General features: G+C 67.5%; 50 protein-coding genes, 1 pseudogene and 1 riboswitch (1 of these 52 running past the window's edge). Of the genes and pseudogenes, 22 read left to right on the top strand and 29 right to left on the bottom strand.

The genetic code is table 11. The annotated features are described in order from the left end of the window. Window positions 1-330: 330 nt before the first annotated feature. Both QRM96_RS16615 and QRM96_RS16610 read left to right on the top strand, forming a co-directional pair. A complete protein-coding gene (locus QRM96_RS16615; RefSeq protein WP_285320292.1) occupies window positions 331-1,737 on the top strand; it encodes an MFS transporter in 1,407 nt (468 codons plus the stop codon). A gap of 238 nt (window positions 1,738-1,975) precedes the next feature. Continuing rightward, on the top strand, window positions 1,976-4,483 hold the full coding sequence (locus QRM96_RS16610) for a GcvT family protein (protein WP_285320291.1): 2,508 nt from the start codon (window positions 1,976-1,978) through the stop codon (window positions 4,481-4,483). A 175-nt stretch (window positions 4,484-4,658) separates the two neighbouring features. On the opposite strand, the gene fdhA is transcribed toward QRM96_RS16610, so the two are convergent. The 3 genes from fdhA to QRM96_RS16595 all read right to left on the bottom strand — a co-directional run bounded on the left by fdhA (window position 4,659) and on the right by QRM96_RS16595 (window position 8,724). Beyond that, window positions 4,659-5,873: a formaldehyde dehydrogenase, glutathione-independent gene (fdhA, locus tag QRM96_RS16605; RefSeq protein ID WP_285320290.1), complete on the bottom strand. Its 1,215-nt coding sequence runs from the start codon at window positions 5,871-5,873 to the stop codon at window positions 4,659-4,661. A 137-nt stretch (window positions 5,874-6,010) separates the two neighbouring features. Beyond that, a complete protein-coding gene (locus tag QRM96_RS16600; RefSeq protein WP_018760838.1) occupies window positions 6,011-7,423 on the bottom strand; it encodes a ferredoxin reductase in 1,413 nt (470 codons plus the stop codon). Beyond that, window positions 7,420-8,724, bottom strand: a complete 1,305-nt coding sequence (locus QRM96_RS16595; RefSeq protein WP_018760837.1) for an aromatic ring-hydroxylating oxygenase subunit alpha — start codon at window positions 8,722-8,724, stop codon at window positions 7,420-7,422. The genes QRM96_RS16600 and QRM96_RS16595 overlap by 4 nt, the downstream gene beginning before the upstream one ends. 532 nt (window positions 8,725-9,256) lie before the next feature. On the opposite strand from QRM96_RS16595, the pseudogene QRM96_RS21065 reads away from it, so the two are divergent. Continuing rightward, a pseudogene (locus tag QRM96_RS21065) lies at window positions 9,257-9,899 on the top strand (HNH endonuclease signature motif containing protein); the annotation flags it as partial. 20 nt (window positions 9,900-9,919) lie between these two features. Here QRM96_RS21065 and QRM96_RS16585 read toward each other — a convergent pair. The 3 genes from QRM96_RS16585 to QRM96_RS16575 form a co-directional block, all read right to left on the bottom strand. Continuing rightward, complete coding sequence (locus QRM96_RS16585; RefSeq protein WP_285320289.1) at window positions 9,920-12,274, bottom strand: FdhF/YdeP family oxidoreductase; 2,355 nt, start codon at window positions 12,272-12,274, stop codon at window positions 9,920-9,922. A gap of 98 nt (window positions 12,275-12,372) precedes the next feature. Further along, window positions 12,373-12,993 (bottom strand): MBL fold metallo-hydrolase, encoded by a 621-nt coding sequence (locus QRM96_RS16580; RefSeq protein ID WP_285320288.1) that lies wholly within the window; start codon window positions 12,991-12,993, stop codon window positions 12,373-12,375. Further along, window positions 12,990-14,096, bottom strand: coding sequence for an S-(hydroxymethyl)mycothiol dehydrogenase (locus tag QRM96_RS16575; protein ID WP_018760833.1), 1,107 nt, complete (start codon window positions 14,094-14,096; stop codon window positions 12,990-12,992). Before QRM96_RS16575 ends, QRM96_RS16580 begins: the two co-directional genes overlap by 4 nt. A gap of 311 nt (window positions 14,097-14,407) precedes the next feature. Here QRM96_RS16575 and QRM96_RS16570 point away from each other — a divergent pair, with 311 nt between their 5' ends. From QRM96_RS16570 to purM, 3 genes are read left to right on the top strand one after another with little or no spacing between them, the layout of a single operon-like run. Continuing rightward, window positions 14,408-14,722, top strand: coding sequence for a hypothetical protein (locus tag QRM96_RS16570; protein WP_018760832.1), 315 nt, complete (start codon window positions 14,408-14,410; stop codon window positions 14,720-14,722). A gap of 57 nt (window positions 14,723-14,779) precedes the next feature. Beyond that, entirely contained in the window at window positions 14,780-16,450 is a 1,671-nt protein-coding gene (gene purF / locus QRM96_RS16565; protein ID WP_018760831.1) for an amidophosphoribosyltransferase, read from the top strand. Continuing rightward, window positions 16,447-17,592: a phosphoribosylformylglycinamidine cyclo-ligase gene (gene purM / locus QRM96_RS16560; protein WP_109045583.1), complete on the top strand. Its 1,146-nt coding sequence runs from the start codon at window positions 16,447-16,449 to the stop codon at window positions 17,590-17,592. The genes purF and purM overlap by 4 nt, the downstream gene beginning before the upstream one ends. A 50-nt stretch (window positions 17,593-17,642) precedes the next feature. On the opposite strand, the gene QRM96_RS16555 is transcribed toward purM, so the two are convergent. Both QRM96_RS16555 and QRM96_RS16550 read right to left on the bottom strand, forming a co-directional pair. After that, a complete protein-coding gene (locus tag QRM96_RS16555) occupies window positions 17,643-18,413 on the bottom strand; it encodes a VOC family protein (protein ID WP_285320287.1) in 771 nt (256 codons plus the stop codon). Between the two features lie 206 nt (window positions 18,414-18,619). Then, window positions 18,620-18,853, bottom strand: a complete 234-nt coding sequence (locus QRM96_RS16550) for a DUF3073 domain-containing protein (RefSeq protein ID WP_018760828.1) — start codon at window positions 18,851-18,853, stop codon at window positions 18,620-18,622. A 272-nt stretch (window positions 18,854-19,125) separates the two neighbouring features. Between QRM96_RS16550 and QRM96_RS16545 the strand changes: the two genes are divergently transcribed. Beyond that, complete coding sequence (locus QRM96_RS16545; RefSeq protein WP_018760827.1) at window positions 19,126-19,803, top strand: septum formation family protein; 678 nt, start codon at window positions 19,126-19,128, stop codon at window positions 19,801-19,803. 45 nt (window positions 19,804-19,848) lie between these two features. Here QRM96_RS16545 and clpB read toward each other — a convergent pair whose 3' ends face one another. From clpB to QRM96_RS16520, 5 genes are all read right to left on the bottom strand, one after another. Next, on the bottom strand, window positions 19,849-22,491 hold the full coding sequence (clpB, locus tag QRM96_RS16540) for an ATP-dependent chaperone ClpB (RefSeq protein ID WP_285320286.1): 2,643 nt from the start codon (window positions 22,489-22,491) through the stop codon (window positions 19,849-19,851). A 130-nt stretch (window positions 22,492-22,621) separates the two neighbouring features. Further along, window positions 22,622-23,764, bottom strand: a complete 1,143-nt coding sequence (locus QRM96_RS16535) for a sulfate/molybdate ABC transporter ATP-binding protein (RefSeq protein WP_285320285.1) — start codon at window positions 23,762-23,764, stop codon at window positions 22,622-22,624. Further along, window positions 23,761-24,603 (bottom strand): ABC transporter permease, encoded by an 843-nt coding sequence (locus tag QRM96_RS16530; RefSeq protein WP_133831863.1) that lies wholly within the window; start codon window positions 24,601-24,603, stop codon window positions 23,761-23,763. The genes QRM96_RS16535 and QRM96_RS16530 overlap by 4 nt, the downstream gene beginning before the upstream one ends. 52 nt (window positions 24,604-24,655) lie before the next feature. Beyond that, complete coding sequence (modA, locus tag QRM96_RS16525) at window positions 24,656-25,492, bottom strand: molybdate ABC transporter substrate-binding protein (protein ID WP_285320284.1); 837 nt, start codon at window positions 25,490-25,492, stop codon at window positions 24,656-24,658. Next, window positions 25,489-25,899: a TOBE domain-containing protein gene (locus tag QRM96_RS16520; protein ID WP_109045578.1), complete on the bottom strand. Its 411-nt coding sequence runs from the start codon at window positions 25,897-25,899 to the stop codon at window positions 25,489-25,491. Before QRM96_RS16520 ends, modA begins: the two co-directional genes overlap by 4 nt. A 140-nt stretch (window positions 25,900-26,039) precedes the next feature. Here QRM96_RS16520 and QRM96_RS16515 point away from each other — a divergent pair, with 140 nt between their 5' ends. Together QRM96_RS16515 and QRM96_RS16510 are read left to right on the top strand one after the other, a co-directional pair. Beyond that, window positions 26,040-26,909, top strand: coding sequence for a DUF4031 domain-containing protein (locus QRM96_RS16515; protein WP_109045577.1), 870 nt, complete (start codon window positions 26,040-26,042; stop codon window positions 26,907-26,909). Then, entirely contained in the window at window positions 26,906-27,727 is an 822-nt protein-coding gene (locus QRM96_RS16510; RefSeq protein WP_285320283.1) for a 2-phosphosulfolactate phosphatase, read from the top strand. The genes QRM96_RS16515 and QRM96_RS16510 overlap by 4 nt, the downstream gene beginning before the upstream one ends. A gap of 3 nt (window positions 27,728-27,730) precedes the next feature. Here QRM96_RS16510 and QRM96_RS16505 read toward each other — a convergent pair whose 3' ends face one another. Both QRM96_RS16505 and QRM96_RS16500 read right to left on the bottom strand, forming a co-directional pair. After that, window positions 27,731-28,132, bottom strand: coding sequence for a YccF domain-containing protein (locus QRM96_RS16505; RefSeq protein WP_018760819.1), 402 nt, complete (start codon window positions 28,130-28,132; stop codon window positions 27,731-27,733). 71 nt (window positions 28,133-28,203) lie between these two features. Beyond that, window positions 28,204-28,815 carry a phosphoribosylanthranilate isomerase gene (locus tag QRM96_RS16500; RefSeq protein ID WP_285320282.1) on the bottom strand — a complete coding sequence of 204 codons (612 nt, stop codon included), beginning with the start codon at window positions 28,813-28,815 and terminating at the stop codon, window positions 28,204-28,206. Window positions 28,816-28,930: 115 nt separating this feature from the next. Here QRM96_RS16500 and QRM96_RS16495 point away from each other — a divergent pair, with 115 nt between their 5' ends. The 5 genes from QRM96_RS16495 to QRM96_RS16475 all read left to right on the top strand — a co-directional run bounded on the left by QRM96_RS16495 (window position 28,931) and on the right by QRM96_RS16475 (window position 32,043). Continuing rightward, the gene (locus QRM96_RS16495) at window positions 28,931-29,515 is read left to right on the top strand and encodes a HutD/Ves family protein (protein ID WP_018760817.1); all 585 of its coding nucleotides are present in this window, start codon (window positions 28,931-28,933) and stop codon (window positions 29,513-29,515) included. 74 nt (window positions 29,516-29,589) lie between these two features. Beyond that, window positions 29,590-29,655: riboswitch (guanidine-III (ykkC-III) riboswitch) on the top strand. A 10-nt stretch (window positions 29,656-29,665) separates the two neighbouring features. Beyond that, on the top strand, window positions 29,666-29,989 hold the full coding sequence (locus QRM96_RS16490; RefSeq protein WP_285320281.1) for a DMT family transporter: 324 nt from the start codon (window positions 29,666-29,668) through the stop codon (window positions 29,987-29,989). Window positions 29,990-29,991: 2 nt separating this feature from the next. Then, window positions 29,992-30,351: a DMT family transporter gene (locus QRM96_RS16485; RefSeq protein ID WP_018760815.1), complete on the top strand. Its 360-nt coding sequence runs from the start codon at window positions 29,992-29,994 to the stop codon at window positions 30,349-30,351. A 9-nt stretch (window positions 30,352-30,360) separates the two neighbouring features. Then, window positions 30,361-30,987 (top strand): nucleoside/nucleotide kinase family protein, encoded by a 627-nt coding sequence (locus tag QRM96_RS16480; protein ID WP_285320280.1) that lies wholly within the window; start codon window positions 30,361-30,363, stop codon window positions 30,985-30,987. Between the two features lie 42 nt (window positions 30,988-31,029). Beyond that, entirely contained in the window at window positions 31,030-32,043 is a 1,014-nt protein-coding gene (locus QRM96_RS16475) for an aldo/keto reductase (RefSeq protein ID WP_018760813.1), read from the top strand. 69 nt (window positions 32,044-32,112) lie between these two features. Here the strand turns inward: QRM96_RS16475 and QRM96_RS16470 are convergent, their stop codons facing one another. From QRM96_RS16470 to betT, 3 genes are read right to left on the bottom strand one after another with little or no spacing between them, the layout of a single operon-like run. Continuing rightward, on the bottom strand, window positions 32,113-33,696 hold the full coding sequence (locus tag QRM96_RS16470) for a GMC family oxidoreductase (protein WP_285320279.1): 1,584 nt from the start codon (window positions 33,694-33,696) through the stop codon (window positions 32,113-32,115). A 5-nt stretch (window positions 33,697-33,701) separates the two neighbouring features. Then, window positions 33,702-35,198: an aldehyde dehydrogenase family protein gene (locus tag QRM96_RS16465; protein WP_285320278.1), complete on the bottom strand. Its 1,497-nt coding sequence runs from the start codon at window positions 35,196-35,198 to the stop codon at window positions 33,702-33,704. Then, window positions 35,195-37,369: a choline BCCT transporter BetT gene (gene betT, locus QRM96_RS16460; RefSeq protein ID WP_502934898.1), complete on the bottom strand. Its 2,175-nt coding sequence runs from the start codon at window positions 37,367-37,369 to the stop codon at window positions 35,195-35,197. Before betT ends, QRM96_RS16465 begins: the two co-directional genes overlap by 4 nt. A 288-nt stretch (window positions 37,370-37,657) precedes the next feature. On the opposite strand from betT, the gene QRM96_RS16455 reads away from it, so the two are divergent. Together QRM96_RS16455 and QRM96_RS16450 are read left to right on the top strand one after the other, a co-directional pair. Continuing rightward, window positions 37,658-37,960, top strand: coding sequence for a putative quinol monooxygenase (locus QRM96_RS16455; RefSeq protein WP_285320277.1), 303 nt, complete (start codon window positions 37,658-37,660; stop codon window positions 37,958-37,960). A gap of 20 nt (window positions 37,961-37,980) precedes the next feature. After that, window positions 37,981-38,631 (top strand): MBL fold metallo-hydrolase, encoded by a 651-nt coding sequence (locus QRM96_RS16450; protein ID WP_018760808.1) that lies wholly within the window; start codon window positions 37,981-37,983, stop codon window positions 38,629-38,631. An 89-nt stretch (window positions 38,632-38,720) separates the two neighbouring features. Here the strand turns inward: QRM96_RS16450 and QRM96_RS16445 are convergent, their stop codons facing one another. Next, on the bottom strand, window positions 38,721-40,616 hold the full coding sequence (locus QRM96_RS16445; protein WP_109045565.1) for a DEAD/DEAH box helicase: 1,896 nt from the start codon (window positions 40,614-40,616) through the stop codon (window positions 38,721-38,723). A gap of 316 nt (window positions 40,617-40,932) precedes the next feature. Between QRM96_RS16445 and QRM96_RS16440 the strand changes: the two genes are divergently transcribed. Beyond that, window positions 40,933-41,688, top strand: coding sequence for a class I SAM-dependent methyltransferase (locus QRM96_RS16440; protein ID WP_285320276.1), 756 nt, complete (start codon window positions 40,933-40,935; stop codon window positions 41,686-41,688). Here the strand turns inward: QRM96_RS16440 and QRM96_RS16435 are convergent. Continuing rightward, entirely contained in the window at window positions 41,685-43,091 is a 1,407-nt protein-coding gene (locus QRM96_RS16435) for an MFS transporter (RefSeq protein WP_285320275.1), read from the bottom strand. The two genes, QRM96_RS16440 and QRM96_RS16435, sit on opposite strands and share 4 nt — an antisense overlap. Further along, a complete protein-coding gene (locus QRM96_RS16430; protein ID WP_285320274.1) occupies window positions 43,091-44,446 on the bottom strand; it encodes an MFS transporter in 1,356 nt (451 codons plus the stop codon). Before QRM96_RS16430 ends, QRM96_RS16435 begins: the two co-directional genes overlap by 1 nt. Before the next feature lie 141 nt (window positions 44,447-44,587). On the opposite strand from QRM96_RS16430, the gene trmB reads away from it, so the two are divergent. After that, complete coding sequence (trmB, locus tag QRM96_RS16425) at window positions 44,588-45,511, top strand: tRNA (guanosine(46)-N7)-methyltransferase TrmB (RefSeq protein WP_109045562.1); 924 nt, start codon at window positions 44,588-44,590, stop codon at window positions 45,509-45,511. A 45-nt stretch (window positions 45,512-45,556) separates the two neighbouring features. Here the strand turns inward: trmB and QRM96_RS16420 are convergent, their stop codons facing one another. After that, window positions 45,557-46,003 (bottom strand): hypothetical protein, encoded by a 447-nt coding sequence (locus tag QRM96_RS16420; protein ID WP_109045561.1) that lies wholly within the window; start codon window positions 46,001-46,003, stop codon window positions 45,557-45,559. 4 nt (window positions 46,004-46,007) lie between these two features. Continuing rightward, window positions 46,008-47,588, bottom strand: a complete 1,581-nt coding sequence (locus QRM96_RS16415) for a fimbrial protein (protein WP_109045560.1) — start codon at window positions 47,586-47,588, stop codon at window positions 46,008-46,010. Window positions 47,589-47,841: 253 nt separating this feature from the next. On the opposite strand from QRM96_RS16415, the gene QRM96_RS16410 reads away from it, so the two are divergent. Continuing rightward, window positions 47,842-48,660 carry a DUF1206 domain-containing protein gene (locus QRM96_RS16410; protein ID WP_018760800.1) on the top strand — a complete coding sequence of 273 codons (819 nt, stop codon included), beginning with the start codon at window positions 47,842-47,844 and terminating at the stop codon, window positions 48,658-48,660. A 29-nt stretch (window positions 48,661-48,689) separates the two neighbouring features. Then, window positions 48,690-49,193 carry an SRPBCC family protein gene (locus tag QRM96_RS16405; protein ID WP_018760799.1) on the top strand — a complete coding sequence of 168 codons (504 nt, stop codon included), beginning with the start codon at window positions 48,690-48,692 and terminating at the stop codon, window positions 49,191-49,193. On the opposite strand, the gene QRM96_RS16400 is transcribed toward QRM96_RS16405, so the two are convergent. Together QRM96_RS16400 and QRM96_RS16395 are read right to left on the bottom strand one after the other, a co-directional pair. Further along, window positions 49,180-49,836: an anti-sigma factor family protein gene (locus QRM96_RS16400; protein WP_018760798.1), complete on the bottom strand. Its 657-nt coding sequence runs from the start codon at window positions 49,834-49,836 to the stop codon at window positions 49,180-49,182. The genes QRM96_RS16405 and QRM96_RS16400 overlap by 14 nt on opposite strands. Continuing rightward, on the bottom strand, window positions 49,833-50,333 hold the full coding sequence (locus QRM96_RS16395; protein WP_018760797.1) for a sigma-70 family RNA polymerase sigma factor: 501 nt from the start codon (window positions 50,331-50,333) through the stop codon (window positions 49,833-49,835). Before QRM96_RS16395 ends, QRM96_RS16400 begins: the two co-directional genes overlap by 4 nt. A gap of 190 nt (window positions 50,334-50,523) precedes the next feature. On the opposite strand from QRM96_RS16395, the gene QRM96_RS16390 reads away from it, so the two are divergent. Beyond that, on the top strand, window positions 50,524-51,072 hold the full coding sequence (locus tag QRM96_RS16390) for a COG4315 family predicted lipoprotein (RefSeq protein WP_285320273.1): 549 nt from the start codon (window positions 50,524-50,526) through the stop codon (window positions 51,070-51,072). A gap of 23 nt (window positions 51,073-51,095) precedes the next feature. Here QRM96_RS16390 and QRM96_RS16385 read toward each other — a convergent pair whose 3' ends face one another. From QRM96_RS16385 to QRM96_RS16370, 4 genes are all read right to left on the bottom strand, one after another. After that, window positions 51,096-51,857, bottom strand: a complete 762-nt coding sequence (locus QRM96_RS16385; RefSeq protein ID WP_285320272.1) for a hypothetical protein — start codon at window positions 51,855-51,857, stop codon at window positions 51,096-51,098. After that, the gene (locus tag QRM96_RS16380) at window positions 51,850-52,428 is read right to left on the bottom strand and encodes an RNA polymerase sigma factor (protein WP_285320271.1); all 579 of its coding nucleotides are present in this window, start codon (window positions 52,426-52,428) and stop codon (window positions 51,850-51,852) included. The genes QRM96_RS16385 and QRM96_RS16380 overlap by 8 nt, the downstream gene beginning before the upstream one ends. A gap of 167 nt (window positions 52,429-52,595) precedes the next feature. Then, on the bottom strand, window positions 52,596-53,297 hold the full coding sequence (locus QRM96_RS16375) for a protein tyrosine phosphatase (protein ID WP_285320270.1): 702 nt from the start codon (window positions 53,295-53,297) through the stop codon (window positions 52,596-52,598). A 160-nt stretch (window positions 53,298-53,457) separates the two neighbouring features. Then, window positions 53,458-54,303, bottom strand: coding sequence for a DMP19 family protein (locus QRM96_RS16370; RefSeq protein WP_285320269.1), 846 nt, complete (start codon window positions 54,301-54,303; stop codon window positions 53,458-53,460). Between the two features lie 220 nt (window positions 54,304-54,523). Between QRM96_RS16370 and QRM96_RS16365 the strand changes: the two genes are divergently transcribed. Further along, window positions 54,524-55,674, top strand: the 5' portion of a protein-coding gene (locus tag QRM96_RS16365) for a DEAD/DEAH box helicase (protein WP_285320305.1). 2,317 nt of this gene lie beyond the right edge of the window; 1,151 of the gene's 3,468 nt are visible here — the first part of the coding sequence; the start codon lies at window positions 54,524-54,526; its stop codon lies off the right edge, out of view.

The following is a 55,674-nucleotide window of genomic DNA, read 5'->3' as shown; positions in this document are numbered from 1 at the left end:
GCACCGTTTTCGGAAAACGGGACCCCGCAACAGCCGTGCCCGGAGCGCGCAACAGGAACGCTTACGGGCTACGTCTTTCTCAGGACACACTCTTGACATTGGGTGTGAGCTAGCGCACGATTTTGTTGCATACAGCGAACGTTGTTGATCATCACGGAACGTAACTCTCCTGGATATGCTCCTCCCGCCCTTCCGAGGCCACCCGCGATGGCATGGAAGCAGCCGGACAGAATTTATGAAGGCCGATCCGAGGGGGAGCCCGGCCCGCAACTCGGCCGCACACGCTGCCGCATCCACGCGGCAGCGCCAGATCACTAAAGGAAACTGTTTATGACTATCAAAGGTGCCAGCACCATCGATCAAAGCAGTGCCGAAGGGACCAGCTCGAAGTTCAAACGCCGCTTCATGGTGCGGCTCGTCGCTGTCTTCATCGGCGGGATGTTCCTCGACGGCTACATCCTCGGAATCATCGGACCCGTCACCGGCCCCATGCGGTCAGACCTCCAGCTCGACGCACTGTCCCTGGGCATGATCGCCGCAGGCCCGCTGGCCGGTATCTTCGTCGGCTCCCCGCTGGCCGGCTGGGCTACTGACAAGTTCGGACGCAAGCCCATGTTCCTCGTGGACATGGGCCTGTTCCTGGTTGCCTCAGCGGCCCAGTTCTTCGTAACCTCCGGAGACGGTGCCGTGATCCAGCTGGCCATCATCCGGTTCATGATGGGTGTCGCGATCGGCGGCGAGTACTCGATTGGCGGCCCCTTGTTGTCGGAGTTCTCTCCTCCAAAGCTCCGCGGGCGGTTGCTCGGGCTGACCCTGATCGCCTGGTACGTCGGTTTCATGATGGCATTCATCATCGGCACGCTCCTGCACGAGGCCGGCACCCCCTGGCGCCTCGTCATCGGGACGAGCACCATCCTCGCGTTCGTCCTGTTCCTCGCCCGCATCGGCCTCCCCGAATCGCCAAGCTGGCTCATCACCAAGGGACGGCGTGACGAAGCACTGGCGATCGCCCACAAGTATGTCGAATCGCCGCAGATGCACGACAGCATCACCGAAGAGATCGACCTGCGGATGATCCAGGAGGCGCAGGCCGCAAAGGGCAGGACCAAAATCAAGAACGCCTCCTTCGGAATGCTGTTCTCGAAGGAACACTGGCGCGCCACCGTCTTCACTTCCGGTTTTTGGTTCTGCGCGGTCACTCCGTACTTCGCGATCGCGACCTTCGCCGACGACGTGCTCACGCAGTTCGGCTTCGGCGGCGGCTGGGCCGGTGGAGTGGGCTTGTCCGCCCTTGCGGCCGCGGGTGTCGTCACCAGCGTGCTTCTGATTGACAGGCTCGGCCGCCGGATCCTCACCGTGCCCGGGCAGTGGCTCTGCGCAGGCATCCTGCTGGTCATCGGGGTCTGGGCTGACGCGCCGGCGATCCTGGTGCTGGCCCTGTTCCTCGCCTTCTCCTTCTTCAATGCCGGCTACACCACCTTGACCCAGGTCTATCCGGCCGAGGTATTCCCCGGCGACCTGCGCGGCATAGGCATGGGCTTCGCCGCGGCCTTCAGCCGCATCGGAGCCGCACTCGGCACCTTCGCCCTGCCGTGGGCGATCAGCAACATCGGCATGGGCCCAAGCATGGTCGTGGCAGCCGCCGTCGCATTACTCGGCGCAATACTCTCGCAATGGCTCGCGCCTGAGACGAAGGGGCGCACCCTCGCCGAGATCTCATCCAACTTCTCGCACTGACACCGGGCAACCGGCCGCAACCCACAGGAGGCCTTCGCCGCACCAGCGGCGGAGGCCTCCGTCATGCCCGCCCTTCCCGGAGCCAGCCTGGACCCGCTGAAACAGTGGCGGCAGCCGCAGCAACAATGCCGGAAACCCTTGACATTCCTTGTGAGCTACGCCACCGTGTTGCATATAGTGCTGCGCGTTGCTTATAGCGAAGCGCGGAGCCACGCACCAACCAGGAGAACCACGAACCATGAGCGCATCACCCCGCGTCGTCATCATCGGAGCCGGCATTGTCGGCACCAACCTCGCCGACGAGCTGGCAAGCCGCGGCTGGAATGACATCACCGTCGTCGAACAGGGCCCGCTGGAGCTGGCAGGCGGCTCCACGTCGCACGCTCCGGGCCTCGTATTCCAGAACAACCCGTCCAGGACCATGACGGAATTCGCGACCTACACCGTCAACAAGCTGCTCGCCCTGGGCAAGGATGGCCAGTCCTGCTTCAACCAGGTGGGCGGCCTTGAACTGGCAACGACTCCGGAGCGCCTGGCTGACCTCAAACGCAAGATGGGCGTGATGACCTCCTGGGGCGTCGAAAGCCGGATCGTGGATGCCGACGAGTGCGAAAAGATCTACCCCCTGCTGACCACGGGGAAGCTCAGCGGCGGCCGGGAAGTCCTGGGCGGCCTGCTCATCCCCACCGACGGCCTCGCCCTGGCGGCCCGCGCCGTCCAGCTGCTGATCGAGCGCACGCGCGAACACGGCGTCACCTACCGCGGGTCCACCACCGTCACCGGCATCGCCCGTGAGGGCGGCAAGGTCACCGGCGTCGAGACCTCCGCCGGACTCATTCCTGCCGATATCGTGGTGTCCTGCGCAGGGTTCTGGGGCCGTGAGCTCGGCAAGATGGTGGGCCTGGAGGTGCCGCTGCTGCCGCTGGCCCACCAGTACGCGGTCACCACGCCTCTCGCCGAACTTGAGGGCGTCAACGAGCTTCCCAACGGCGCCGGCAAGCCCATCCTTCGCTACCAGGACAAGGACCTGTACTACCGCGAATGGGGCGACCGCATCGGCATCGGCAGCTACGCCCACCGGCCGATGCCGGTGGACATGTCCGCACTGCCGAAGGTCCCGGCCGGGGAGATGTCCGACCACCGCATGCCCTCCCGGCTGGACTTCACCCTGGAAGACTTCGTTCCCGCGTGGGAGGACAGCCAGGACCTGCTGCCGGCACTGCGCAGCACCGAAATCCAGGATGGCTTCAACGGCATCTTCTCCTTTACCCCCGACGGCGGCCCGCTCATGGGCGAAGCACCGGACCTCGAAGGCTTCTTCGTGGCCGAAGCCGTGTGGGTCACGCACTCCGCCGGCGTTGCGAAGGCCATGGCAGAGCTGATCATCGACGGCCAGCCGCAGACAGACCTGCACGGCTGCGAACTGACCCGTTTCGAGAAGGTGCAGACCTCGGACGCCTACGTCAGCGAAACCTCGCAACAGAACTTCGTGGAGATCTACGATGTCATGCACCCGCTGCAGCCGCGTGAATCCCCGCGCGACCTGCGGGTCAGCCCCTTCAACGTCCGCCAAAAGGAGCTGGGCGCGTTCTTCCTGGAATCCGCCGGCTGGGAACGCCCGCACTGGTTCGAAGCCAACCGCGCGCTCCTCGAAGAACTCCCGGCCGAATGGCAGACCCCGGAGCGGGACTCCTGGTCCGCAATGTTCCACTCCCCCATCTCCGCCGCCGAAGCGTGGAAGACGCGCACCGCCGTCGGACTTTACGACATGACGCCGCTGAAGCGCCTCTCCGTCGCCGGCCCGGGCGCGAAGGCACTCCTGCACCGGCTCAGCACGGGCAACATCGCCAAGAAGCCGGGTGCCGTGACCTATTGCCTGTTGCTGGCGGACGACGGCGGCATCCGCAGTGACGTGACCGTGGCCAGGCTGGCGGAGGAAGAGTTCCAGTTGGGCGTCAACAGCAACGTTGACTTCGACTACCTCCGGGTGGAAGCCCGCCGGCAGTCCGCCGCCGACCCCGGCCAGTGGGTCCACGTCACCGACATCACCGGCAGCACCTGCTGCATCGGCCTGTGGGGTCCCCTGGCCCGCGAAGTGATTGGCAAGGTCAGCACCGACGACCTCACCAATGACGGCCTGAAGTATTTCCGGACTAAGGAAATCTCGGTGGGCGGCATCCCCGTCACGGCCATGCGGCTCTCCTACGTCGGCGAACTCGGCTGGGAGCTCTACACCACCGCCGAGTACGGTTTGAAGCTCTGGGACCTGCTGTTCGAGGCGGGCCAGGAGCACGGCATCATCGCTGCCGGCCGCGGCGCCTTCAACAGCATGCGCCTTGAGAAGGGCTACCGGCTGTGGGGCACGGACATGACGTCCGAGCACCACCCGTACCAAGCGGGCCTCGGTTTCTCCGTGGCCAAGGACAAGACCGGATTCGTGGGCGCCAAGGCCCTGGCGTCGCTCCGCGAGCAGCCTGCGGCGAAGATGCTGCGCTGCCTGACGGTCGACGACGGCACGTCAGTGGTGCTGGGCAAGGAACCGGTGTACGTGGCCGGGGAAGCCGCTGGTTACGTCACGAGCGCGGCGTATGGCTTCACCATCGGCAAGCCCCTTGCCTACGCCTGGCTGCCCTCGTCGGTGTCCGAGGGGGACGCCGTGGAGATCGAGTACTTCGGCCGGCGCGTAGCCGCCACCGTCAGCGCCGAGCCGCTCTTTGACCCGGGCATGGAGCGCCTCCGCGGCTGATCTGCCCATCCACCACAAAGGTGGTTGGGCCTGCTTGAGACCTGCAGGCCCAACCACCTCTTTTGTTGCCCGCGGAGCGCGCGCTGTTCCACCCCGGCATGCCAACGGCGGCACCCCTGCTGAGCGGGGCGCCGCCGTTGGAACCTTGCCGTTCTTCACAAACGGGAACCGCGCATCAGTTGTTGAGGTAGCCGTTCGGGTCCAGGACGTACTTCGTTGCCGCGCCGGCGTCGAACTCCGCGTACCCGCGCGGGGCGTCGTCGAGCGAAATGGCCTTGGCGTTGACCGCCTTGGCGATCTGGATCCGGTCATGGAGGATGGCCATCATCAGCTGCCGGTTGTACTTCATCACCGGGCATTGGCCCGTGGTGAAGGACAGGGACTTCGCCCAACCGGTTCCCAGGGACAGGGACAGGCTGCCCTTCCGTGCGGCTTCATCCGCGGCTCCCGGGTCCCCCGTGACGTAGAGGCCGGGGATACCCACAGAGCCGCCGGCGGTGGTGAGGTCCATCAGCGAGTTCAGCACGGTGGCAGGTGCTTCCTGGGCGCCGGGGCCGTGGCCGCGTGCCTCGAAGCCGACGGCGTCGATGCCGGAGTCGACCTCCCGGACGCCGAGGATCTGCTCGATCTGGTCTGCCGGGTCGCCGTTGGCCACATTGACGGTTTCGCAGCCAAAGGACCGGGCCTGGGCCAGGCGGTCTTCGTTGAGGTCGCCCACGATGACCACCGCAGCTCCCAGCAGTTGGGCGCTGGCGGCCGCGGCAAGCCCGACGGGGCCGGCACCGGCAACGTAGACGGTGGACCCGACGCCGACGCCTGCCGTGACTGCGCCGTGGAAGCCGGTGGGGAGGATGTCGGAAAGCATGGTCAGGTCCATGATCTTTTCCAGGGCCTGGTCCCGGTCCGGGAACCGCAACAGGTTCCAATCGGCGTAGGGAACCAGGACGTATTCCGCCTGCCCACCCACCCAACCGCCCATATCGACATAACCGTAGGCAGAGCCGGCACGGTCCGGGTTCACGTTCAGGCAGATCCCGGTCTTGCGCTCCTTGCAGTTCCGGCAGCGCCCGCAAGAGATATTGAACGGGACGGAGACGATGTCCCCCACCTTGATGAATTCGACGTCGGGTCCGGTCTCAATGACTTCGCCGGTGATTTCGTGGCCCAGGACGAGGCCGGCAGGGGCCGTCGTCCGGCCGCGGACCATGTGCTGGTCCGAGCCGCAGATGTTGGTGCTCACGGTGCGCACGATGACCCCGTGCGGCACCTTCCGGCCGACGTTGGCGGGATTGACACCGGGGCCGGCCTTCAGTTCAAACGACGGATACGGGGTATCGATGACCTCGACAACCCCGGGCTCCTTGTACGCAACGGCTTTGTTACCTGACATGGGCGTGGCTCCTATGGTTAGGGTTCAATTGCCACGGAAGGCCTGACGCCGGCAGCATCAGACCTTCCGTGTGGTTATGACTTTCACCTGCGGTGAAACGTGGGACGGCGCGCGGTGCCGGCGGCTCAGGGAAGCGGCTAAGCGTCGATCACCATGTCGGTGCGCGCGGTGGAGCAGCAGGGAAGGAACTTGCCGGCATCGATTTCCCGTTTGCGGATTCCACCCTGGTGGTTCATGTCGATCTCCCCGGACAGCTTGACCACTTTGCAGGAGCCGCACATGCCCTCCTTGCAGTTGGCGCCGATCCGGACACCGGCCCGCTGGGCCACACCCAGGATGGGTTCCTGCGGGTCGATCCGCACATTGATTCCGGTGCGCATGAAAGACAGGGTGAGGCTGCCAGTTCCCACGGTGTCGAAGCTTGACGCATCCGGGGTGGCGGCTTCGGTTGCGGCTTCGGCGGCTTCCGCGGAGGCGGCTTCCGCGGAGGCCGGGGCTGCAGCTTCCAGCGCCAGCCCCGTGGCCTGCAGGGTTCCATCCTCGTCGTAGCCGGGCTCATAGATCCCGAACGCCGCCGGCTGGCCCTCGAAGTAGTCCTCGGCGGACTCCGCGATCTCGTCGGCGATTTCCTCGGCGATGTCCGCCGCCAGGGCGAGCTCGGCCTGGTATTCGAGGAGGGTCTGCCGGTCGCCGGAGAAGAACTCCATGTAGATGGAGGTATCGTCGACGCCCACGTTCTTGAGCAGTTCAGTGGCGGTGTTCAAGTACCCCTCGGGTCCGCAGGCGTACACCTGCCGGCCGTTGGCGTCCGGCGCCACCTCGTCGATCATGGCCGCCGTCAGCCGTCCGGTGAAGCCCTCCCAGTCCTCGGGCCTGCCGCGGTCGCCCAGGGCGTAGAAGACCTTGACGCGCGAGTCCACCGACGCGATGTAGGCCAATTCCCGGTGGAAGGCGAAGCCGCCGGCTTCCGCGCCGTGGTAAAGCACCACCACATCGGCGGTTCCGGGCAACGAGTGGATGGTGCGCAGCATCGACATGATGGGGGTGATGCCTGCGCCGGCGGCCAGGAAGAGGTACCGTGCCCGCCGATCGGCGTCAGGCAGGTGGAATGCCCCGACAGGTCCCAGCATGTCCAGGACAGTTCCGGGCCTGACGTTCCCGTGCACCCACGGGGAAACCAGTCCGCCCGGGTCGCGCTTGACGGTGACGCTGAAAGTCCACGGTTCCGTGGGTGAACTGGACAGCGAGTAGCTGCGGTCCACCGGTTCCTGGTCCTCGCCGTTCACGGGGAAAGCGATATTCACGTACTGGCCCGCGCGGAACGCCAGGGGCGCACCGTCGCAGCGGCGGAAGACGAAGGTCATCATGCCGCCGGCTTCGGGAACGGTTTCGACGCATTCGGCCATGAACTCCTGCGGATGCCACGGGCCCAGCGCCTTGGCTGCACTGGCCGGGCCTTCCATGCTGCCCATCACCCTGTTCCACGGCATTTCAAGGCCGCGGATGCGCTGTGGTTCCCGGACCGGCGCCTGAGTGAGGACGTCAATCATGCCAAGTGCTCCTGCACGCGCTGGACGTACCAATTGATGAAGGCCTCCACCTGGTATTCGCTCTTCATGTAAGGGCCGGGCTCGTACGCGGGGCTGGCAGCACCCTGCTGGCACAGCTCAACGAACGCCTTGTCCTGCAGGTTGGTCTGCTTCCAGGTGTAGGTGAGCTTTTCGAGGTCGTAGTCAACGCCTTCCTCGGCGTCGTCAGCCACCAGCCAGGTGGTGCGGACCAAGGACTGGTGCTCGTTGATGGGGAAAACCCCGAACGTGATGACGTGGTCACCCAGGAAGTGGAACCAGCTGTTGGGCTGCAAGTGCATCGAGCAGCGGCCCAGGCGGAAGTCCCGAAGGTCGCCGAGCAGCTTCTTGGAGAGCCTGCGGCCGTCTGCGGAGAACGATTCGCCTTCGCCGTCCAGGGATTCGCGCGAGATGCGGATACCGGCAATGCGGGTGTCGAGTTCCTCCACCACCTCGTAGGGCAGGCCGTAGCGGCGGCACCGCTCCTCGAGGGAGGACTGGGCTTCCTTGTTGCGGTCCCATACTTCCTCGAGGTGGGTCGGGATCAGACCCTCGGTCAGGCCCCACGTGGGGAACAGCGAGCAGGCGAGTTCCGGGTGCCCGTCGCAGTGGTAGCACTCACGGTTGTTCTCCATGACGAGCTTCCAGTTGCCTTCTTCGATGATGTTCTGCTGGTAGGCAATCTTGGTCTTGGACAGGTCGTGGGGCGCGAGGTAGGGCTCGAAAATCTTGGCGGTTTCGTCGAAGTCTGCGGGTGGCTCGTCAGCAATGCAGACGAAAATGAGCCCGGCAACCTCGCGGCTGTGGGCGCGCTTGAGGGCAAAGCAGTTCTTGTCGAACTTGGCTTCGCCGGGGGCGGATGCGTGGATCAGGTTGCCCTCGGGGGAGTACGTCCAGGAGTGGTAGCCGCAGACCAGGTTTCCGGTGGAACCGGCGGCTTCGGTCAGGACGCGGGCACCGCGGTGGCGGCAGACGTTGTGCAGGACATTGACGCCGCCCTCGTCGGTGCGCAGCACGATCAGGGAGTAGGGTCCGTAGTCGACCGTGATGTAGTCGCCCGGCTCCGGCAACTCGGCAACGCTGCCGGCAAAGATCCAGTGCTGGCCGAAGATGGCTTCCATGTCGAGCTTGAAGATTGTCGGGTCAGTGTAGAACGGGGCATCAAGGGAGTAGCCGGTGCGCCGCAAAGCAAACAACTCGGTAATTTCGGCCAGCTGCTCGGCAGGCAATGTTGAGGCGAGCTTTCCGCGTGCGCTGAGGGGCGCATTCACTGAGGTAGTCATGTGTTTCCTCCCGATAGGGCTGGGCATGGGGCGATTTGGGGGTGGATACGGAGCAGGTGGGGCACAAGGGGTGTTCAAGACGTTCTGTCAACGAATGTGGGGAGGTTCATCAGCAACAGAAGCGACAACTCCGGAATGAAACTGAAGCGCCTAACGCAACAACGATCACCATATGCAACAGTGTGACTCCAGCCACGCTCACTGTCAATCAATTTCGGATATGACGAAAAAGCATGGTCGATGCCACGGAGGACTGCCATCCCCGAACGTAAAGAATCCCGGACCGGAACCCATGTTTAGCTGCCCCCCACTGCCGGGGAGAGGCCCGGCAGTCGTCTGGATGTCGTACCCCCTTGTCATGATGGGTTATGGGGAAATCGGCGGTGGTGAGGGCGTTTGGGGAGATCCGGGCTGCCCTGGCTGTGCTGAATGCCGAGGTGGACGGGTCGGTTTGGAGCCGTTTTCTGCGGCCGATCCGTTGGCTGGTGTGGCGGCTGGTTGCCTGGACATTCTGGCCGGTGCCCGGGAGGTCGAGGCCGCACTGGCGGGGTGGAACCGGCTCACGGCGACCGCCCGTAGCCTGCAGGGCCCCGGCGAGGGCAGGACCTGACCCAGCTCCGGGCCGACACCTTCGCCGACGCGATCCTCACCAACGGCACCGGCGCCGGCGACACCCGTGCAAGCGGCAGCGGCGGTTTGGCCGAGGGTGCAAGTGGCAGCTCCACCGAACGTGTGGGTGCAGGCGGCAGCTCCAGCGAACGTGTGGGCGCTGTCCGGGACCGTGTGCCGTCGCCGGTCCGGGCGCAGGTGCTGGTGACGGTTCCGGTGTTTTCGCTGCTGGGCCTGACGGACGAGCCGGCGGTACTGGACGGGTATGGGCCGATTCCGCCGTCCATGGCACGCCAACTTGTCGCAAACGGGGCGGGATCGTTTTACCGGGTGTTGGTGGATCCGCGGGCCCTGGACAACGATGCCGATCACATCCTCGCCGGGCCAAGGGCGGCACCACCGGAATCACCAACCTGGGACAACCGTGCCCCAAACACCACAAACTCCGCCACACCACCGGATGGAAACCAACACCCGCCAGCGAAAACGAACCACCCGGCTGGACCTCACCCACAGGCCGCCATTACCAAAGCGAACACCAGGACTGGGAACCGCCACGATGGCCCGGCCTGACCGCCCCGGCGGGCTAAGCCTGCATCCCTGCCAACTCCCCTGCAGATTCCCCGGCAACCGCAGGCTCTCCCCGGTGCGGCTCGAACCTGACGAACATGGCCTTGAAGCCGGGGGTGTTGGATACGCGGGCCACGTTTTCCTTGTGGACCAGTGCGTTGGCTTCGGGGAAGTACGCGGCCGCGCAGCCCTTGGCGGTGGGATAGGCCACCAGGCGGAACTTGTCTGCCCGGCGGTCCACGCCCTGGAAGGTGCTGACGACGTCCACGAGTTCCCGGTCCTGGAATCCTTGCTCGGCGAGGTCCTCAGGGTGGATGAGGATCACGCGGCGGCCGCCGGAGATGCCGCGGTAGCGGTCGTCCAGGCCGTAGAACGTGGTGTTGTACTGGTCGTGGCTGCGGATGGTCTGCAGCACCAGGTGCCCCGGCGGCGGGGTGAGGTATTCCAGCGGGCTGACGGTGAACCGGCCGCGGCCGATGTCGGTGGCGAAGGAGCGGGTGTCGCGGGGCGGGTTGGGCAGCACGAAGCCGTTCTTGCTCCGCACCCGCGCGTTGAAGTCCTCGAAGCCGGGCAGGACCCGGGCGATGTGGTCGCGGATCACGTCATAGTCCTCGGCCATTGCCTTCCAGTCCACTGGGTGGTCCGGGCCAAAGGTGGCCTCCGCCATCCGTGCCACGATGACGGGCTCAGCCAGCAGGTGCTCGGAGACTGGGGTGAGGCGGCCTTGGGTGGAGTGGACCACGGACATCGAGTCCTCCACGGAGAGGAACTGTGCGCCGTTGGGATGCTTGTCGTCCTTGTCGGTGCGGCCCAGGGTGGGCAGGATCAGTGACGTGCGGCCGTGCACCACGTGCGAGCGGTTGGGTTTGGTGCTGATGTGCACGGTCAGCCCGATCCGCTGCATGCCCGCTTCCAGGGCCTCGGTGTCAGAGCAGGCGAGCGAGAAGTTTCCGCCCATGGACACGAATACGTCCACCTCGTCCCGTTCGAATGCCTCCATCGACTCCACGGCGTCGTAGCCGTGGTGCCGCGGGGAGGTGATGCCGAACTCGGCGTCCAAGGCCTGCAGGAGCCACTCCTTGGGTTTCTCCCAGATGCCCATGGTCCGGTCGCCCTGGACGTTCGAGTGCCCGCGGACAGGGCAGGCGCCGGCGCCGGGCTTGCCGAAGTTGCCCTGCAGCAGCAGGACGTTGACCATTTCCTTGATGGTGTCCACCGAGTGCGGCTGCTGCGTCACGCCCAGCGCCCAGCAGAAGATCGAGGCCTTGGACGCCTCCAGCATCGCCGCGACCTTCTCGATCTGGCCCCGGGTGAGGCCGGTGGCCTTCTCGGTTTCATCCCAGTCCAAGGTGCGCCGGGCTTCGCGGTAGGCATCGAACCCGTCCGTCTGGGCGGCAATAAAGGAATGGTCGACGACGGTCCCCGGATTGGCTGCCTCGGCCTCCAGCAGCAGGTGGCCGAGCGCCTGGAACAGCGCCAAGTCCCCGCCCACCTTGATCTGCAAGTACTCATCGGCCAACGGCGTCCCGCCGCCCACCACCCCGGAAACGGTCTGCGGGTCCTTGAAGTTGAACAGGCCGGCCTCGGGCAGCGGGTTCACGGCCACCACCTTGCCGCCCTTGTCCTTGCACTCCTTCAACGCGGACAGCATCCGTGGATGGTTGGTGCCGGGGTTCTGGCCCACCACGAAGATCAGTTCGGCGTCGTGGATGTCATCCAGGGACACCGTGCCCTTGCCAATGCCGATGGTCGGGTTCAAAGCCGAGCCGGAGGACTCGTGGCACATGTTGGAGCAGTCGGGGAGGTTGTTGGTGCCCAGGGACCGTGCGAAGAGCTGGTACAGGAATGCGGTCTCATTCGCGGTGCGGCCGGAGGTGTAGAAGACGCTGCGCTCCGGGGTGGTCGCCCGGAGGTGTTCACCGATCAGCTCGAAGGCATCAGCCCACGAGATCGGCGAGTAATGCGTCTCCCCTTCGCGGATCACCACCGGTTCGCTCAACCGGCCCTGGTTGCCCAGCCAGTACTCGGTCTTCTCCGAGAGTTCGGCGATGGAGTGCTGGGCCCAGAACTCCGCGCCCACGGTACGCAGGGTGTTCTCCTCGGCCACCGCCTTGGCGCCGTTCTCGCAGAACTCCGCCGCTTTTCGCTTCTTGTCCGATTCCGGCCACGCGCAACCGGGGCAGTCGAAACCGCCCCGCTGGTTCAACCGCAGCAGCGACTGCGCCGTCCGGGCCACACCCGCCTGCGCCACCGCACGCTCGAGCGCAACCATGACGGCCTTGACCCCGGCAGCTTCGGTCTTGGGCTTGTGGACTTCGAGGTTGTCCTCATTGATGTCCGCAACGGGGGCGGGCTGCTTGCCGAACTTCATCGTTCCAACGTCCTTACCGGCTTGTGCTGATGGATCGCCGGCGGAGGCGCGCCGGGTCCTCCCAGCGCGCCTCCGCCGGGCGCTTTCTTGACTTATGGTTACTGCGGGACCTTCGCCAGCGTTTCCTGTTCGGCGGCGATGGTGGTGTTGTCCCCATGGCCGGTGCGGACCACGGTGTCGGCGGGCAGTGTCAGCAGCCGTTCACGGATGGACGCCAGGATGGTGGGGTAGTCGCTGTAGGACCGCCCGGTGGCACCTGGGCCGCCGTTGAACAGGGTGTCGCCGGTGAACACCGTTCCCTCGCATTCCAGGTAGAAGCAAGTGGACCCGGGCGAGTGTCCCGGAGTGTGGATCGCACGCAGGGCCGCCCCGCCCACCTCGAATACGTCACCGTCGGAGTGGTAGCGGTCCGGTTTCGCGTCCAGGTATACCTGCTCCCAGAGCACCAGGTCCTCCTGGTTCAGCAGGATCGGTGCCTCCAGGGCGTCCGCCACCTCACGCGCGGCACCGATGTGGTCGTTGTGCGCGTGGGTGAGCAGGATGGCCTTCACCTTCCGGCTGCGGACCTGGTTGATGATCGCCGCTGCGTCGTGCGGCGCATCGATGATGATGCATTCCTCGTCATTGCCCACGATCCAGACGTTGTTGTCAACGTCCCAGGTGCCGCCGTCGAGCGAAAAAGTTCCCGAGGTGACCAGGTTCTCGATGGTGACGCTCATGCGGACGCCCCGGCAGGCTGGACCTCGACGACGGAGCGCAGCACCTTGCCCCCATGCATCCGTTCGAAGGCCTCTTCCACCTGGTCGATCGTGATGCGCTCGGACACGAACGCATCCAGGTCCAGGTTTCCCTGCTTGTAGTGCGAGACGAGCATGGGGAAGTCGCGGGAGGGCAGGCAGTCGCCGTACCAGGAGGACTTCAGCGATCCGCCGCGGCCAAAGACGTCCAGCAGCGGCAGCTCAAGCGTCATCTCCGGCGTCGGAACACCCACCAGCACCACGCGGCCGGCAAGGTCGCGGGCGTAGAAGGCCTGCTTGTACGTTTCGGGCCGGCCGACGGCGTCAATCACCACGTCCGCCCCGTGGCCTCCGGTGAGGGCCCGGATGGCTTCCACGGCGTCCTCCTGCTTGGAGTTGACCCCGTGGGTTGCACCGAGGGACCTGGCCATCCCGATCTTGTTGTCGTCGATGTCCACGGCGATGATCGTGGTCGCCCCCGCGAGCTTCGCGCCCGCGATCGCGGCAATCCCCACGCCGCCGCAGCCAATCACTGCCACGGACTCGCCACGCTTGACCTCCCCGGTGTTGATCGCGGCACCGATGCCTGCCATCACGCCGCAACCCAGCAGGCCCACCGCGGCAGCATCAACCTCCGGGTCCACCTTGGTGCACTGCCCAGCTGCCACCAGGGTCTTTTCCGCGAAAGCACCGATGCCCAGGGCAGGCGAAAGCTCGGTGCCGTCCTCAAGGGTCATCTTCTGCGTGGCGTTGTGCGTATTGAAGCAGTATTGCGGCTGGCCCTTGGCACACGCACGGCACTCACCACAGACCGCGCGCCAGTTCAGGATCACCCGGTCACCCGGGGCCACCTGGGTCACATCGGGGCCAACGGCACTGACAACCCCTGTGGCCTCGTGCCCGAGCAGGTAAGGGAAGTCATCCCCGATACCGCCCTGCTTGTAGTGCAGATCCGTGTGGCAGACACCGCAGGTCAGGATGTCCACCAGCGCCTCCCCCGGCCCCGGATCCGGGACCAGGATGGTCTCCAACGACACAGGGGCGTTCTTCTCCCGGACAACAACTGCTTGAACTTTGTGAACCATGGTTCTTGTGTTCCTTTCCTGGATCCGCCCGGATCCGTGAGTCGGCACCAACTGCCAATCTAACTGACAGGCCCGGCCCGGGGACCACGGCGCCTCAGCGTTCGAAGCGCAATGAGTTGCATAATAAACAACAGAATGCACATAGTGCCTACAGCAGAATATGGCAGCGACAAGACTCCATGTCAATAGATATATCAGTCTCCGAGCAGTTGCCTACCAGTGTGCCACTCCCGCCTCTCCGGGCCGGGAGCGCCAGGCATCCCCAGACACCCGTTTCCCGGAGCAAAACAGTGGGCAGTAGGCTGGATGGCATGTCTTTTGAAGAAACCCCCGCCGAGCGGCGCGAGGTTACCGTCCGCCGGGCACCCAAGTACGTTCCCTTCCTGGTGGTCGGAGCGCTGCTGGGAGCCGTCGCTGCCGCGGTGGTGGCGTACGGGGTGCCGGGGGACACCACCTTCGACCCCGGTGCGGTGTTCGGTTTCTTCCTGGTGATGTTCGCGGCCGCAGGGGCCATCCTGGGCGCCGGGCTGGCCCTCGTGCTGGACCGCCGCAGCGTGAAGCGCCAGCAGCGGGCGGTGGTGGAAGCCGTGCCGGATTCCGAACCGGATACCGACCCCCAGGCCTAGCAGGTCACAATCGGGCAGCCGGAAAAGTCCTACCCCATATCGTGCGATAATCGATCAGTGGCACGCGGCGATGGAAAACTTTCCCATGATCTTCTCCCCGGCGAAAAAGGCCCGCAGGACGCTTGCGGCGTCTTCGGCGTTTGGGCACCAGGCGAAGAAGTAGCAAAACTTACCTATTACGGGCTGTATGCACTGCAGCACCGCGGTCAGGAGTCGGCTGGCATAGCCACCAGCGACGGCAAACGGATCAACGTCTACAAGGACATGGGACTCGTCTCCCAGGTCTTCGACGAGACCACCCTGAACACCCTGACCGGGCATCTGGCCGTGGGCCACTGCCGCTACTCCACCACCGGCGCCAGCCACTGGGCCAACGCGCAGCCCACCCTCGGCGCCACCTCCACCGGCACGGTTGCCCTGGCACACAACGGGAACCTGACCAACACCGCCGAGCTCAACGCCATGATCAACGAACGCAACGGCGGCCAGCTCACCGGCGAAATGAAGCAGGGCAACACCTCCGACACCGCCCTGGTCACCGCTTTGCTTGAAGGCGAGCCGGGCAAGACCCTCGAAGAAACCGCCACGGAACTCCTGCCCAAGATCAAGGGCGGCTTCTGCTTCGTCTTCATGGACGAAGGAACCCTCTACGCCGCACGCGACACCTACGGGATCCGTCCGCTGGTCCTCGGCCGGCTGGAGCGCGGCTGGGTGGTGGCCTCCGAGCAGTCCGCCCTGGCCACCGTCGGCGCCAGCTTCATTCGGGAGATCGAGCCGGGCGAATTCATTGCCATCGACGAGGACGGCGTGCGGTCCAAGCGGTTCGCGGAGCCGACGCCGGCCGGTTGCGTTTTCGAGTACGTCTACCTCGCCCGCCCGGACGCCGCCATCGCCGGCCGCTCCGTCTACGAGTCCCGCGTGGAGATGGGCCGCCAGCTGGCCCGGGAAAACACGCAGCAGGCGGACATCGTCATTCCCGTACCGGAATCCGGTACCCCCGCCGCCGTCGGCTACGCCGAGGAATCCGGCATCCCCTTTGCGCACGGTTTCGTCAAGAACTCCTACGTGGGCCGCACGTTCATCCAGCCCTCGCAGACCCTGCGCCAGCTCGGCATCCGCCTCAAGCTCAACGCCCTCGAGTCCGTGATCCGCGGCAAGCGGGTTGTGGTGGTGGATGACTCGATCGTCCGCGGCAACACCCAGCGCGCCATTGTGCGGATGCTCCGGGAAGCCGGCGCCGCAGCCGTCCACGTCAAAATCTCCTCCCCGCCGGTGCAGTGGCCCTGCTTCTACGGCATCGATTTCGCCTCACGCGCGGAACTCATCGCCAACGGCGCCACCATCGAGGAAATCTCCCAGGCCATCGGTGCGGACTCACTGGCCTACATCTCCGAGGACGGCATGATCGGGGCCACCCGGCAGCCCCGCGAACGGCTCTGCACCGCCTGCTTCACCGGCAAGTACCCCATCAAGCTGCCGGACGCCGACAAGTTGGGCAAGAACCTGCTGGAGCGCACCGACCTTGGCGGCCTCAAGCCGTCCCCGGCCGCGCTTCCCGGCGAGACGGTCGCCCTGGCCGTTGATGCCGCGGAGGACCCGGCTGAGAAAGCCGGCGCCACCGGCTGCGATCCCGGACCGGACGCCGAATTCGAAAACCTGCTGACCGAAGCCGACCTCGTGCCCGACGTACACGCCGCCACCAGCGCCGACAAGAAGGACTCCGTATGACTTCCGCCAACACCGCCGCAGAAAACTCCGGCATCACCTACGCCTCCGCCGGCGTGGACGTTGAAGCCGGGGACCGCGCCGTCGAGCTCATGAAGGATGCCGTCAAGGCAACCCACAACTCCTCGGTGATCGGCGGGGTGGGCGGCTTCGCCGGCCTCTATGACGTCTCCAGGCTCCTGACCTACAAGAAGCCGCTGCTGGCCACCTCCACGGACGGCGTCGGCACCAAGGTGGCCATCGCCCAGGCCATGGACATCCACGACACCATCGGCTTCGACCTGGTAGGCATGGTGGTGGACGACATCGTGGTGGTCGGCGCCGAGCCGCTGTACATGACCGACTACATCGCCTGCGGCAAGGTGGTCCCCGAACGCATCGCGGACATCGTGCGCGGCATCGCCGCAGCCTGCTCCGTGGCCGGCACTGCCCTGGTGGGCGGCGAGACCGCCGAGCACCCGGGCCTGCTGGGCGAACATGAATACGACGTCGCTGGCGCCGCCACCGGCGTCGTGGAAGCCGACGCCCTCCTCGGCCCGGACCGCGTCCGCGCCGGCGACGTGGTGATCGGCATGGCCTCCTCCGGCCTGCACTCAAACGGCTACTCGCTGGTCCGCCGCGTCATCAACCACGCCGGCTGGGCACTGGACCGCCAGGTATCCGAACTGGGGCGCACGCTGGGCGAGGAACTCCTTGAGCCCACCCGCGTCTACGCAGCCGATTGCCTGGACCTGGCCCGCACCTTCCCGGTCAGCGCCGGCGCCGCCGTCCACGGCTTCAGCCACGTCACCGGCGGCGGCCTGGCCGCCAACCTGGCCCGGGTCCTCCCGCAGGGCCTGGTGGCAACGGTGGACCGCGCCACCTGGGAACTGCCCGCGATCTTCAAGCTCGTGTCCGAACTGGGAAATGTCCCGCTGCCCGACCTCGAGCGCACCCTGAACCTCGGCGTGGGGATGGTGGCCATCGTGTCCCCCGACGCCGCCGACGCCGCAGTGGCGCGCCTGAACGACCGGGGCCTGCCGTCCTGGATCATGGGCGCGGTCACGGAGGACTCGGATGCCATTTCCAAGTCCGGCCCCGATTACGTCCAGGGCGCCAAGGGCGTGGATGGCGGCGCCGTCCGCATGGTCAACGCCTACGCCTAGAGCCACCAACCATTGGGGTCCCGCACCGCACGGTGGGGACCCCTATGGTCTTAACTGACCTGGATGAGGCTGAGGATGCCGCCCTGCGGGTCCCGGATGGTGGTCAGTGAACCGTCAGCGGCATGCTCGTCCGGCTCAACGATGATTTCTCCCCCGGCCTGGACCGTTGCCGCCGCCGCAGCACGGACGTCCGCGGCGCCAAAGTAGACCTGCCAGGCTGCGTCCCCGCCTTCTTCGGCAGGAACGACGCCGGCCACCTCGGCACCGTCGACAAGCAGCGTACTGTAGCTGCCGCCGTCGTCCTGGGGATATTCGGTGACCTCGTGCCCGAACAGCTGCTGGAAGAAGCCCACCGCGGCCTGCGGCCCGGGCGTGGACAGTTCGGCCCAGGCCAGCGCCCCCGGCTCGTTGAAGAGATGGCTCCCGTAATGGGTTCCGGCCTGCCAGATCCCGGTGGTGCCGCCGCCGGGCGGGGCGAGGAACGCCAGCACGCCGGTAGCGCCCACCTGCTCCGGCCCGAACTGGACGGTCCCGCCGGCAAAAGCGGCATCGTCAAGGAGCGTTGTGGCGTCCGACGCCGCGAAATAGATGTTCCACCGGGCCGGCGTGCCGGGCGGCTGCAGGGGGCCCTGCGGCGCGATGGTGGCGACCAACCGGCCGTTCATGACGGCCTGCGCGTAACTGCGGCCGTCCGGAGTAGGAAAGTCCTGGTAGGTCCAGCCGAACACCCTGGCGTAGAAGTCCTTGGCGGCGGCGACATCGGGGGTCTGCAAATCCGCCCAGCAGGGCTCGCCATTGGCGTAAGTCGTCCGAACAGTCATCCGGTCAGGGTACCAACGCGGGAAAGCCCGCTGCCACCGGGTATCCCGGAAAGCAGCGGGCTTCCTCATGTCAGCGGTCACCCGAAAACGGGTACTAAAAAGGAGGTCCTGTGCCATCCCAACGCTGCGGGAAGGCACCTGCGGAGCTTGTAGCGCGTAGCTGCGGTACGGCCTGGAAATCCGGGGCCACGGCGGCTTTACGACAACTAGCCGATGCGACGGCTGTCAACCTCGTCGTCATCGTCATCCAAATCATCCGCGTACTTATCCACATAAGCCGAATAGTCCGGCTCGACCGGTTCATTCGAGTAATGGCTCGTTGAACGACTGCCTGGGCCCGTCAGCTCACGCTGAAGTGCCGAGTAATCAGTGTTCGGGGAGTAGTACTTGATGTCCCGAGCCTGCTTGGTAGCTTTTGCCTTTTGACGGCCGCGCCCCATGGCGTGACCCCCTTTTGTACTTGGACCGGAGGTGGTCACCTTGGCGATCGGTGAGGCCCCGGAATGTTTGGTCAATTTGTCGTACACCTAGATTACATGCTTTCGGCTGCCCCTGCTTGCCGCCCAGGGCCCCGGGACGGGGCGTGGGGTACCATGATGCACTTCGAGCCGCAGGAACACGGGATTTTTCTTCGCTAGAGTCACTTAAGAAGTGGCTGTTTCGCCCGGCCGTTGGCGAGCCGCGGCACACAAACCCAGGAGGATGCGCACCCGTGAACCACCAGGACATCCCACCCAAGCCTGCCTCGCCGCCGCGCACCGGCAGCCTGCCGGCGGCCCCACGCGGGGGCAGCGGTTCGGCGCCCGCCCCGGAAGATGTGACCTGGTCCCAGCGGGTCCCGGATCCCCCGCAGCGCCGGGCAGCCAACAGGGCCGCCTCCTGGAAGGTGTTCCTCATCGTCGTGATCGCGGCCGTCGCCGGCTCACTGACATGGCTTGCCGTGTGGTTGAACTCATCCTCCGGCGCGGAGAAGTCCGCGGCCGACGCGCCCGGAGTGCTGGAGACCACCGCCACCGCGCCGGCCACTCCCCAGCCGCTTCCACGCAACGGGGTGGCACCTGCCGCTTATGCGGTGGGCGACTGCTTCAAGGACTTCGATCCGGAAGCCCTGGCGTCCACCGTCGTCGCCTGCGATACCGGCCATTCGGCACAGCTGGTGGCAACATACCGCTACCCCGCCGGAGCCGCCTACCCGGGGGCTGATCCACTGAAAGCCAAGGCCCTGGAGGCATGCCAGGCGGCCACCCTCGGTCCGGCAGCCAACCAGTTCCACCTCAACTACCAGCGCAGCTTCCCCAGCAGCACCAGCTGGGATTCGGGCGACCGCCGGGTGGACTGCTACGTCACGGCCGATTCCGGCAACGTGATCACCGCCAGCGTGCTGCCCTGACGATCCGTCCGTCCAGGCAGCACGCCTGGGGCGTGAGTTTGGCCGCTAGTATTTCCGCCGAACGGACAAACCCGAGCTGGGGGCGCCTGTCAGCGTGTCCACCGCGCCCTCGGTCAGTTCGCCAAGGTCCGCCGCGGTATCAACCAGGACGGTGTCGCCGTCGCTGATATCCCCGGCCAGGATGGCCTTGGCCAGCCGGTCGCCGATCTCGCGCTGCACCAGCCGGCGCAGCGGGCGGGCACCGTACGCCGGATCGTAACCGGACAGGGCCAGCCACGCCTTGGCGCCGTCGGTGACCTCGAGGGTGAGCCGGCGTTCGTAGAGCCGGCGGCCCAGTTCGGCCACGTGCAACTCCACGATGTGGGCGAGCTCCTCCACCGTGAGGGCATCGAACAGGACCACTTCGTCGAGCCGGTTAAGGAACTCGGGCTTGAAGGACGCGTTGACGGTGGCCATGACGGCATGGCGCTTGGCTTCGGGGTCCAGGGTCTGGTCCACCAGGAACTGGCTGCCCAGGTTGGAGGTCAGCACCAGGATGACGTTCCGGAAGTCCACGGTGCGGCCCTGGCCGTCGGTGAGGCGGCCGTCGTCGAGCACCTGCAGGAGGATATCGAACACCTCGGGGTGCGCCTTCTCCACCTCGTCCAGCAGCACCACGGAGTACGGGCGGCGGCGGACCGCCTCGGTGAGCTGTCCGCCTTCCTCATAGCCGACGTAGCCCGGAGGCGCTCCGACCAGCCGGGCCACGCTGTGCTTCTCGCCGTACTCGGACATGTCGATGCGCACCATGGCGCGTTCGTCGTCGAACAGGAAGTCCGCCAAGGCCTTGGCGAGTTCGGTCTTGCCCACGCCGGTGGGGCCGAGGAACAGGAAGGAGCCGGTGGGGCGGTTGGGATCGCTGATTCCGGCGCGGGCGCGGCGGACGGCGTCGGAGACGGCAGCCACGGCTTTGGACTGGCCGATCAGCCGCCTGCCCAGCTCCTGCTCCATGTGGAGCAGCTTCTGGCTTTCGCCCTGCAGCATCCGGCCGGCGGGAATACCGGTCCAGGCCGAGATGACTTCGGCGATGTCCTCCGCCGTCACTTCCTCAGCCACCATCTGCGCCGGTTTGTCCGTCACGGCGGCCTCCGCCTCGGCAGCGGCGTTTAGCTCGCGTTCAAGCGCCGGAATTTCCCCGTACAGGATCCGCGATGCGGTCTCCAGGTCACCCTCGCGCTGGGCCTTGTCCGCTGCGGAGCGCAACTCGTCCAGCTTGGCCTTCAGGTCGCCCACCCGGTTGAGCCCGGCCTTCTCGGCCTCCCATCGCGCGTTCAGCGCCGAGAGTTCCTCTTCCTTGTCCGCCTTGTCGGCACGGAGCGCGGCGAGCCGTTCCACCGAAGCGGCGTCGGTCTCGCCCTCCAGCGCAAGCTCCTCCATGGTGAGCCGGTCCACCTGGCGACGCAGCTGGTCGATTTCCTCCGGAGCGGAGTCGATCTCCATGCGCAGCCGGGACGCGGCTTCATCCACCAGGTCGATTGCCTTGTCCGGCAGCTGGCGGCCCGAAATGTAGCGGTTGGACAGGGTTGCGGCGGCCACCAGGGCGGAGTCCGCGATGGACACCTTGTGGTGCGCCTCGTAACGCTCCTTGAGACCGCGAAGGATGCCAATGGTGTCCTCCACGCTGGGTTCGCCGACGTAGACCTGCTGGAAGCGGCGTTCCAGGGCGGCATCCTTTTCGATGTTTTCGCGGTATTCGTCCAGCGTGGTGGCGCCGATCAGGCGCAGCTCGCCACGGGCCAGCATGGGCTTGAGCATGTTGCCCGCATCCATGGAGGAATCGCCGGTAGCGCCGGCGCCCACCACCGTGTGGATCTCGTCGATGAAGGTGACGATCTGGCCGTCGGAGCCCTTGATCTCCTCAAGGACCGCCTTGAGCCGCTCCTCGAACTCACCACGGTACTTCGCCCCGGCCACCATGGACCCGAGGTCCAGGGAGATGAGCGTCTTGCCGCGCAGGCTTTCGGGGACATCGCCCGCCACCATCCGCTGGGCCAGCCCTTCCACCACTGCAGTCTTTCCGACGCCGGGTTCGCCGATCAGTACCGGGTTGTTCTTGGTCCGCCGGGACAAGACCTGGACCACGCGCCGGATCTCGGAGTCGCGGCCAATCACCGGGTCAAGCTTCCCGGCCCGGGCCATGGCAGTGAGGTCCGTTCCGTATTTTTCGAGCGCCTGGAAGGTGTTTTCGGGGTCGGGGCTGTCCACCTTGCGGTCCCCCCGGACCCCGGGCAAAGCCGCAAGGAGCGCCTCACGGGACGCGCCAGCGTCCCGGAGCAGCCGGGCGGCGGCGTCGTTGCCGGCCGAGAGGCCCAGCAGCAGCACCTCGGTGGACACGAAGCTGTCGCCCAGCCGGTCCGCTTCCTCTTTCGCGTTCTGGATGGCCTGCAGGGCGGGCCGGCTCAGCTGCGCCTGCTGGCTGGAGCCCCCCGACGTCGCGGGCAGGGCCTTGATGGCGCTGCTGGCCTGGACGCTGACGGCATCGGGATCGGCGCCGGTGGCGCGGAGGAGCGCGACGGCGACACCCTCCCGCTGGTCCATCAGCGCCTTGAGCAGGTGGGCCGGCTCCACTTGGGGGTTGCCGGCGGTGGAGGCATTCATTGCCGCAGCGGAAAGAGCCTCCTGGCTCTTGGTGGTGAATTTGACGTCCAAAGAGGGCTCCTTTCGGGGGCTTGATAACTAAGTTGAGTGTACTACGCTCAACTTTTTAGGACGAGGTTCTTAAGCCATGTTTGCCCACGGCGAAACCGCTGTCCAGAGCCGGAGGTCCCGCCACACCGCGCTAGGTCCCGTAGACGGAAACTGCGGCTGCTTTGACCACGAAGTGCACGGCCAGCCCCGGCACCAGGCCCAGGTCCGCGGACGCGGCCGGCGTGATGTCGGCGGCCAGGCCTCCGGCCCGGACGCGGATCTGGTCGCCGTGCGGCTCAAGGTCGCTGATGGTAACGGCGAAGGAATTGCGGGGGCTGCCGTGCGCGTCGGTGAGGAACACGGAAACGGCCGACGGCGGGAACACGGCCACCCCGGGGTTCCCGGACCCGGCCACCGGGGCGGGTTCCCCGGACCTGCCCGGCTGCCCGGGCGCCGCCGGCTGCGCGCCCGGCTGCCCGGGCGCCGCCTGCTGCCCGTCGGCTTCCGGATCCCCGCCATGGCCGGCGATCCGCAGGCCTTCCTCCGTGCGCACGGCGGCCCCGTCCAACGTTCCGGGGACGAAGTTCAGCCCGGCCAGGCCGGCCGCAAAGGCACTGCGCGGGCGTTCCAGCACCTCCCGGGTTGGACCGTCCTCGGCAATCCTGCCGTCCTCCAGGATGACCACCCTGTCCGCGAGGATCAGCGCATCAAGGACATCATGGGTGACGATGATGGCCTGCCGCCCCGCGAGGACGCGCTTGAACAGTCGACGCAACAACGGGGCTGAGTGGATGTCGAGGGCAGCGAGGGGCTCGTCCAGCAGGAGGAGCGAGGGATCCGCGGCAAGCGCGCGTGCCACGGCAACGCGCTGGGCCTGGCCGCCGGAGAGTTCGGCGGGGCGGCGACCGGCCAGAGCTTCAGCTTCAACGTCAGCCAGCCAGCCCAGGGCACGCTGCCGGGCTTCCCGTTTGGGAATGCCGGCACTGCGGGGCCCAAAAGAGACATTGTCCACCGCGCTCAGGTGCGGAAAGAGCAAGGGTTCCTGGGCGAGCAGGGCGGTTCCGCGATGGTGCGGCGGCACCCAGGTGCGGTTGCCGCCGTCGAGGTCGAACAGGGTCTTTCCGTTGAGTTCCGCCCTGCCGCTGTCCGGCCGCAACAGCCCGGCAATACTGGAGAGCAGGGTGGACTTCCCGGCGCCGTTGGGCCCCATCACGGCGACGGTTTCACCGGGCCCCACCGTCAGGGACACGTCGAATCCACGCCCGGCCACGGCTGCCTGGAAGGACAACGTCACTTGCTGTTCCTTCCTGCCGGTACCGGCGTCGTCGGCCGTTTTCCTGCTCCGCTGCGCGCTGCGGGCCGGCGGTACGCGAGCGCCACCACCGCCACGGCGACGGCCACCAGCACCAGCGACAGGGCGACGGCCGCGTCCGGGTCTGTTTCCCGCTGCAGGTAGATTTCCAGCGGCAGGGTGCGGGTCACCCCCTGCAGGCTGCCTGCAAACGTCAGTGTGGCACCGAACTCACCCAGGCTGCGGGCGAACGAGAGGACAGCGCCTGAAGCGAGGCCGGGCAGGACCAGGGGAAGCGTGACCCGCCGGAAGACGGTGCCCGGGCGCGCGCCGAGGGTGGCGGCCACGGCCTCATAGCGGGAGCCTGAGGTGCGCACGGCACCCTCCAGGCTGACCACCAGGAAGGGCAGCGCCACGAACGTCTGGGCCAGGACCACGGCGGTGGTGGAGAAAGCAATCTGCAGGCCCAGCATGTCGAAGGCCCGCCCCACCAGGCCCTGGCGGCCGAACGTATAAAGCAGCGCGATGCCGCCCACCACGGGCGGAAGCACCAGCGGCAGGAGCACCAGCGAACGCAGCAGCCCCTGCAGCCGGAAAGAATCCCGGGCGAGGACCAGCGCCAACGGGACACCCAGCACAATGCACAGCAGCGTGCTGGCCGCGGAGGTCCGCAGGCTCAGTCCCAGCGCCGTCAGGGACGCGTCCGAGGTCACGAGCGGAATGAACCGGGTCCAGTCCACCCGCAGCACCATGGCGAGCAGCGGGAGCAGCACGACGACGGCGGCAACAACAGCCAGTGCGCGGACCCAGCCGGGAACGCCGGAATAGCCTTGCCCCACCACTTTGGTACCTTCCGTGTATGCCTCCCTCAGCGAGGTCCGCTGAGGAAGACCGTTATTGTCCACCGGGTCCGAATCCCGCCCCGGCCAGGACCTTTTGCCCTTCCGCGCCGGTCACCAGCGCAATGAAGGCCTGCGCGGCCGCCTTGTTCCGGCCACTGGCCACGCCGGCGATGGGGTAGGTATTCACGGCGCCCTGCGACTCAGGAAATTCGATGCCCGCCACCTTTGCGCCGGCCGCCCGGACGTCCGTGCCGTACACCAGGCCCGCGTCGGCCTCCCCGGAGGCGACCTTGCCCAGAACGTCGGTGACGGCATTTTCCTCGCTGACGGGAGCCAGCGAAATCCCTGCCGTGCCCGCCACCTTTGCCGCCGCGGCCCCGCACGGGACCTGCTTGGCGCAGACCACCAGCTTGACGCCCGGCCGCGCCAGGTCCTTCAGCGCCGAAATGCCGGCCGGATTGCCCGGTGGAACCGCGATGGCCAGGGTGTTGGTGGCGAAGTTGCGGGGTGTGCCGTCGACCAGGCCGGCGTCCTGCAGCCTCTTCATGTTGGCCGTGTCCGCCGAGGCAAAGACGTCCGCGGGTGCGCCCTGGTTGATCTGGCTGGCAAGGTCCGAGGATCCCGCGAAGCTCAACGTGACTGTGGTTCCGGGGTTCCCTGCTTCGAAGGTGTGCGCCAGTTCGGTGAAGGTGGCCTTGAGGGAGGCTGCCGCGAAGACCGTGATGGTTCCTGTTGGCGCACCGGAGCCTGCGCCCGCAGCGGAAGTGGTGCCCGCGGCCGGTCCGCCTGCCGGCGCGCAGCCGGGGAGGACGGCCAGTAAGAGTACCGCCAGCGGGAGGACGGCAGCCCGGACGGTGGACCCGGCGGGGCGGACAGCTTGCCTGCTCATGCGGTGGCCCGGCCTTTCGGGGATTCGATGATGACTGTTGTTGCCTTGACCACGGCGGTGGCGACGGCACCGGGCTCCAGCCCAAGATCGCGCACGGCTTCGCTGCTCATGAGGGACACCACCCGGAAAGGCCCGCACTGCAGCTCCACCTGGGCCATGACCTTGTCGGCGACGACGTTCGTGACGAGGCCGACGAACCGGTTTCTGGCCGAACTGCCGCCGCGTTGCGGATCATCCGGGAGCTGGGCCAGCTTCCGGGCATGCGTGGCGAGCTCCAGCCCGTCGACGGCCAGCCGGCCGGACTCGTCGCGGAACGGCGTCAGTGTTCCGTGATCGGTCCACCGGCGGATGGTGTCGTCGCTCACGCCCAGGAATCGGGCGGCTTCTGAAACGCGGATAAGGGCCATGCGGCAATCCTAATCCGCAAATGCAACCGTCGGGACGTCTTTACTGCGCAAATGAGGAATGCGACTGGAGCGCCGGGCTGGCAGGAACTGGACCGCCGGGCCGCCAGGAGACCGCCCAGTGGCAGCACTAGACTCCTTCCATGGCCATCTACATCGACCCGCCATTGTGGCCTGCTCACGGTACGCACTTCTCCCACCTGGTGTCCGATACGTCGCTGGACGAGCTGCACGCGTTCGCTGCCGCAGCGGAAATCCCTGAGCGGGCGTTCGACGGCGACCACTACGACGTGCCGGAGCGCCGCTTCGATGAGCTGGTCGCGGCGGGGGCCGTCCCGGTCGAAGCCAGGCTCCTGGTCCGCAAGCTGATCGCCAGCGGACTGCGGATACCGGCACGCCGGCGGAACAAATCGCTGAAAGTTCCGCTGCTGAACCGCTGGGAAGCCATCATGCCCGGGCACGATGCCCTCTTCCTGGACCTGCTGGACCGCTGGAGCGAACCCCACCGCCACTACCATGGCTGCACCCACCTGCTCTCCGTCCTGGAAGCACTGGACCTGCTTACCGAGCCGGCTGGGGCACCACGGACCGTGCTGCTGGCAGCGTGGTTCCACGACGCCGTGTACCGGGGCACGGCGGGACAGGACGAGGAAGAATCCGCCCGGCTGGCCGAGGACCGGCTCACCGCGGCCGGCCTGCCGGAGGCGGACGTGGCAGAGGTGGTCCGGCTGGTCCTGGTGACATCGGACCACCGGCCCGAACCCGGTGACGACGACGGCGCCCTCCTGAGCGACGCGGACCTGTCCGTCCTGGGCGGGGAACCGGAGGAGTACGCCCGCTACGTCGCGGCCGTCAGGAAGGACTACGCGCACGTCGGTGACGCCGACTTCGCTGCCGGCCGGGCCGCCGTCGTGCGTCACCTGCTGGAACTGGACCCGCTCTTCCGCCACCGCCGCGCCAAGGAACTGTGGCTGGCCGCCGCGCACCGCAACCTGAAAGGCGAACTGGCATGAACGCTCCCCGTTCCACGCCGCGGCACACGCACTCAGCGAACGCCGCGCACCGGCAGCTCCCGTTCGAGGTTCGGCTTGACTGGGGACTGAACGGCGCCAGGACCGTGGCCCCGGGTGCGGACATCGCGGTGGTGGTGGACGTCCTGTCCTTCAGCACCTGCGTCAGCGTGGCGCTGGACCGGAACGCGGAGGTCTTCCCCTTTCCGTGGCGCGATACCCGGGCCGAAGACTTCGCCGCCCACCACCACGCCCAGCTGGCAGGCCCCCGCGACGGCGGTGGGCTGAGCCTCTCCCCGGCAAGCCTGCGCAGCGCAGCAACGCTGGACCGGATTGTCCTGCCATCCCCCAACGGCTCTGAACTGTGCCACGAGCTGGCAGGAGAGGTTCCACTGGTGGCCGCAGTGTGCCTCCGCAACGCCGCGGCCACGGCGGACTGGGTTGCGGCCAACCTTCCCGGCGACGCGGTGGTGGCGGTGGTTGCGGCCGGCGAGCGGTGGCATGACCATACCCTTCGGGCCGCCGTCGAAGACCAGATCGGGGCCGGGGCTTTCATCGCAGGGCTGGCGGCCGCCGGGAAGGGCGGCTACGAAGCCGGCGACGGCAGGCACGGCTATGCGCCGGAAGCCGTGGCGGCGATGGCCGTTTTCGAAGCCGCCGAGCCGCGGCTGCGCGAGGTGCTGTTACGGTGTTCCAGCGGCCGCGAACTGACAGGTGCCGGCTACACGGAGGACGTGGACATCGCGGCCGAACTGGACGACAGCGGGTCCGTGGCCATCCTGCGGGACGGGGCGTTCCGGCCCCTTCCGCCGGCGCACTGACCCTCAGCGGTAGTTGCTGGCAAACGGCCTGCTCGACGGCACGATCTGCTTGCCCAGCGGCATCAGGGACACCGGGATCAGCTTGAGGTTGGCGATGGCCAGCGGGATGCCCACGATGGTCACCGCCATGGCGAACGCCGTGAGCACATGGCCGATGGCGATCCAGATGCCGGCAACGAGCAGCCAGATCACGTTGCCCAGCAGCGAGAAGACACCGTTGCCGCCGGGCCGGTCAACCACCATCCGGCCGAAGGGCCAGAGCGTGTAGGCAGCGATCCGGAAGGACGCGATGCCCCAGGGGATGGTGACGATCAGCAGGCAGCAGACCACGCCCGCGAGGAAATAGCCCAGGGCAAGCCAGAAGCCGCCAAAAACCAGCCAGATAACGTTCAGAAGTGTCTTCATGCACCCATTCTGCCCCCGGACCTCTGGCAAAAAGGTAGGGGACTCCCCTGATCTTGCCCTGAGCCGGGCGACTACACGGCGGCGGTTGCCTTGGCGGCCTGCACGAAGGCGCGGATCTTCGCCATGTCCTTCACGCCGCGGGTCGCTTCGACGCCCGAGGAGACGTCCACGCCCCAGGCCTGGGCAGCGGCCGAGGCCTGGCCAACGTTGGCCGCGTCCAGGCCGCCGGCAAGCAGCCAGTCCCGGCCCTGCAGCACCGGCAACGCCGCCACGGAGGCGTAGTCCCAGGACTCGCCGGAGCCCGGCGCCGCCGCATCGATCAGGAGCAGGTCCTCGCCCCAGTCTTCGAATTCATCGTCGGAGGCACCCATGGTGATGGCCCGGACCAGCTTCATGCCGGCATTATGCACCGTTGCCACGTCCGCCCGGGAACGGTTCCCGTGCAGCTGGATCCATTCAAGGCCCGCCGCCCGGGCAATGGCGACGGCGTCCACCACGGGTTCGTCGCGGAACACGCCAATCGGGCGAACTCCAGCGGGCACCTCCGACAAGAGGGAGGCGGCCTGGGAGGGCGAGACCACCCGGGGGCTGGCGGTGAGCACGAAACCTACGGCGTCGGCCCCTGCTTCCACCGCCGCGCGGACCGATTCGGGCGTACTGAGACCACACACTTTGACGAACATTCCCGGCTCCTTCAGGCTGTTTTCGTGATGACCCCCCGGAGGAGATTAGCAGGACGGGACGCAACCTGCGACGCCGGACCCTGAACCTGCCGGGCTTGGGAACTAGGCTGGGCGGATGCAGATCATCCGCTTCGCAGGGCTCAAGGCCGAACCATGGCGCAACGGGGGCGGGGTGACGAGGGAAATCGCGCGCCAGGGCTCGTCCGACGGCGGCTGGGATTGGCGGGTGAGCATCGCGGACGTCACCAAGGCAGGTGACTTCTCCGCGTTCCCCGGCATGGAACGGGTCCTGACCGTGATCGAGGGTGAACTGCTGCTGCTCACGGTGGACGGAGCAGAGCAGCCGTTGGAGAAATACCGTCCCTTCCGGTTCGACGGCGGCGCGGCCACAACAGGGTCACTGCCCACCGGAGACATCCGCGACCTGAACGTCATCACCCGCGCCGCGGCATACAAGGGGTACACCTCCATCATCGAGCTGTCCAAGAAGCGGGCGCATCCGGTGTTCGACGGCCAGCTGGCGGTGCTGCTGCAGGGTCAGGCTGTGGTGAGTGAAGGCGGCAGCGGGCAGGCGGACACCAACCCGGTGGAACTGGGCCGTTACGACGCCGTGGCCGGTTCGGACGACAACAGCCCGGAGATCCTGGGCCGGGGTTTCCTGGCAGTGGTGTCGGTCGACCCGCTGGAGCCCGCCGGGTAAAGCCCCCTCCCCCCGCATGGTGAGGTTGGGCACCATCGGTGGCCCCCCGGCGTCGTGCGTTGCTACTCTGGAATCCAAGGCTCCGCACCAGAGCCTCCGGACGACGGTTCAGTACCCGGCACGCGACAAGACTGGCCAAAGGATCTGGTCATGTCGTGGATAATCCTTCTTCTTTCCGGCGCCCTCGAGGCCGTCTGGGCAGCCGCCCTGCACCGGTCCACCCAGGTTTCCGGCCGCCGCCGTATCGCGCCCGCGGCCGTGTTCCTGCTGGCCGTCGCGGCGAGCACCGGCGGCCTTGCCATCGCCATGCAGTCCATCCCCACCGGAACGGCCTACGCCGTCTGGGTAGGGGTCGGCGTGGTCCTGACCTCCGCCTACGCCATGGCCACCAGGGTTGAACGCCCGACGGCGGCCCGGCTGGCACTGCTCACCGGCATCGCCGCGTGCGTGGTCGGCCTGAAGGTGGTGGCGTAACCGTGAAACGCTCAGTTCCCTGGCTGGTCCTTCTGGCCTCCGCCGTCCTGGAGGCTGTCTGGGCCACCGCCCTGGGCTTGTCCGAGGGCTTCAGCAAGCCCCTCCCCACCGTCGTTTTCGCCGTCACGGCGGCCCTGAGCATGCTGGGCCTGGGCATGGCCATCCGGAGCATTCCACTTGGCACGGCCTACGCGGTCTGGGTGGGCATCGGTGCTTCGTTGACGGTCGGCTGGGCGATGATCACGGGCGTGGAGCCCTTCAGCGTCCTGAAGCTCCTGTTCATTGCCGGCATCGTGGGTTGTGCCGCCGGCCTGAAGGCGCTTCCCGCGAAGGACCAGGCGGCCGCGCGCAGCAGTGACTAGGCTCTTGCCATGGACTCCCCCGAGATCGTGCAGGCAGTCGATGCGCTCCGGCGCAGGCTGGCCCCGGAGACGCGCACCATCCTGGGCATCGCCGGCGCGCCGGGATCCGGGAAGTCCACGTTAGCCGCGTGGCTGCAGGAGCAGTTCAGCCCCGGCACGGCGGTGGTGGTCCCGATGGACGGCTTCCACCTGGGCAACGCGATCATCGAGGGGACGCCGCTGCGGGAGCGCAAAGGCGCCATTGATACGTTCGACGGCGGCGGCTACCTTTCGCTGCTGCGCCGGTTGGCGCGCCGGGACGAGGCCGTAGTGTACGCACCGGAGTTCCGCCGCACCCTGGACGAGCCGGTGGCTGCCTCGATTGCGGTGCCCGCGGACGTCCCGCTGGTCATCACCGAGGGCAACTACCTGCTGGCCGCGCAGGAGCCGTGGAACGAGGTGCGGGCGCAGCTGGACGAAGTATGGTTCCTCGAAACTCCGCCCGCACTCCGCCTGCAGCGGCTGGTGGACCGGCACGTGTCATTCGGCATGGACCGTGCGGCCGCCCTGGCCTGGGCCACCGGACCCGATGAAGCAAACGCTCGGCTGATCCAGGCCGGCCGGCAGGCGGCCGACCGGATCATCCCCTGGCTGTAAACGACCACCACTCCACACTGCAGGAACCGAACAGGAGCACCCATGGCACACACCCCCACTGACCACGGCCACCCGGTCCAGCTCGGCGACGGCCTGGCCGTCAGCCCCCTGGGCTTCGGCGGCATGGCCCTCACCCCGGTCTACGGCGACGTTGACCCCGCTGAGGCGCTCCGGACGCTGCACCACGCCGTCGATGCCGGTGTCAGCTTCATCGACACCGCGGACATTTACGGCGGAGGCAGCAACGAGGAGCTGATCTCCCAGCTCCTCAAGGAGCGGCGGGCCGAGATCCAGCTGGCCACCAAGTTCGCGCTGGTGGGCACCCCCGCGGACGGCTACACGGACATCCGGGGCGACGCGGAATACGTACGCCAGGCTGTGGACCGCAGCCTGCAGCGGCTGGGCACCGACGTCATCGACCTTTACTACATGCACCGCCGCGACGTCAGGGTCCCCATCGAGGAAACCGTGGGCGCCATGGCGGAGCTGGTGCAGCAGGGCAAGGTAAAGCACTTGGGCCTGTCCGAGGTGACGGCGCAGGAACTCCGGGACGCCTCCGCCGTCCACCCGATCTCCGCAGTCCAGAGCGAGTGGTCCATCTGGAGCCGGGATGTGGAACGCAACGTGGTTCCTGCCGCAGCAGAGCTGGGTGTGGGCTTTGTCCCCTACTCCCCGCTGGGCCGCGGCTTCCTCACCGGCACCGTGGATACGTCAAGCCTGGGCGAGAAGGATTTCCGCCGGAATATCCCGCGCTTCGCCCCCGATGCCGCAAGCGCCAACCAGGCAGTGGTGGACACCGTCCGGTCCGTCGCGGAACAGCTGAACGCCACGCCGGCGCAGGTTGCCTTGGCGTGGCTCTTCGCCCAAGGCAAGCAGCTTGGCCTGCCCGTCGTCCCCATCCCCGGGACCCGGAAGGCGGCCCGGATCGACGAGAACCTTGGCGCCCTGGGCCTGGACCTTACCCCGGCCCACCTGGCCGTCCTTGCCGCGGCGTCGGACGCCGTCGTCGGGTCCCGGTCCGCGAACCCCACCTGGGTGTCCGAAGGGCGCGAATAGCCGGCCGGCCGGGTACGGCAAAGGGCGGCTCCCCCGGAGGGAGCCGCCCTTTTGGCCAGGCCGTGGGGATCAGGAGCTGCGTGCCGCGCGGACCAGTTCCGCGCAGCGTTCGCCGATCATCATCACGGTGATGTTCGGGTTCACGGTGGTCAGCTCGGGCATCACGGACGCATCGGCCACCCGGAGGCCGGTGACGCCCTTGACCCGCAACTGGGGATCCAACGGCGACATGTCGTCGTCGGCCGCTCCCATCCGCACCGTCCCCGCGGGGTGGTACACGGTGTTGTGGGTCTTGCGGATGTAGTCGGCGATCTCCTCGTCGGTCTGGATGGCGTCGCCCGGGTACAGCTCGGTGCCCACCCAGTCAGCGAGTGCAGGCTGCGCGGCGATCTCGCGGGCCTTGCGGATTCCCGCGGTCATGACGCGCATGTCGTGGCCGTCCGGATCGGTGAAGTAGCGCGGATCCACCTTGGGCTTGTCCCGGAAGTCCTTGCTGCGCAGCTTCACCGTCCCGCGGGAGCGGGCGTGGGTGACGTTGGGGGTCAGGCAGAAGCCGTTCTCCGTGGTGGGGAAGCCCTGGCGCAGGGTGTGCATGTCGAACGGAACCGACCCGTAGTGGAACATCAGGTCCGGCCGGTCCAGGCCCTCTTCGGTGGTGGTGAAGATGCCGGCCTCCCACCACTGGGTGGACGTCTTGGTCATGGGCTGCTTGGCCTCCCACTGGATGACGCCCTCGGGGTGGTCCTGCAGGTGCTCGCCCACGCCGGGGGAATCAACGCGAACGGGGATGCCGAACTCTTCCAGTTGCGCGGCCGGGCCGATCCCGGACAGCAGAAGCAGCTTGGGCGAATCGATGGCGCCGGTGGAGACGATCACTTCGGACCTTGCGGTGAGCTGGTGTGTTTTGGCGAAGGCGTTGTCCACCACGGCCACGCCGGTGCAGCGGTTGGTCCCGTCAAACGTCAGTTCCTTGGCGCGCAGACCGGTCAGCAGGGTGAAGTTCTTCCGGTCCATGATCGGGTGGATGTAGGACACCGAGCTGGAGGACCGGGTGCCGTCGGCGCGGCGGTTGATCTGGAAGAAGCCCGCGCCGTTGATCACGGTGTCGCCGGTGTTGAAGTGTGCCTTGGGGATGCCCGCCTGTTCGCAGGCTTCCAGCATGGCGCGGCCGGTGGGGTCCGTGGCCGGAACGTTCATGAGGTGGACGGGGCCGCTGTCGCCGTGGTGCGGCGCGTCCGGGCCGGCGTCCTCGTTGGTTTCGAGCTGCTTGTACAGCCGGTAGGCCGTCTCGGAGTTCCAGCCGGCGGCGCCGAACTTCTTCTCCCACTCGTCAATGTCTTCCCGGGGCGCCCAGAACGCAATGCAGGAGTTGTGGCTGGAACACCCGCCCATCACTTTGGCGCGGGCATGCCGCATGAAGGAGTTGCCGTTCTCCTGCTCCTCGATGGGGTAGTCCCAGTCGTAGCCGGATTCCAGCAGCTCCATCCAGCGGTCCAGCTGCAGGATCTCGGGAATGTTGCGGTCATCCGGGCCGGCTTCCACCAGGGCAACGTCCACCGACGGGTCCTCGCTCAGGCGGGATGCCACGGCGGCGCCGGCGGAACCGCCGCCGATCACGATGTAGTCGAACTCAGTCTTTGCTTCGCTTGCCATGTGTCCTACTTCCCCTCTGCAGCGGCGGCATGGTCGCTGAACCAGCCGGTGACCTGCGGATCGATGTTCTGGTAGACGTGCTTGGCTTCCTGGTATTCGGCCAGGCCAGTGGGGCCCAGTTCGCGGCCCACGCCCGACTGGCCGAAGCCGCCCCACTCCGCCTGCGGCAGGTAGGGGTGGAAATCGTTGATCCAGATGGTTCCGTGGCGCAGCGCCCGGGCAACCCGCTGGGCCTTCCCGGCATCCTGGGACCAGACGGCACCGGCCAGGCCGTAGTGGGTGTCGTTGCCGATCTTGATGGCCTCCGCCTCGGTGTTGAAGGTTTCCACCGTGACCACCGGCCCGAACGCCTCGTCAACCACCACGGACATGCCGCTCTTGACCTGGTCCAGGACGGTGGGCAGGTAGTAGAAGCCCTTTTCGAGCTCCCCGCCGCCCCAGGCCCCGCCGCACCGCAGCCGGGCGCCTTCGGCGATGCCCTTCTCGACGTAGGCAGTGACCTTGTCCCGGTGCGCGGCAGAGATCAGCGGGCCGGTCTCGGCGTCGGGATCGAACGGACCACCCAGCCGGATCTTTTCGGCCCGGCGGACCAGTTCGGCCACGAAGTTCTCCGCAATGGACTCCTCAACCACCAGGCGTGCACCGGCGGAGCAGACCTGGCCGGAGTGCACGAACGCGGCGTTGAGCGCGTTGTCCAGGGCGGCCTCGAAGTCGGCGTCCGCGAAGATGATGTTCGGGTTCTTGCCGCCCAGTTCCAGCGCCACTTTCTTGACGGTGGCAGCTGCCGAGGCCGCGATGGCTTTCCCGGTCTCCAGGCCGCCGGTGAAGGAGACCAGGTCAACCTCAGGGTGGCCGGAGAGGACGGGCCCCACGATCTTGCCGTCGCCCAGGACAAGGTTCGCGACGCCGGCGGGCAGGCCCAGTTCCTGCAGGACTTCCATCATCAGGATGGAGGTGTGCGGCGTCAGTTCGCTGGGTTTGAGGACGAAGCTGCAGCCGGCGGCCAGGGCGGGCGCAATTTTCCAGGCGGCCTGGAGCAGCGGGTAGTTCCACGGCGCGATCAGCGAGCACACGCCCACGGGCTCGTATTCGATCCGGCTGACCACCGTGCGGCTGCCCGCGTCCACCACCCGTCCGGAGTCCTGGCCGGCCAGCTTGCCGAAGTACTCAAAGCAGTTGGCGATGTCGTCCATATCGATTTCGCTTTCCACCAGTCGCTTGCCGGTGTCCAGCGTCTCGGCGCGGGCGAAGTCATCCTTCCGTTCCCGCAGCCTGGCGGCGACCCCCAGCAGGAACGAGCCCCGCTCCAGTGCCGAGGTGCCTGCCCATTCCCCGGCGTCGAACGCCGTCCTGGCCGCGTGCACGGCGCGCTCGGCGTCCCCTGCTGTTGCTTCCGCAACGGTCCCGACCAGCTGCCCGTCCGCGGGGCAGTGGATGTCCCGGGTGCCGCCGTCGGACGCTGCAACCCAACTGCCGCCGATGAAAAGCGTTGACGTGCTCACTTAGTTTCCTCCTGCATGTCGAAGTCGGATTCCCAATTGTCTTTTGCCACCTGATCCTCCACGAGGAGGGTGATTCCGGGCGCTGCACGGTTCAGGTGCAGGAATTCGAGGTGCTGTTCGTAGTGGTCCAGGACATCCGTGATGACCTGTTCCCTGGTGTAGCCCATGAGGTCGTAGCCGTGGCTTCCCTCCTGTGCGAACACTTCCATCCGGTAGTAGTGGTCATCCGGATCCGCCCGGCGGGTGGCGTAGCTGGGGGTCTCGTACCGGACCGGGTAGATCTGGTATTTGAACGCCCGTTCCTCCCCCATGGCCAGCTGCAGGTCGATGCTCGGAATCCCGCAGGCCTCCACCGTGGTGATGGCCAGGGTTGTTTCGGCGCCCTGCTCGCGCAGCTCCGCTTCCACTTCCTCCAGCGCCGGAATGGCCACGGTTTCGGCGAACCGGATGGTCTGCTTGCGGCCGGGATAGTTCATGGCCCGGACCAGCCGCTGCCGCCAGGTCCGCCCGGCACGCTGGTCCGCCGCCCGGCCGGTAATGATGCCGGGCAGGCTCGCCCGGTAGCTGTCGTTGAGCGAGTTCTCCACGCGGAGGGCCTTGTACAGGCCCAGCATGATCAGCACCAGCAGCAGGGACAGCGGCAGCCCCATGACGATCGTGGCGTTCTGCAGCGTGGTCACGCCGCCAACGGTCAGCATGGCCAGGGTCAGCAATCCGGTGGCCACGGCCCAGAACACGCGCATCCACTCGGGACCGTCCGAGTCCGCGTCCTTCAGGTGCGAGGTGAAGTTGGACATGACCAGCGCGCCGGAATCGGCGGAGGTCACATAGAACAGCAGGCCCGTGAACGTGGCCACGGCGGCGGTAACCGGGACGGCCGGAAACTGCTCCAGCAGGCTGTAGAAGCCGCGCTCCGGGTGGCTCATGGCCGCCTCGCCGAACGCTGCGTTGCCGTTCATGATCAGGTCGAGGCTGGAGTTTCCGAAGATGGAGATCCACAGCACGATGAAGATGAACGGAACGGTCATGGTGCCCAGGACGAACTGCCTGATGGTGCGGCCACGGGAGATCCGGGCCAGGAACAAGCCAACGAACGGGGCCCAGGCGATCCACCACGCCCAAAAGAACAGGGTCCAGGCGTTCATCCAGTCGGTGGGACGGTCATAGGCGAAGGTATCCAAAGTCATGCCCGGGAACCGGCTCATGACGTCGCCGACGTTCTGGACGATCCCGTCCAGCAGGAAGCTGGTCTTCCCGGTTACCAGCACGAACAGCATCAGCGCCACCGCCAGGATGACGTTCAGTTCCGAGAGCCGCCGGATGCCCTTTTCGACGCCGGACACCACGGAGACCGTTGCCATCACCACGGACAGCACGATCAGCCCGATCTGCACGGCCAGGTTCTCCGGAATGCCGAACATGAAGTTCAGCCCGTAGTTCAACTGGACGACGCCGATACCCAGGGATGTGGCGATGCCGAAGATAGTGCCGAGCAGGGCGGCGATATCCACCGCGTGCCCCATGGGCCCCTCGATCTTCTTGCCGAAGATGGGGTAGAGCGCGGAGCGGATGCTCAGCGGCAGGTTGTGGCGGTAGGAGAAGTAGCCCAGGGCGAGCCCCATCAGGGCGTACAGGGCCCAGCCGGTGATGCCGTAGTGGAACAGGGTCCACACCAGCGCCTGGCGGGCGGCTTCCGCGGTACCCCCTTCGCCCTGCGGCGGGGCAAGGTACTGGCTGACGGGTTCGGACACGGAAAAGAACATCAGGTCGATGCCGATGCCTGCCGCGAACAGCATGGCCGCCCAGGTGAACATCCCGAACTGTGGCTTGGAGTGGTCCGGCCCGAGCTTGGTCTTGCCCACCCGGGACAGCGCGGCGACCAGGACGAAGATGACCACGGCGGTGACGATCAGGAAGTAGTACCAGCCCATGTTGGTGGACACCCAGCCCACCATGGACCCGATGACGGCGTCGGCGTTGTCCTTGGCAAGAATCGCCCAGAGCGCGATGCCCACCACGCCGATGGCGGAGCCGAGGAAGACAGTTTTGTTGACCCGGGTCCTGGCCTCCGGGCTGCCTGTTCCGTGGCCGGTTCCGGCCATTGCCGGCGGCTTCTGTTCCGATGTTTCACGCCCCGCGGTGCCCACGGGGGGTGCTGCTTTTTGGCTCATTGGATCCCATTTCAGTTTTGAGGCTGCGGTCCGGACGCCGGTTCCACGTGCTTGGTACTGACTGGGGAAAAGCACTCGGCCGGCGTCGCAAAGAGTCTGGCTTGACTTCCGACGCTAACAACCGGAACTGCAGAAGGCCCACTTTTATGAATCTCCTCACGGCGGATGCAGCCGCAGGTCACACCGGGTTTTGGGTCCGGCAAGGGCGGGAAGAAAGCGGTCCGCAGCCGTGTTGCACGCAGTGGGTACCGGTCAGCCGGCCGTACCACGTCCATGCCAAGGAGCCTCATGCCTGCCATCGTCCACTTCGAAGTCCGGATCGACCCCGCCCGCCGCAACGACGCCGCAAAGTACTTGTCCGAAACGCTCGCGGCCACCCGCGCGTGGCCTGGTAACCAGGGCATCGAGGCGCTGGTGGATGACGCGGACCCCTGCCACATCCTGGTCGTGGAAACCTGGGCCACCACGCAGGACCACGACGACTACGCCGCCTGGCGCACTACACCCGAAGGAAAAAACACGCTGCACGAAATCCTGGCCGGCCCGCCGTGCAAGCAGGTCTACTCCACTGCCTTGCCGCTGGGCCTGTAGCCCGTCCCTAGACTGAAGCCATGGACTCACTTCTCTACGACCTGCCGGCCATCACCATCCGCAGTATCTCCGTCAGCGCAATGGACAACAATGTGTACCTGCTGACCGCCAAGGAAAGCGGCGCGCAGCTGCTCATTGACGCCGCTGACGACCTTCCGGCCATCCGGCAGTTGCTCGCGGACGGCGCCGCGGACACAGCCGCGGCTCCGCGGCTGGCCCTGATCGCCACCACGCACCAGCACTGGGACCACGTGCGGGCGCTGAAGGAACTGGTGGACGCCACCGGGGCCAGGACAGCGGCGGGAGCGGACGACGCCGATGCGTTGCCGGTTCCGGTGGACGTCCGGCTAAGCCACGGGGACGTGGGGAATTTCGACGGCTTCGACGTCACCGCCGTGCACCTGCGCGGCCACACGCCGGGCTCGATCGCCTTTGTGTACCAGGACCCGGAAGGACCGGCGCACATCTTCTCAGGCGACTCGCTGTTCCCCGGCGGGGTGGGCAACACGGAGAAGGACCCGGAACGGTTCGCCCAGCTCCTGTCCGACGTCACGGAGCGGTTGTTCGACGCCTACCCGGACTCCGCCGTCGTGCACCCCGGCCACGGCAAGCCGACCACGCTCGGTGCAGAACGTCCGCACCTGGACGAATGGCGCGTCCGAGGCTGGTAAAACCAGGCGGCTATTTGGGTTAAAACACAGCGGTGGTTGAGCCTGTCGAAACCGACAAGCTCAACCACCGCTGTGGTTAAGGCGCGTTTCTAGCGTCCGCGGCGCTCGTTCGACGCCGGAGCCGACGCGCGGCGGGGGCCGCTGCGGGCGGGACGGCCCGAGCCGCCGTTGCCACCGCTGCCGGAGCCGTAGGATCCGCCTGAGGTTCCGCCGGTGTTGGAGGACCAGACGGCCTTGCTGCCGCCGGTGCCTGAAGAACGCTGGCCGGAGGCACCTGCCGCTGCACGCTGGCCGGTTGCCGGGCGCCCGCTGCGCTGGCCCCCGCCGGACGCGGGGCGTCCGCCTGAGGCCGGGCGGCCGGAGCCGCCGCGCGGGGCATCACTGCGGGTGATCCGGGAATCCCCGCGGCCCTCCGCTGCACGGCCGTCGGAACCGCGGCCGGCCGATGAGCGGCCACCTGCTGCGGGAACGTCGTTGCGGTGGGTTGAGGCGGTGCCGCGGCCGCGGGCATTGCGGCGGGCAGCCGCAGCTGCCACAGCGCGGTCCTCGTTCTGCTCCGCGTTCCGGTCGAAGGCGGCGCGGGCTTCGGTCCGGCCTTCGAAGGCTGCTGCGCGGCGCTCAGCACGGGGGGCGTCACTGCGGGCGGGCTCGGCCGAAACCTTGCCGCGTCCGCCGCGGCCACCACGGCCACCGGCGCTCGGCGCAGCCTGGCGGCGTGCACGCTTGCGCTCGGCGTTGGCACCGGTGGAGGTGCCGGCACCCTGCTTGGGGGCCTTGGCCGCCAGCAGTGCGGCGCGGGTGCGGGGATCGACCTTTTCGGCAATGTCGCCCACGAGTTCCGCCACGATCGGCGAGCTGGCGGTGACGCGTTCAAAGCTGACGTCAACGCCGGCGGCCTTCATGAGCTTCTTCACGTCGGACTGCTGCTCCGGCAGGGTCAGCGTGACCACAGTGCCGTCGGAGCCGGCGCGCGCGGTGCGGCCGGAACGGTGCAGGTACGCCTTGTGCTCGGTGGGCGGATCCACGTGGATCACCAGCTCGACGTCATCGACGTGCACACCGCGGGCGGCGACGTCGGTGGCCACCAGGACGCGGACGTCGCCGTTGGAGAACTCGGCGAGGTTGCGGTCACGGGCATTCTGCGACAGGTTGCCGTGCAGGTCCACGGCGGGGATCCCGGCGTCGGTAAGGGTCTTGGCCAGCTTGCGGGCGTGGTGCTTGGTCCGCATGAACAGGACGCGGCGGCCGGCACCCGAAGCGAGCTCAACGATCAGCTGCTTCTTGACGGTCTGGTCGTTGACCACCAGCACGTGGTGCTCCATGGTGGTCACCGCGGCCTGCGGGTCGTCCACCGAGTGGGTGAGCGGGTTGGACAGGTAGCGCTGGACGATCTTGTCCACGCCGTTGTCCAGGGTGGCGGAGAAGAGCAGGCGCTGACCCTGGCTGGGGGTCATGTCCATGAGCTTCTTGACCACGGGCAGGAAGCCGAGGTCGGCCATGTGGTCGGCCTCGTCCAGGACCGTGATCTCCACGCCTTCGAGGGTGAGGATGCGCTGGCGGATCAGGTCCTCCAGGCGGCCGGGGCAGGCGATGACGATGTCGACACCGGCGCGCAGCGCCTTCTCCTGCCGGGCCTGGGAGATGCCGCCGTAGATCACGGTGGTGTTCAAACCGGCGGCCTTGGCCAGCGGCTCGATGGTGGCGTTGATCTGGGTCGCCAGTTCACGGGTAGGTGCCAGGACCAGGCCCATGGGGCGCCCGGGCTTGCGGAAGTACTTGGCTTCCCGCTCAGCGAGTCTTGCTACAAGCGGGATAGCGAAAGCAATGGTTTTACCGGATCCGGTCCGGCCACGGCCAAGGACGTCACGGCCGGACAAGGTGTCCGGGAGGGTCTTCACCTGGATGGGGAACGGTTCAACGATTCCCTGCGCGGTGAGGGTGTCTGCAAGGGCCTTGGGAGTACCGAGGGCAGCAAAAGTAGTCATGTAGTTTTTTACGGTCTTTCTGGCGGTATCCGGGCGGATATCGGCCCCCGGTGCCGGTTGGCCCAGGGGTTTCGCCGAAGAAAAGTCAGGTGATCAACCGGGCGCTGCACATAGGGACAGCCGGCCGGGACCAAATGGAACGCGTTCATCGACGCAGGATGTGCCTCTCACATGAAGAAAGCCCACTCCCTGGAAGGAACTCCAGATCCGGAGCAGGCGGCATCACTGCACATCAAGTTCCTCCAGTCTAGCATCCCGAGGCCGGGCGGCCGTCCGCGGCGTTGCCAACGGGGTCATGGCGGGGCAGTGTTGGAGCATGAGTGAACACCCGGGGCAGGGCCAAGACACGCACCAGGAGGAAGCGCACCGGCAGCACGCGCACGACGCCGGCGGGTCGCCGGAAGCGGGCAGCGGCGTCGACCCCGGGGCGGTCTGGGACGAGCGGTACCGGAGCAAAGCCCGGCTCTGGAGCGGAAAGCCGAACCCCCAACTGGTCCATGAGGCCGGCGGCCTGCGCCCCGGCAAGGCACTGGAACTCGGGTGCGGCGAGGGCGCCGACGCCATCTGGCTTGCCCGGCAAGGCTGGTCCGTCACCGCCGTCGATGTTTCCGCCGTGGCGCTGGAACGGGCCCACTCGCACGAACTGGCCGAGCTGGCACGCGAAAGCGTGAACACATCCAGCGGGGACATCCGCAGCCGGATCACGTGGCAGCAAGCGGACCTCACGACGTGGCAGCCCGAGGGTTCCTACGACCTCGTGACCTCACAGTTCCTGCACTCGCAGGAACTCGACTGGCGGGTCCCGCTGCGGGCAGCCGCCGCTGCCGTCAAGCCCGGCGGGACCCTGCTGGTGGTGGGCCACCACCCGGACCGGCTGCCGCCATGGGGCAACGACCACCACCAGCACCTGGACATGTTCTACACCGGAGACCAGCTGGTCCGTGAACTGGACTTGGACGGCCCCGGCTGGCAGCTGGAAGTCCTCACCAGCCGGGCGCGCCCTGTCACCGGGCCGGACGGGCAGGAGGCGACCATTGCCGACGTCGTCCTGCGCGCCACCCGCCTTCCCTAGCCCGCCGGACCCTGCCTGCCGGTGACCCGCGGCGCCACCAGCACCGCGGCCAGCCCGAGGGCCGCGGTGAAGGCGAAGACGCCGGCAAAGGACTGGACCACCGTGGTAAATGCCGCGAAGACTATCCCGGTGGCGGCGAGTGAAAGAGCCCCGCCCAGCGAGTCGGCGATTGACATGGCGGAGCTGTTGAAGCCCTCGTTGTCCTTGCTGGACAGTGCCAGTGTCATCACGCTCAGCCGGGGGTAGAGCAGGCCCATCCCGCCGCCGGCCAGCACCCACCCGGCGATGGCGACGGCGGCCGGCCAGTGCAGTCCCGCCGTGGCCAGGGCCAGGAGGATGGCAGCGAGCACCATCGACGAGCCCACCCGCACAGCCCTCCGGTGCTCCAGCCGCGGGCCCATGCGGCCCTGGACCGCCGCGGCACCGGCCCACGCCAGCGCTCCGCCGGTGAGGGTGACGCCCGCCAAGGTGGGCGGGAAGCCGAACTGGTCGATCAGCAGGTAGGGAAGGTAGACCTCCGCCCCGAAGAAGGCCGCCGAAGCGAGTCCGCGGGACAGGATCACGCTGGGCAGTCCCCGCCGTGCCCTAAGGGTCCCGGCGGGCACCAGTGGCCGGACCGCTGCCAGGGCAAGGACGACGGCGGCAACGGCCAGGAGTGCCTTGGCGGGCGGGAAGGCGGGGATGCTGAGGCCGGCGGAGAGGTTGAGCCCCAGGACGGCAAGGGCGGCCAGCGCCGCCCAGCCGAGCCGGGCCGGAGCCCACGGCGGGAGGTTTCCTTCCGCTCCGCCGGCTGGTTCCGGCGGGTCCAGTCCGCGCAGGACCGGCACGATCATCGCGAGCGCCGGAATGACCAGCCCCACCACGCCCAGGAACACCCAGTGCCAGCTGAAGACCTGCGCCACCACACCGGCCGCGACGGGCCCCACGAGTGAGGGCACCACCCAGGCGGCCGAAAACGCCGCGAAAATCCGGGGATGCAGGGTGCCCGGGTAGAACCGCGCCACCAGGACGTAGAGGGCCACGGTGAGGGCGCCCCCGCCGAAGCCCTGGACCAGGCGGCCCGAGACCAGCATGGGCATGGAAACCGAGGTGCCCGCGACCAGCAGGCCGGCCACGAACAGCGCTACGGAGGCATACAGCGGCAGGGCGGGCCCGCGCCTGTCGGACCAGTTGCCGGCGCCCACCATGCCGATGACACCGGTGGCCAGGGGCCCTGCGAAGGCCAGCGCATAGAGGTTTCCGCCGTTCAGTTCCCTGCTGACCAGCGGCATGATGGTGGTTACGGCGAGGGATTCGAAGGCGGCCAGGAACACCAGGGCGCAGGTGCCCACTGTCACCCAGAAATACGGTGGCCGGAAGATTCCGGTGGCATGGTGGACGGCCGGAAGCGTGGGGTCCTGCATTACGTTTCCTCGCCCACATACCGGTTCCGGCCGGAGCGGTAGCCGAAGACGGCCGCGAGCAGGCCCACCACCGTGAACAGGACGCCGGCGGGAACGAAGGACCCGGTGGCCTGGTGGAGTTGACCCACCAGGAGCGTTCCGGTGGAACCCACCCCGTAGCCAACGCCCTGCATCATGCCCGAGAGGTGCGCGGCGGTGTGCCCGTCCCGGGTCCGGAGCATGATCAGGGTCAGCGCACAGGCGGTCAGGCTTCCCTGGCCCAGGCCCAGCAGCCCCGCCCAGACCCAGACCAGATCCAGCGGGCCCACAATGCTCAGCACGAACCCGCTCCCGGTCATCAACGCCACCACGGTATTGATGGCCCGCTGGTCGCGGAACCGCGCGGCCAGGGCAGGGGCGAACAGGGACCCCAGCATCTGCAGCACGATGCACACGGCAACGATCAACCCAGCCGTGGCCCCGTCAACGCCTCTTTCCCGGAGGATGGGCGCCAGCCACGCAAAACCGCTGAAGGACATCATGGCCTGCAGCACCATGAAGATGGTCACCTGCCACGCCACCGGCGACCGCCACACGTTCACCCCGTCCCTGACCACCTGGTGCCGGACCGTCCCCTGCCGCACGGCAACGGGCAGGAACAGCAGGAGCACGACGGCGGCCGGCACCGCCCAGACCCACAGCGCCCTGGTCCACTCCCCCGTCGCCGTGTACACCGGGTAGGTGAACCCGGCCCCGAGCGCCGCGGACGCGCAGATGGCGGTGGTGTACAGGCCGCCCATGAGGCCCAGGCGGTGCGGGAAGTCCCGCTTCACCAGGCCCGGCAGGAGCACGTTGCACAACGCGATCGCCGCACCGCACGCCGCAGTGCCGGCCAGGAGCGCAGGCAAATGCCCGGCCCCACCCATCCCAGCCCCGGCATCCACAGGCCGCAACAACAAGCCCGCCGTCAGCAAGGCCATGGCCCCCAACAGCACCCGCTCAGCACCAAACCGGCGCGCCAAAACCGGGGCCACCGGGGCAAAGAGACCCAGCAACGTCACCGGAACCGTGGTTAACACCACCACGGACCAGCCAGGCAGCCCCGCCTGCGCGGTCACCTCGGGAAGGACGGCGGAGAGGCTGGAAAAGACGCTGCGGAGGTTCAGGCCGATCAGGACCAGGCATACACCCAGATAGGCAAGGGCACGGCGGCCGCCCACCCGGGTGGGCCCCGGCGCGGGAAGTTCGTCAACCTCCGCGTCCACCAAAGTACCCGGATCCACCAGGCTGCTGCCCGTCCTGGGACGTCTTTGGCTTTCTTCGGAGACAGCCCCTCGCCGTTGCTTCCTTGCGTCGGCATTCGTTGCGTCCGTCATCCGCCCATTCTTGCAGGAGCGCGCTGCGCCGGGAGTTATCCACCTGCGGGGGCACCGCTGAGGCGGTTGCCGTCGAAGGCCGCCGGGCTGCCCGAAGGATGCCCTGACCGCCGTTCTCTTCGCGGCGCTATTCTGGAAGGGATGAGCGAATCCCCTGAAAACCCCCAGCAGCCGCATGTCCCCAGGCCCGTCACGCCCGGAACCCAAGCCTCCTTCGGTACCTACGGCGGCCGGCCGGTGAGTTTCGTGCGCCGCGGCACCCGGTTGCAGGGCCGCCGCCAGGCCGCCTGGGCCGAGCATGCGGAGCGGTGGGCCGTGGACGTTCCCCGGCACGTGGCCAACACCTCGGTCCACCCCGACTACACCTTCGACGCAGCGGCCGAGTTTGGCCGCGAGGCCCCGCTGGTCGTCGAGATCGGGTCCGGACTGGGCGATGCCATCTGCCACGCGGCAGAACAGAACCCGGACACGAACTTCCTGGCCGTCGAGGTCTACACGCCCGGGCTCGCCAACACCATCATCAAGATCAACAGCCGCGGCCTGACCAACGTCCGCGTGGTGGAGGCCAACGCCCCGGAGGTTTTGGCCACCATGCTTCCCGCAGGCTCCGTCAGCGAACTGTGGGTGTTCTTCCCGGACCCGTGGCACAAGTCGCGGCACCACAAGCGCCGCCTCATCCAGCCAGAGTTCGCCGCCCTGGCGGCAAAGGCGTTGAAACCAGGCGGCCTGTTCCGGATCGCCACCGACTGGTCCAATTACGCCATCCACGTCCGGGACGTCATGGCGGGCTCGGCGGACTTCGAAAACCTGCACACCGGCGAGCGCCGCGGACCTGAAAGCCCGCTCACCCAGGTGTGGCAGTCCGGCGTCGAATCACTGGTGGGCGGTGCACCGGTCAGGGAAGGACGGGCGCCCGTAAGCACCGGGCACACCGGCCCCAATGAAGGCGTGGACGAAACCGGCGGCTGGGCGCCACGGTTCGAAGGCAGGATCCGGACCAGCTTCGAGGCGAAGGCCCACGAGGCCGGCCGGCTGATCTTCGATCTTTGCTACCGCCGCCGCTGACACGCCGAACGGCAAGGCCCTCCCGGCTGCTGCGGCGCGGGCGCGTTATCCCACGTTGATGGCGGCCACGATCTCCTTGAGCATGTCCAGCCGGGGCTCCGCCTCAGCGCTCAGGTACGGCCAGATGACCACCACGCCGATGAACCGGCCGCCCTCCCACACGCCTACCGTGGCTGCCACCTTGGCCGCCCCTTCGGCGTCGTCATAACCCACCACCACGCCATACGCGGACTTGCCGGGGAGGTTCAGCTCGCCCTCGGCCAGCAGGGTGCCGCCGCGCTCCTCACGGTAGAAGTCGGACATCAGGTGGGCCCAGCCGTTGGCCTGCGGCGCATCCTGGACGGAGGTGTCGTCCTTGATCACGGTGACCAGGACGCCGCCCAGCAGGCCGTACTGCTCGCTGTTGGGCCCGGCGGTGGAGTCGTCCAGGACCTGGGTGTGCTCGGGGAAGTCTGCGGTGAAGCCCAGCGGGGATTCGATGTGCACTGACATGGTTTCAGAGCCTCTCGAGCTTGGTGTCGTTGGGGACTTTATAGTACGTGGAGACGTTGGTGGTGGCCTGGTTCTCGGTCTTCACTTCCACCTCGCCGAGCTTCACGTCGAACCCCGCCTCGTTGGTGGCGGTGACCACGGAGTTCACCTGGACGGTGGCGGAGCCGGCCTCGTACAACCTGGCGGCGTCCCGGGCAGCACCGGCCTCATTGCCGAGGGCAACGTTGCGAAGGTAGCTGTCGATGACGGGCCGGTTTTCCGGGGAGTAATCCACGTTGATCTTGACCGTTCCCTGGGTACCCGCGGTCACGGTCGAGTCGAACTTGGCGGCCTTCCCGTCCACGCCTTCGGTGACGCCCTGGGCCACGGTCCCGTCCATGGAGACGGACACCGAATCGATGTTGTTGCCCTTGTCCATATTGACCTGCAGGCCGCCCTTGCCGGAGGCCTCGAAGACACGGCCGTCCAGGTTGAGCTTGCCCTGTGCCGAGACCTCGCCGCTGGCCGTTGACGTTCCGTCCGTCAGGTTGCGCTCGTACGCGAGGTCGAGCTTCGCCGAGCCGGACGCCGGGCCGGATTCGCCCGAGGCCTCCAGCGAGAACGTTCCCTTGGCCTTGTCCGTCTGGCCGGTGGAGCCGTTGTCGTGGGCGGCATCGTTGATGGTGTCCAGGATGTAGCCGGGCGGGTTTCCGGCCACGTCCTTGATATCGCCGATGCTGTCCGGCGGCAGGTCCTTGTACATTTGCTCACGGGCCGCCATGGCTTCCTCCACGCTGGCGAACGTGTACTCACGGGATACTTCCCCGGTCAGGGTGGCTCCTGCCGTGCCGGTGGTGTCGTTCACGCCCAGGCCCATGTTTCCGTACACCTTCATGGTGGCGGAACCGTCGGCGTTCTCCACCACTTCGGTGCCCACTTCGGCGCCGCCGTGGACCCAGGCCACCCGGGCCTCGATGGAGGCCTTGCCCGTCTCCGAGTAGATCGGGATATCCGCCTTGGCAAGCTCCTGGAGGTGCTGCTTGGCCAACTGCTGGGCTGCGGCCGGGATGCCGCCGTCCATGCGCATCAGGTCCTCGGCGAAGGGCCCGTCGCTGCCTTCGCCTTCTATCAGGTATTTGCGGTCTGCCGCTGACAGGCTGTCCCACCACTTGGCCTGCTCTTCCGGGCTGGCGTTGACCATGCGCTCCAGCCCGGCTTCGAGTTCCTGGCGGTGCTCGGCTGCCGCCCTGGCCGCCTCGGCCTTCTCCTTCAGCCACTCCCGGGCCTGGGCGGCCAGCGAGGTCAGCCGGTCCCAGGTGCTGGTCCCGGAACCGCCGGAACCCGCGGTGGAGGCTTTTTCCTGCTCGTCGGCCTGCCGCATCAGGACCTTTGAGTTCTCCCGCAGGCTGGCCACCACCTTGTCCAGGCTGGGCCGGTGGCTTCCGCTCCACTCCTGGCGGAAGCGGTCACCGTCCCGTCCCTTCCACGGAGCGGACTGGATCTGGCTGTGCAGGGTGCCGGCCCGGCTGCTCAAAAGAGACGCCGCCTGGTCCGCTGCCTTGGCCAGAGCCCGCAACTGGCTGACGTCAGCGCCGTAAAAAGTCATGGTTTCCCCCGGAAAGTGTGCAGTGCGTGTGAATCGCTGGTCCTTATGGTTGCACAGGTGGCCGGGCCCGGCGATGGGGATCCCTCCCCATCCCCGTACTCGGGAGCAACGGCTGGGCCGTGCGGCGGCCGGCGGACGCTTGCGGGGCCGGCTGTTCCGGACCGGGCCGGCGTGGCACGATTGCCCTTGTAAGAAGGGCACGCACACCAGCGCACCACCGCGCTTGGCCAAAGGAACGACGATCAAAAAAGAATTGCAGCAGGCCGTTGACAAGGCCGAAGACGTCACGAATTCGCGTGTCCTGGAAATTCTTGCCCGGCTGGGTTTCGCGGTCAGCGGCATCCTGCACCTGCTGGTGGGGGCGATTGCCATCCGGCTCGCCGTGGGCGGTACCGGCAGCGCCGATTTCAGTGGGGCCGTGGCCGAGTTGGCCACCATGCCCGTTGGCCCCTTCCTGCTGTGGGGCAGCTTCGCCGCGTGCGCCGCCCTGTCGTTGTGGCAGACCAGCGATGCGATCTTCGACTTCAACCACCAGCCCACCAAGACCAAAGCGAAGAACAAGGCCAAAGCCGTCCTGCAGGCCATCGTCTACGCCGTGCTGGCCCTGACGTTGTGGCACTTCGTCACCGGCACCGGCTCCGGCGGCGACAACCGCAAGGCCACCAGCGACTTCACCGTTTCCATGATGGTGGCGCCCGGCGGTGTGGCGTTGCTGGTGCTGATCGGCGTGGCGGTGGCGGTCACGGGCGTGGTGTACGGCATCAGGGGACCCAAGAAGTCCTTCCAGAAACAGCTGCGGATGCCCGCTCCCGGCCCGGCCAGGACGGCGGTCACCGCGTTGGGTGTGACCGGCTACCTGGCGAAGGGAACGGTGCTGCTGCTCGCCGGCCTGCTGATCGTCGTGGCCACCGTGAAACAGCACCCGGAGGACTCCACGGGCCTCGATGGTGGCCTGCGCGCCCTCCGCGACCAGCCTCTGGGTCCGTACCTCCTCGCCGCGGTGGGGGCGGGCCTGATTTGCTACGGCGCGTACATGGTAATGCGCGCCCGGATGGCAAAAATGAGCAAGTAAACGGCGGTGCGGGTGGCTAGGGTTGGGGCATGCCCCAGGTACGAGCCGAACGTTTCATCCGCATCGACCCGGATACTGCCTTTGCCTTCTCCCAAACCACCGGGACCTTCCGGCTGAAGTGGGATCCCTTCATTTCCGCGCAGGGGTTCCTGGACGGCGCCCGGGCTCCCGGAAAAGGCGTCCGGACCCGCACAAGGTCGCGGCTGGGCCTGTCCATGGTCAGCCAGTATGTCTCGTTCGCGCCGCCGCGCAGCGTCGGGATGACCATGGTGTCCGGTCCGTGGTTCTTCGATAATTTCGGCGGCGGCTGGCGCTTCACCGCGGACGACGGCGGCACACGGGCGGTCTGGAAGTACACCTTTTCCTGCCGGCCGGCCGTCCTCCGGGCAGCAATGGAGCGGATCGGCAGCCGGCTGCTCGGGTACGAGATCGAACGGCGGATCGAGGCTTTCGCCCGCGCCTGCGAGGACGAGGCGCTGGTGGCAGAGTTCCGGGCGATGAACGCCGGGCAGGGTGGGCCTACGGAACCGTAATCACCGCCACCGCGTGCTGGGCGCCGTCGCGCAGTTCCACGCTGGAGATGCTGGCCAGCTGGATGGGCGTTGCCCCGGTGACCTTGACCTTCCCCGTGGGGGTGGCCGACCAGGCGCAGGCACGGTCCTCGCCCCCGGCGCGGTCGCGGACCCACAGCGAAAGCGTCCCGTCCGCGGGCAAGCTGCTGCCGCTCACGGCGAGCTCGGTCCCCCAGGCTTTGCGCGCCATGTCGATGTGGACCTGCAGCCCGTCCCCGGAAGCCACGGAGTAAGTGGCATCCGGCTGCGGCGGCCTGACCAGCAAGGGCCCCACCGCAAGGCCCACTGCCAGGCACGCGGCCGCAACGGCGCCCGCCAAAGCCACCCACCGCCGTCGTACATTCCGACGCCGGCGGGACAGTTCCTCGAAAAGGCGGGCGGGAACGTTGCTTCCGGCATCCTCGCGCCCACCGGGTACCGCGGTGAGCGCCAGGGCGTCAGGGACGGGAAGGGCGTCCAGGAGCACAGGCACCTTTTCCAGCGATGCCAGCTCCTTGCGGCAGGCAGCGCAGTCCTGGAGGTGGCTTTCGAAGACGGCGACATCCTGGGGATCGAGCCCGCCCAGGACGTAGGCGCCGAGCAGGTGGTGCGGGTTGGCGCTCACCGTTCCACCCCCATCTCGTCCAGGATGGTGCGCAGGGCCCGGAGCCCGTAGTACGCGCGGGACTTGACCGTGCCGCTGGGGATATTGAGCTGGGCGGCCGCCTCGTTGACCGTGAACCGGCGGTAGTGCAGGGCCACCAGGACCTCACGGTGTTCCTTGCTCAGCCTCAACAGCGCTTCCTCCATCAACACTCTGTTAAGCATGTCGTCGACGCGTCCCACCACCTCGACGGGATCTGCGAGGCCGCTTCCGAGGGCCTCAGCCGGCCGGCGTTGGCTCCGGCGATAGTTGTCGATCATGACGTTCCTGGCTGTGCGGTACAGGTAGCTGCGGAAGCTGCCGTTGATGTCCGGGGCGTGCTGCCAGACGCGGAGCACAGTTTCCTGGACCACGTCCTCCGCCAGCTGCGGATCCCGGATTGCGCTGAGCACGAAGCGGCGCAGGGCGCTGCCGTGTTCGCGGTAGATTGCCTCCACCACGCCGTCATCGAGCGGCATCCCACCCTCCCGTCACCTGGCTTGTCGCCGAAACCCTGCGCTTCCGGCTGTTACGACGCCCGCGGGGCGGAAAAGGTTCAATCGCGCGCAGCGTGTGAACCATTCTTCACCCGAAGGCGTCGTAGGGGTTAGCGTCCGGTGATCCGACGCCGGGCCCTACCAAGGAAAGAACCAGCCAAGGGAGCACACCATGAAGCACCATCTCGGGCCGGGCCTCGCCATCCTGGCCCTCGCCGCAGCCCTCAGCGGCTGCGGCAGCAGCTCCGGCACCGCGCCGGCTGCCACCAGCCCGGCAACAGGCACCGCGGCTTCCGCGTCCTCCGCCTCCTCGCCTTCGTCCTCCGCATCATCCTCGCCGGCCGGGGCCGCCGTCGAGCTTAAGACGGCGTCCTCCTCAGCCGCGGGCAGCATTGTGGTGGACGGAAAGGGAATGAGCCTCTACCTCTTCACGAAGGACACCAAGGATTCCGGCACCAGCGCGTGCACCAGCTCCTGCGCCGTCCAGTGGCCGCCGCTGACCACCACATCCGGGACGCCCACCGCGGAGGGGGTCACCGGCAAGCTGGGGACCATCACGGGCGCGGACGGAAAGAAGCAGGTGACCTTGAACGGCATGCCCCTGTACTACTTCGCCAAGGACACCAAACCCGGAGACACCCTCGGCCAGGGCGTCGGCGGCGTGTGGTTCCTGTCCGATCCGTCAGGTGCCATGGCCAAGGCGGCGGGGCAGGCCTACTGATTGGCCTTCGACGGCAGTCCGGCTTACTTCAGGGGAGCGTCTGTGGCTTTGCCGGGAAGCGGGACCCCGGTGGGGACGGGGACGGGGAGTTTCGGTGTCTGCTCCAGGCCCTTCCTGACGTCCCCGGGGACCTCCGTGGGCAGTGACGGCTCCGCCGGCACCCCGGCCGGCTTCGGGGCCGGGGACGCGGACGATCCGTGGCTGGGGGTGCTGCCCGGCCGCGAGGCAGCCGACGACGACGCCCCGCCGGCGGGTGCCGGAGCGGTTGCAGGTGCCGCTGGAACGGCCTCCGGGCTGGCGGCCGCGGGCCGGGTCGGCGCGGGGCCAGGCACCGGCACTTCCCCGCCCTTGGTGCCAGCGGGTGCGGCGGTGGAACCGGTCACGAAGGAGGTGACTGCCTGGTTCAGCTGGCTGAACGAATCACGGAATCCCTGGTCGGAGGCGGCGGCGACCGCGCCGCCGGCCGCGAGGGACGCGGCAACGGAGAGCGTGGTGAGCGTAATACGGCGCTTGGCCCTGCGGCGGGCGGCCAGTTCATCTGCCGGTTTGGCCGCAGGAAGCGCCGCCGTTGCCGGGGCCACGGCGTGAAGCACGGTGGTGGCCGGGGCGGCGGTTGCCGCGCCGGCCATCAGGGCGGCGATTCCGGCTGAAGGCTCCGGGGTCCCGGCTGCCAGCGAACGCAGGTCGAGCAGGGCGTCACGGAGCTGGCCGTCGTCGTCGAGGCCTGCCTCCAGCAGGAGTTCGTCAACCACCCCGTCGTTGCGGGGTCCTGCGGTGTCACTCATGATTCGCCTGGTTTCTCTTGAGCGTTTGGGCCTTAAGGTTCTGCAGGGCGCGGCGCTGGAGCTGCTTGATGGCTCCGGCGCTCTTGCCCATGATGGCGGCCACCTGTTCGATGGACAGGTCAGCCACGACGCGAAGGGCCAGGACCTCCTGGTGTTCTTCGCTGAGTCCTTCCAGCATGGCGGCGGCTCCGCCGGTCAGTTCAACGGCGTGGTCCTCCGCGGACGGGGTTGTCCGGCCGTCGTGCTGGGGGTCGTACGGTGTCAGCTGGGGGCGCCGCTCCAGCCGGCGGTAGTGGTCCACCATGCGGGCGTGGGCAATGGAAAAGATCAGCGACTTGGCGCCCTGCAGCCCGCCGGTGAGGTTGCCGATCCTGGGATAGAACGCCATGAAGACGTCCTGGGTGACGGCTTCGGGGTCATCAAGTCCGCGTGCTTTGAGGTAGCCCTGCACCGGCCCCGCAAAGGTTCTGTAGGCAGCAGCGAACAACGCGGCCGGATCCGTTCCGGCTGCGTTGTCGAATATGTCGGCCTCTTCTTGGGCCAAAGTGTCTAGCACCAGCGGCTCCTCCATCCCGGGATCCGGTTCGCGGCTTTCCCGGTTTGCGGTCTGGACTGCCAGTTTCCGTGGTCTTCCGGCTGCCTTGTTGCGGGTGGTTCAGGGGTGCTGTCCCAAGCATGCGCACCCCGCCCGGGTGCCCGGACTGCGGCCGCAGCCGCAGTCCAGACTAGCCAACTGCCTTAGCGGACCGAAACTGAAGGGGCGTGGGCGGTGTTGCCACCCACTGCCGGAACGGCCGGAACGGCGGGCACGGTGGTGTTGCCTTCGGCGCCCGGAACAGCAGGGACAGCGGGCACGGCGGGCACGGACGGAACCGCGGGCTTTTCAGCCTCAACCGAGGCCGAACCCTTGGCTGCGGCAGCAGCCTTGGCGGCAACGTCGGCCTTGGCCACGACGTCAGCGCAGTAGCTCTTGATGTTCGCGTCACCCTTGGCGGCGATGGACAGCGAGGAGAACGCCGTCGAGGACGCGTTCAGTCCGCCATTGGCGAAGGCGGTGCAGAGGCCCAGGGCAGCCGGACCGGCAGCGTCTACAGCGGTCTTGGCGTCGGCGGAGGCGGTGGTGGTGGCGGAGACCTTTTCGTCTCCGGCCGCAGCGGTGCCGGTGGCCTTGGCACCGGCGTCCGCGGAAGCGTCAGCGGTCTTCAGGGCGTCGGAAACGGCGGCGGTGGCGGCGGGCGCCGGGGTGGCCTGGCCGTTGGCCGCGGCGTCGGCGCCGAGCTTGGGGGCCGGTGCGCCGAAGACTTCATGGGCCGTCTGCTGGGCCTGGGCGGGCAGGACGCCCGAGATGGCGGCGGCGCCGGTTCCGCCAACGGCCAGGGTTCCTGCAGCCAGGACTCCGGCGGCGACTTTGCTGGTGGCGAGCACGGTGAACACAGACATTTAACTTCTCCAAACCTAGACAACACGTCCGATTGGGCCCGGCGGGCGGACCCATCAGTGACTACATCGCCGGGGACGTGGCGGAGGTTACGGGTGTCTGCTTTTTTATTTCCGGCCTCCCCGGGTGGCCGCGCCGGGAACGGAGCGGCCACCCGCGCTGCTAGGCCTCCACCAGGTCTGCGTCCTCGAATTCCACGGCGGCCACGATCTCCTGGGTCTCGGGATTGATCATGAAAGCCTCGTCCTCCTCTTCCACCATGAGGAAGTCGCCGTTGTCGGTGCTGAAGTGCCACGCCAGGGTCTTTTCGCCGTCGTGAATGTAGTTGGGGTCGCCCATGGTGATCTTCGTGAGCTCGACGCCGGCAATGTCGCACAGTTCGCGGATGACCACTTCGAAGTCCGGCGCGTCCTCGAGGGCTTCGGCATCGGCTTGGGCGCGGCGTTCCGGCAGGTCCGGGATGTGCGCAACCAGGCCCTGGATGTATGGCCCCACCTCCTCGTCGTCGAGCACCACGAGGTCTGCCTGGCGGCGGAGCCAGCCGGCGTTGAGCGCCGTGATGTTCTCCTGCTCCAGCAGCTCCTCGAATTCGCCGTCCAGCTCCTCCATCCGGAGGACGGCGTCGGGGACATCGCCGCTGTCATCGACGCTGCCGTCGAGGTAGAGCTCCGTTTCCTCCCCGGACAGCGCGTCGTAGCATTCGACGGCGCGGTTGAACAGTTCCAGGTGCGCGGTGGCCCCCATGCCCGCCATGCCCTCGCGGATGAGCGTGTCCATGGCGGTGCGGTCGAGCGCCAGGAAGGCGTATTGCGCGAAGCCGCCTTCCAGCGCCTGCGTCAGGTAGAAATCGACGTAGTAGCTGCGGACAGCCACCGGCGCCATTTCCTCGGTGCGGAGCAGGGCCGTATGCATGGCGTCGATGACGGTGACGTTGGCCTGGACCGCTTCCTCATCGCTCGCTTCAATGCTGCTGCTGGTCAGGACGACGGGCTGGGGCGTGGTGATCATGGAATTCCTCGCTGCTGGGGTGGTGGTGCTCCGGACGCTGTTCACGCTACGGGGGCCAGTTCACGGCAGCATTGAGGAGGAAGTGAACGTCAAGCGAAGTTTTCGAGGCGGCCCAAGAAAGAGCGCGGGACATGGGCCTGCTGCCGGGAGAACTAAGATGGATCAGATAACCACCCACCGGACCCGGCTCCGCCGTGGCCTGCCGAAAGTAGCGCGCACCATGCCATCCCAACCGGACGAAAGTGCGGCACTGGCAATACAGACACCCGCCATCAACGACCGTTCCCTCGCGGCCGGGCTGGCGTATGCCATGGCCAGCAGGGTTTCGGGCATGTCGTTCGACGCCGGTACCGGGCTCATGCTGGGCAAGGTCCGGGGCGGCGCGGAAGTTCCGTATTCCACTACCGCCAAGCTGGTCCGCAAGGCGGGCGGCTGGAGCTGCACCGTTGGCGTCTGCAGCTGCCCCGTGCGCAAGGACTGCAAGCATGTGGCTGCCTTGCTCTTCGCGGCGGAGGACAACCCGGCCATCCGGATGCAGCTGTTGGCCCCGTCCACGGCCACGCAGGTCTCCCGCGCCCCCTCCGCGGCCCTCTCGGACTGGGAGCAGGCCCTCAGCCCGCTGATTTCCCAGCCCGGCGCCGCGCCTTCGACCAGCGGTGTTCCCCTGGCACTGCAGTTCGAGGTTGAAGAGCCGCCGCCGCATTTCTCCTACACCGGCCGCCGCGACCCGGTGCGCGGCGTGCGCCAGCTCAAGGTCCGGCCCGTCATCATGGGGGCCAAGGGCAAGTGGATCCGCGGGGACGTTTCGTGGAACACGCTGAGCTACCTGAACTTCCGGCGCGAATCGAACCACGCGCACGTGGAATGGATGCAGGAGTTCCTGGCCGGGCACTCGCCGTCCGCCAGCCGGATGCACAATTCTTCCGGCCTGTGGCTGGGCCTGAACTCCTATGCCGGGAAGAACCTGTGGGGCCTGCTTTCCGATGCCCGCAAGATCGGGCTGGCCCTGGTCCACTCGCGCGGCGCTGAGCCGGTCCGGGTCGCGGAGGACCCCGCCGCCGTCGGGCTTTCCCTGAGCAGGTTCGGGGCGCCGGCGGATCCCGGCGGCTCCGGAAATCCGGTGTCCGACGCCGGGCTGGAGTTGTCGCCCACCATCACCGTGGCGGGGGAAGAGGTTGATCCGGCAGCGGTAGGCACCATCGGCCGGCCCGCGCACGGCCTTTTTTTCACCTCCGGTGAGGCCGCACTGCCGGGCGTCCCGGATCCGGACGGCGCCATAACGCTGGCGCCGCTGGAGAACGGGCTGAGCGAAGAGCTCCTGGCATTCGTCACGGCCGGCAGCACCCTCCACATTCCCGCCAAGGATGAATC

This window comes from Pseudarthrobacter sp. lyk4-40-TYG-27, from assembly GCF_030209295.1.
Taxonomy (GTDB): Bacteria; Actinomycetota; Actinomycetes; order Actinomycetales; family Micrococcaceae; genus Arthrobacter.
The sequence above is the reverse complement of the archived record's forward strand: the minus strand, read 5'-3'. Positions and strand labels throughout refer to the sequence as shown.

Excerpts from the sequence above, each read along its gene's own strand:
- QRM96_RS16420 (WP_109045561.1), bottom strand. The coding sequence starts at position 46,003 with ATGTCAGTGCACATCGAATCCCCGCTGGGCTTCACCGCAGACTTCCCC.
- QRM96_RS16505 (WP_018760819.1), bottom strand. The coding sequence starts at position 28,132 with ATGAAGACACTTCTGAACGTTATCTGGCTGGTTTTTGGCGGCTTCTGG.
- QRM96_RS16595 (WP_018760837.1), bottom strand. The coding sequence starts at position 8,724 with ATGACTACCTCAGTGAATGCGCCCCTCAGCGCACGCGGAAAGCTCGCC.
- QRM96_RS16445 (WP_109045565.1), bottom strand. The coding sequence starts at position 40,616 with ATGACTACTTTTGCTGCCCTCGGTACTCCCAAGGCCCTTGCAGACACC.
- QRM96_RS16585 (WP_285320289.1), bottom strand. The coding sequence starts at position 12,274 with ATGAAGTTCGGCAAGCAGCCCGCCCCCGTTGCGGACATCAATGAGGAC.
- fdhA (WP_285320290.1), bottom strand. The coding sequence starts at position 5,873 with ATGTCAGGTAACAAAGCCGTTGCGTACAAGGAGCCCGGGGTTGTCGAG.
- QRM96_RS16390 (WP_285320273.1), top strand. The coding sequence starts at position 50,524 with ATGAAGCACCATCTCGGGCCGGGCCTCGCCATCCTGGCCCTCGCCGCA.
- QRM96_RS16610 (WP_285320291.1), top strand. The coding sequence starts at position 1,976 with ATGAGCGCATCACCCCGCGTCGTCATCATCGGAGCCGGCATTGTCGGC.
- trmB (WP_109045562.1), top strand. The coding sequence starts at position 44,588 with ATGAGCGAATCCCCTGAAAACCCCCAGCAGCCGCATGTCCCCAGGCCC.
- modA (WP_285320284.1), bottom strand. The coding sequence starts at position 25,492 with ATGAGCAGGCAAGCTGTCCGCCCCGCCGGGTCCACCGTCCGGGCTGCC.
- QRM96_RS16555 (WP_285320287.1), bottom strand. The coding sequence starts at position 18,413 with ATGACTGTTCGGACGACTTACGCCAATGGCGAGCCCTGCTGGGCGGAT.
- QRM96_RS16385 (WP_285320272.1), bottom strand. The coding sequence starts at position 51,857 with ATGAGTGACACCGCAGGACCCCGCAACGACGGGGTGGTTGACGAACTC.
- QRM96_RS16575 (WP_018760833.1), bottom strand. The coding sequence starts at position 14,096 with ATGGTTCACAAAGTTCAAGCAGTTGTTGTCCGGGAGAAGAACGCCCCT.
- QRM96_RS16495 (WP_018760817.1), top strand. The coding sequence starts at position 28,931 with ATGCAGATCATCCGCTTCGCAGGGCTCAAGGCCGAACCATGGCGCAAC.
- QRM96_RS16415 (WP_109045560.1), bottom strand. The coding sequence starts at position 47,588 with ATGACTTTTTACGGCGCTGACGTCAGCCAGTTGCGGGCTCTGGCCAAG.
- QRM96_RS16375 (WP_285320270.1), bottom strand. The coding sequence starts at position 53,297 with ATGTCTGTGTTCACCGTGCTCGCCACCAGCAAAGTCGCCGCCGGAGTC.
- QRM96_RS16615 (WP_285320292.1), top strand. The coding sequence starts at position 331 with ATGACTATCAAAGGTGCCAGCACCATCGATCAAAGCAGTGCCGAAGGG.
- QRM96_RS16475 (WP_018760813.1), top strand. The coding sequence starts at position 31,030 with ATGGCACACACCCCCACTGACCACGGCCACCCGGTCCAGCTCGGCGAC.
- QRM96_RS16470 (WP_285320279.1), bottom strand. The coding sequence starts at position 33,696 with ATGGCAAGCGAAGCAAAGACTGAGTTCGACTACATCGTGATCGGCGGC.
- QRM96_RS16455 (WP_285320277.1), top strand. The coding sequence starts at position 37,658 with ATGCCTGCCATCGTCCACTTCGAAGTCCGGATCGACCCCGCCCGCCGC.
- QRM96_RS16515 (WP_109045577.1), top strand. The coding sequence starts at position 26,040 with ATGGCCATCTACATCGACCCGCCATTGTGGCCTGCTCACGGTACGCAC.
- QRM96_RS16395 (WP_018760797.1), bottom strand. The coding sequence starts at position 50,333 with ATGCCGCTCGATGACGGCGTGGTGGAGGCAATCTACCGCGAACACGGC.
- QRM96_RS16480 (WP_285320280.1), top strand. The coding sequence starts at position 30,361 with ATGGACTCCCCCGAGATCGTGCAGGCAGTCGATGCGCTCCGGCGCAGG.
- QRM96_RS16580 (WP_285320288.1), bottom strand. The coding sequence starts at position 12,993 with ATGAGCGTCACCATCGAGAACCTGGTCACCTCGGGAACTTTTTCGCTC.
- QRM96_RS16510 (WP_285320283.1), top strand. The coding sequence starts at position 26,906 with ATGAACGCTCCCCGTTCCACGCCGCGGCACACGCACTCAGCGAACGCC.
- QRM96_RS16405 (WP_018760799.1), top strand. The coding sequence starts at position 48,690 with ATGCCCCAGGTACGAGCCGAACGTTTCATCCGCATCGACCCGGATACT.
- QRM96_RS16430 (WP_285320274.1), bottom strand. The coding sequence starts at position 44,446 with ATGACGGACGCAACGAATGCCGACGCAAGGAAGCAACGGCGAGGGGCT.
- QRM96_RS16520 (WP_109045578.1), bottom strand. The coding sequence starts at position 25,899 with ATGGCCCTTATCCGCGTTTCAGAAGCCGCCCGATTCCTGGGCGTGAGC.
- QRM96_RS16490 (WP_285320281.1), top strand. The coding sequence starts at position 29,666 with ATGTCGTGGATAATCCTTCTTCTTTCCGGCGCCCTCGAGGCCGTCTGG.
- QRM96_RS16370 (WP_285320269.1), bottom strand. The coding sequence starts at position 54,303 with ATGATCACCACGCCCCAGCCCGTCGTCCTGACCAGCAGCAGCATTGAA.
- QRM96_RS16500 (WP_285320282.1), bottom strand. The coding sequence starts at position 28,815 with ATGTTCGTCAAAGTGTGTGGTCTCAGTACGCCCGAATCGGTCCGCGCG.
- QRM96_RS16600 (WP_018760838.1), bottom strand. The coding sequence starts at position 7,423 with ATGATTGACGTCCTCACTCAGGCGCCGGTCCGGGAACCACAGCGCATC.
- QRM96_RS16435 (WP_285320275.1), bottom strand. The coding sequence starts at position 43,091 with ATGCAGGACCCCACGCTTCCGGCCGTCCACCATGCCACCGGAATCTTC.
- QRM96_RS16450 (WP_018760808.1), top strand. The coding sequence starts at position 37,981 with ATGGACTCACTTCTCTACGACCTGCCGGCCATCACCATCCGCAGTATC.
- betT (WP_502934898.1), bottom strand. The coding sequence starts at position 37,369 with ATGAGCCAAAAAGCAGCACCCCCCGTGGGCACCGCGGGGCGTGAAACA.
- QRM96_RS16550 (WP_018760828.1), bottom strand. The coding sequence starts at position 18,853 with ATGGGGCGCGGCCGTCAAAAGGCAAAAGCTACCAAGCAGGCTCGGGAC.
- QRM96_RS16440 (WP_285320276.1), top strand. The coding sequence starts at position 40,933 with ATGAGTGAACACCCGGGGCAGGGCCAAGACACGCACCAGGAGGAAGCG.
- QRM96_RS16380 (WP_285320271.1), bottom strand. The coding sequence starts at position 52,428 with ATGGAGGAGCCGCTGGTGCTAGACACTTTGGCCCAAGAAGAGGCCGAC.
- purM (WP_109045583.1), top strand. The coding sequence starts at position 16,447 with ATGACTTCCGCCAACACCGCCGCAGAAAACTCCGGCATCACCTACGCC.
- QRM96_RS16570 (WP_018760832.1), top strand. The coding sequence starts at position 14,408 with ATGTCTTTTGAAGAAACCCCCGCCGAGCGGCGCGAGGTTACCGTCCGC.